The 57,017-nt window shown below is 36.8% G+C and carries 65 protein-coding genes (1 of these 65 running past the window's edge); 49 read left to right on the top strand and 16 right to left on the bottom strand.

All coding sequences use genetic code 11. From position 1 onward, the window contains the following. From ACSU6B_RS00325 to ACSU6B_RS00275, 11 genes are all read left to right on the top strand, one after another. Positions 1–602 carry the final stretch of an EAL domain-containing protein gene (locus ACSU6B_RS00325; RefSeq protein WP_215001680.1) on the top strand. 610 nt of this gene lie to the left of the window's left edge, so 602 of the gene's 1,212 nt are visible here — the last part of the coding sequence; the start codon falls outside the window, past its left edge; the stop codon is at positions 600–602. Between the two features lie 229 nt (positions 603–831). Beyond that, positions 832–1,068 (top strand): YkuJ family protein, encoded by a 237-nt coding sequence (locus ACSU6B_RS00320; RefSeq protein ID WP_066252435.1) that lies wholly within the window; start codon positions 832–834, stop codon positions 1,066–1,068. Between the two features lie 265 nt (positions 1,069–1,333). After that, the gene (gene cbpB / locus ACSU6B_RS00315; protein WP_088086226.1) at positions 1,334–1,777 is read left to right on the top strand and encodes a cyclic-di-AMP-binding protein CbpB; all 444 of its coding nucleotides are present in this window, start codon (positions 1,334–1,336) and stop codon (positions 1,775–1,777) included. Between the two features lie 55 nt (positions 1,778–1,832). After that, positions 1,833–3,344 (top strand): MDR family MFS transporter, encoded by a 1,512-nt coding sequence (locus tag ACSU6B_RS00310; protein ID WP_410881849.1) that lies wholly within the window; start codon positions 1,833–1,835, stop codon positions 3,342–3,344. A 33-nt stretch (positions 3,345–3,377) separates the two neighbouring features. Then, positions 3,378–4,265 carry a LysR family transcriptional regulator gene (locus tag ACSU6B_RS00305; protein ID WP_168242646.1) on the top strand — a complete coding sequence of 296 codons (888 nt, stop codon included), beginning with the start codon at positions 3,378–3,380 and terminating at the stop codon, positions 4,263–4,265. Between the two features lie 73 nt (positions 4,266–4,338). After that, complete coding sequence (gene dapD / locus ACSU6B_RS00300) at positions 4,339–5,049, top strand: 2,3,4,5-tetrahydropyridine-2,6-dicarboxylate N-acetyltransferase (protein ID WP_168242647.1); 711 nt, start codon at positions 4,339–4,341, stop codon at positions 5,047–5,049. Positions 5,050–5,171: 122 nt separating this feature from the next. Next, complete coding sequence (locus ACSU6B_RS00295) at positions 5,172–6,305, top strand: N-acetyldiaminopimelate deacetylase (RefSeq protein ID WP_410881847.1); 1,134 nt, start codon at positions 5,172–5,174, stop codon at positions 6,303–6,305. 271 nt (positions 6,306–6,576) lie between these two features. Beyond that, on the top strand, positions 6,577–7,125 hold the full coding sequence (locus tag ACSU6B_RS00290; protein WP_168242649.1) for a peroxiredoxin: 549 nt from the start codon (positions 6,577–6,579) through the stop codon (positions 7,123–7,125). Between the two features lie 64 nt (positions 7,126–7,189). Continuing rightward, the gene (locus ACSU6B_RS00285) at positions 7,190–7,645 is read left to right on the top strand and encodes a TlpA disulfide reductase family protein (protein ID WP_215001688.1); all 456 of its coding nucleotides are present in this window, start codon (positions 7,190–7,192) and stop codon (positions 7,643–7,645) included. 140 nt (positions 7,646–7,785) lie between these two features. Beyond that, positions 7,786–8,700, top strand: a complete 915-nt coding sequence (locus ACSU6B_RS00280) for a DUF4349 domain-containing protein (protein ID WP_410881844.1) — start codon at positions 7,786–7,788, stop codon at positions 8,698–8,700. Positions 8,701–8,784: 84 nt separating this feature from the next. Next, the gene (locus ACSU6B_RS00275) at positions 8,785–9,444 is read left to right on the top strand and encodes a potassium channel family protein (RefSeq protein WP_168242652.1); all 660 of its coding nucleotides are present in this window, start codon (positions 8,785–8,787) and stop codon (positions 9,442–9,444) included. A 41-nt stretch (positions 9,445–9,485) separates the two neighbouring features. Here the strand turns inward: ACSU6B_RS00275 and rnjA are convergent, their stop codons facing one another. Together rnjA and ACSU6B_RS00265 are read right to left on the bottom strand one after the other, a co-directional pair. Then, a complete protein-coding gene (rnjA, locus tag ACSU6B_RS00270; protein ID WP_066252453.1) occupies positions 9,486–11,153 on the bottom strand; it encodes a ribonuclease J1 in 1,668 nt (555 codons plus the stop codon). A gap of 6 nt (positions 11,154–11,159) precedes the next feature. Further along, complete coding sequence (locus tag ACSU6B_RS00265; protein WP_088086236.1) at positions 11,160–11,369, bottom strand: DNA-dependent RNA polymerase subunit epsilon; 210 nt, start codon at positions 11,367–11,369, stop codon at positions 11,160–11,162. 523 nt (positions 11,370–11,892) lie between these two features. Here ACSU6B_RS00265 and ACSU6B_RS00260 point away from each other — a divergent pair. Then, the gene (locus ACSU6B_RS00260; protein ID WP_215001692.1) at positions 11,893–12,663 is read left to right on the top strand and encodes a Cof-type HAD-IIB family hydrolase; all 771 of its coding nucleotides are present in this window, start codon (positions 11,893–11,895) and stop codon (positions 12,661–12,663) included. A 74-nt stretch (positions 12,664–12,737) separates the two neighbouring features. On the opposite strand, the gene def is transcribed toward ACSU6B_RS00260, so the two are convergent. Then, positions 12,738–13,292, bottom strand: coding sequence for a peptide deformylase (def, locus tag ACSU6B_RS00255; RefSeq protein WP_410881841.1), 555 nt, complete (start codon positions 13,290–13,292; stop codon positions 12,738–12,740). Positions 13,293–13,474: 182 nt separating this feature from the next. Here def and ACSU6B_RS00250 point away from each other — a divergent pair, with 182 nt between their 5' ends. From ACSU6B_RS00250 to lpdA, 5 genes are all read left to right on the top strand, one after another. Next, entirely contained in the window at positions 13,475–14,137 is a 663-nt protein-coding gene (locus tag ACSU6B_RS00250; RefSeq protein WP_410881839.1) for a YkyA family protein, read from the top strand. Positions 14,138–14,636: 499 nt separating this feature from the next. Next, positions 14,637–15,752, top strand: coding sequence for a pyruvate dehydrogenase (acetyl-transferring) E1 component subunit alpha (pdhA, locus tag ACSU6B_RS00245; RefSeq protein ID WP_410881837.1), 1,116 nt, complete (start codon positions 14,637–14,639; stop codon positions 15,750–15,752). Between the two features lie 3 nt (positions 15,753–15,755). Further along, positions 15,756–16,733 (top strand): alpha-ketoacid dehydrogenase subunit beta, encoded by a 978-nt coding sequence (locus ACSU6B_RS00240; RefSeq protein ID WP_410881835.1) that lies wholly within the window; start codon positions 15,756–15,758, stop codon positions 16,731–16,733. Positions 16,734–16,811: 78 nt separating this feature from the next. Further along, positions 16,812–18,143, top strand: coding sequence for a dihydrolipoamide acetyltransferase family protein (locus tag ACSU6B_RS00235; protein ID WP_410881833.1), 1,332 nt, complete (start codon positions 16,812–16,814; stop codon positions 18,141–18,143). Between the two features lie 4 nt (positions 18,144–18,147). Further along, complete coding sequence (gene lpdA / locus ACSU6B_RS00230) at positions 18,148–19,563, top strand: dihydrolipoyl dehydrogenase (protein WP_215001704.1); 1,416 nt, start codon at positions 18,148–18,150, stop codon at positions 19,561–19,563. A 461-nt stretch (positions 19,564–20,024) separates the two neighbouring features. Here the strand turns inward: lpdA and ACSU6B_RS00225 are convergent, their stop codons facing one another. After that, a complete protein-coding gene (locus ACSU6B_RS00225) occupies positions 20,025–20,459 on the bottom strand; it encodes a DUF1885 family protein (RefSeq protein ID WP_210427163.1) in 435 nt (144 codons plus the stop codon). Between the two features lie 165 nt (positions 20,460–20,624). Here ACSU6B_RS00225 and ACSU6B_RS00220 point away from each other — a divergent pair, with 165 nt between their 5' ends. After that, entirely contained in the window at positions 20,625–20,924 is a 300-nt protein-coding gene (locus tag ACSU6B_RS00220) for a DUF3055 domain-containing protein (protein WP_410881831.1), read from the top strand. 162 nt (positions 20,925–21,086) lie between these two features. After that, positions 21,087–21,209 carry a GapA-binding peptide SR1P gene (locus tag ACSU6B_RS00215; protein WP_215001710.1) on the top strand — a complete coding sequence of 41 codons (123 nt, stop codon included), beginning with the start codon at positions 21,087–21,089 and terminating at the stop codon, positions 21,207–21,209. A gap of 57 nt (positions 21,210–21,266) precedes the next feature. Here the strand turns inward: ACSU6B_RS00215 and ACSU6B_RS00210 are convergent, their stop codons facing one another. Further along, positions 21,267–22,739 (bottom strand): aminotransferase class I/II-fold pyridoxal phosphate-dependent enzyme, encoded by a 1,473-nt coding sequence (locus ACSU6B_RS00210; RefSeq protein WP_215001712.1) that lies wholly within the window; start codon positions 22,737–22,739, stop codon positions 21,267–21,269. A 201-nt stretch (positions 22,740–22,940) separates the two neighbouring features. Here ACSU6B_RS00210 and ACSU6B_RS00205 point away from each other — a divergent pair, with 201 nt between their 5' ends. Together ACSU6B_RS00205 and ACSU6B_RS00200 are read left to right on the top strand one after the other, a co-directional pair. After that, positions 22,941–23,900: an NAD(P)H-dependent flavin oxidoreductase gene (locus tag ACSU6B_RS00205; RefSeq protein WP_410881828.1), complete on the top strand. Its 960-nt coding sequence runs from the start codon at positions 22,941–22,943 to the stop codon at positions 23,898–23,900. 42 nt (positions 23,901–23,942) lie between these two features. After that, positions 23,943–24,215 (top strand): UPF0223 family protein, encoded by a 273-nt coding sequence (locus ACSU6B_RS00200; protein ID WP_410881826.1) that lies wholly within the window; start codon positions 23,943–23,945, stop codon positions 24,213–24,215. A 41-nt stretch (positions 24,216–24,256) separates the two neighbouring features. On the opposite strand, the gene ACSU6B_RS00195 is transcribed toward ACSU6B_RS00200, so the two are convergent. Next, on the bottom strand, positions 24,257–24,889 hold the full coding sequence (locus ACSU6B_RS00195; RefSeq protein WP_215001718.1) for a YktB family protein: 633 nt from the start codon (positions 24,887–24,889) through the stop codon (positions 24,257–24,259). Between the two features lie 176 nt (positions 24,890–25,065). On the opposite strand from ACSU6B_RS00195, the gene ACSU6B_RS00190 reads away from it, so the two are divergent. Both ACSU6B_RS00190 and ACSU6B_RS00185 read left to right on the top strand, forming a co-directional pair. Next, entirely contained in the window at positions 25,066–25,260 is a 195-nt protein-coding gene (locus ACSU6B_RS00190; protein WP_088086251.1) for a hypothetical protein, read from the top strand. A 265-nt stretch (positions 25,261–25,525) separates the two neighbouring features. After that, the gene (locus ACSU6B_RS00185) at positions 25,526–26,326 is read left to right on the top strand and encodes an inositol monophosphatase family protein (protein ID WP_410882247.1); all 801 of its coding nucleotides are present in this window, start codon (positions 25,526–25,528) and stop codon (positions 26,324–26,326) included. Positions 26,327–26,351: 25 nt separating this feature from the next. Here ACSU6B_RS00185 and ACSU6B_RS00180 read toward each other — a convergent pair whose 3' ends face one another. Next, positions 26,352–26,537 (bottom strand): YlaF family protein, encoded by a 186-nt coding sequence (locus tag ACSU6B_RS00180; RefSeq protein WP_410881824.1) that lies wholly within the window; start codon positions 26,535–26,537, stop codon positions 26,352–26,354. Positions 26,538–26,716: 179 nt separating this feature from the next. Between ACSU6B_RS00180 and typA the strand changes: the two genes are divergently transcribed. Genes typA through ACSU6B_RS00165 form a run of 3 tightly spaced genes read left to right on the top strand, consistent with a single transcriptional unit; the run spans position 26,717 to position 29,189 of the window. After that, positions 26,717–28,555, top strand: a complete 1,839-nt coding sequence (gene typA / locus ACSU6B_RS00175; RefSeq protein ID WP_168242666.1) for a translational GTPase TypA — start codon at positions 26,717–26,719, stop codon at positions 28,553–28,555. A 19-nt stretch (positions 28,556–28,574) separates the two neighbouring features. Further along, positions 28,575–28,880, top strand: coding sequence for a YlaH-like family protein (locus ACSU6B_RS00170; protein WP_168242667.1), 306 nt, complete (start codon positions 28,575–28,577; stop codon positions 28,878–28,880). Positions 28,881–28,895: 15 nt separating this feature from the next. Continuing rightward, complete coding sequence (locus tag ACSU6B_RS00165) at positions 28,896–29,189, top strand: hypothetical protein (RefSeq protein ID WP_410881822.1); 294 nt, start codon at positions 28,896–28,898, stop codon at positions 29,187–29,189. 89 nt (positions 29,190–29,278) lie between these two features. On the opposite strand, the gene ACSU6B_RS00160 is transcribed toward ACSU6B_RS00165, so the two are convergent. Next, a complete protein-coding gene (locus ACSU6B_RS00160; RefSeq protein WP_214715915.1) occupies positions 29,279–29,479 on the bottom strand; it encodes a YlaI family protein in 201 nt (66 codons plus the stop codon). A gap of 169 nt (positions 29,480–29,648) precedes the next feature. Between ACSU6B_RS00160 and ACSU6B_RS00155 the strand changes: the two genes are divergently transcribed. Further along, positions 29,649–30,104: a pyridoxamine 5'-phosphate oxidase family protein gene (locus ACSU6B_RS00155; RefSeq protein ID WP_168242670.1), complete on the top strand. Its 456-nt coding sequence runs from the start codon at positions 29,649–29,651 to the stop codon at positions 30,102–30,104. A gap of 23 nt (positions 30,105–30,127) precedes the next feature. Here ACSU6B_RS00155 and ACSU6B_RS00150 read toward each other — a convergent pair whose 3' ends face one another. Continuing rightward, on the bottom strand, positions 30,128–30,712 hold the full coding sequence (locus ACSU6B_RS00150; protein ID WP_215001723.1) for a YhcN/YlaJ family sporulation lipoprotein: 585 nt from the start codon (positions 30,710–30,712) through the stop codon (positions 30,128–30,130). A gap of 205 nt (positions 30,713–30,917) precedes the next feature. On the opposite strand from ACSU6B_RS00150, the gene ACSU6B_RS00145 reads away from it, so the two are divergent. After that, the gene (locus tag ACSU6B_RS00145) at positions 30,918–32,246 is read left to right on the top strand and encodes a PhoH family protein (protein ID WP_168242672.1); all 1,329 of its coding nucleotides are present in this window, start codon (positions 30,918–30,920) and stop codon (positions 32,244–32,246) included. A 39-nt stretch (positions 32,247–32,285) separates the two neighbouring features. Here ACSU6B_RS00145 and ACSU6B_RS00140 read toward each other — a convergent pair whose 3' ends face one another. Continuing rightward, a complete protein-coding gene (locus ACSU6B_RS00140) occupies positions 32,286–32,783 on the bottom strand; it encodes a peptidyl-prolyl cis-trans isomerase (protein WP_410881819.1) in 498 nt (165 codons plus the stop codon). A 223-nt stretch (positions 32,784–33,006) separates the two neighbouring features. On the opposite strand from ACSU6B_RS00140, the gene ACSU6B_RS00135 reads away from it, so the two are divergent. The 3 genes from ACSU6B_RS00135 to pyc all read left to right on the top strand — a co-directional run bounded on the left by ACSU6B_RS00135 (position 33,007) and on the right by pyc (position 38,209). Next, positions 33,007–33,288 carry a YlaN family protein gene (locus ACSU6B_RS00135; protein WP_088090352.1) on the top strand — a complete coding sequence of 94 codons (282 nt, stop codon included), beginning with the start codon at positions 33,007–33,009 and terminating at the stop codon, positions 33,286–33,288. 203 nt (positions 33,289–33,491) lie between these two features. Beyond that, positions 33,492–34,697 (top strand): FtsW/RodA/SpoVE family cell cycle protein, encoded by a 1,206-nt coding sequence (locus tag ACSU6B_RS00130; RefSeq protein ID WP_410881817.1) that lies wholly within the window; start codon positions 33,492–33,494, stop codon positions 34,695–34,697. A gap of 68 nt (positions 34,698–34,765) precedes the next feature. Continuing rightward, a complete protein-coding gene (gene pyc / locus ACSU6B_RS00125) occupies positions 34,766–38,209 on the top strand; it encodes a pyruvate carboxylase (RefSeq protein WP_410881815.1) in 3,444 nt (1,147 codons plus the stop codon). A 41-nt stretch (positions 38,210–38,250) separates the two neighbouring features. On the opposite strand, the gene ACSU6B_RS00120 is transcribed toward pyc, so the two are convergent. Next, positions 38,251–39,159, bottom strand: a complete 909-nt coding sequence (locus ACSU6B_RS00120) for a COX15/CtaA family protein (RefSeq protein ID WP_410881813.1) — start codon at positions 39,157–39,159, stop codon at positions 38,251–38,253. Positions 39,160–39,822: 663 nt separating this feature from the next. Between ACSU6B_RS00120 and cyoE the strand changes: the two genes are divergently transcribed. From cyoE to ACSU6B_RS00085, 7 genes are all read left to right on the top strand, one after another. Then, positions 39,823–40,758 (top strand): heme o synthase, encoded by a 936-nt coding sequence (cyoE, locus tag ACSU6B_RS00115; RefSeq protein WP_246869716.1) that lies wholly within the window; start codon positions 39,823–39,825, stop codon positions 40,756–40,758. Between the two features lie 110 nt (positions 40,759–40,868). After that, entirely contained in the window at positions 40,869–41,927 is a 1,059-nt protein-coding gene (coxB, locus tag ACSU6B_RS00110; protein WP_410881811.1) for a cytochrome c oxidase subunit II, read from the top strand. A gap of 31 nt (positions 41,928–41,958) precedes the next feature. Further along, a complete protein-coding gene (ctaD, locus tag ACSU6B_RS00105; RefSeq protein ID WP_374193696.1) occupies positions 41,959–43,830 on the top strand; it encodes a cytochrome c oxidase subunit I in 1,872 nt (623 codons plus the stop codon). Next, positions 43,830–44,456 (top strand): cytochrome (ubi)quinol oxidase subunit III, encoded by a 627-nt coding sequence (locus ACSU6B_RS00100; protein ID WP_088086268.1) that lies wholly within the window; start codon positions 43,830–43,832, stop codon positions 44,454–44,456. The genes ctaD and ACSU6B_RS00100 overlap by 1 nt, the downstream gene beginning before the upstream one ends. Before the next feature lie 4 nt (positions 44,457–44,460). After that, positions 44,461–44,796, top strand: coding sequence for a cytochrome c oxidase subunit IVB (ctaF, locus tag ACSU6B_RS00095; RefSeq protein ID WP_168242678.1), 336 nt, complete (start codon positions 44,461–44,463; stop codon positions 44,794–44,796). A 143-nt stretch (positions 44,797–44,939) separates the two neighbouring features. Next, positions 44,940–45,845 carry a cytochrome c oxidase assembly factor CtaG gene (gene ctaG / locus ACSU6B_RS00090; protein WP_215000190.1) on the top strand — a complete coding sequence of 302 codons (906 nt, stop codon included), beginning with the start codon at positions 44,940–44,942 and terminating at the stop codon, positions 45,843–45,845. Positions 45,846–45,965: 120 nt separating this feature from the next. Further along, a complete protein-coding gene (locus ACSU6B_RS00085; RefSeq protein WP_410881808.1) occupies positions 45,966–46,430 on the top strand; it encodes a DUF420 domain-containing protein in 465 nt (154 codons plus the stop codon). A gap of 58 nt (positions 46,431–46,488) precedes the next feature. Here ACSU6B_RS00085 and ACSU6B_RS00080 read toward each other — a convergent pair whose 3' ends face one another. Next, positions 46,489–46,848 (bottom strand): YugN family protein, encoded by a 360-nt coding sequence (locus tag ACSU6B_RS00080; protein ID WP_410881806.1) that lies wholly within the window; start codon positions 46,846–46,848, stop codon positions 46,489–46,491. A gap of 192 nt (positions 46,849–47,040) precedes the next feature. Here ACSU6B_RS00080 and ACSU6B_RS00075 point away from each other — a divergent pair, with 192 nt between their 5' ends. Next, a complete protein-coding gene (locus ACSU6B_RS00075; RefSeq protein WP_410881804.1) occupies positions 47,041–47,475 on the top strand; it encodes a CBS domain-containing protein in 435 nt (144 codons plus the stop codon). A 178-nt stretch (positions 47,476–47,653) separates the two neighbouring features. Next, positions 47,654–48,733: a CAP domain-containing protein gene (locus tag ACSU6B_RS00070; protein WP_410881802.1), complete on the top strand. Its 1,080-nt coding sequence runs from the start codon at positions 47,654–47,656 to the stop codon at positions 48,731–48,733. A gap of 17 nt (positions 48,734–48,750) precedes the next feature. On the opposite strand, the gene ACSU6B_RS00065 is transcribed toward ACSU6B_RS00070, so the two are convergent. Together ACSU6B_RS00065 and ACSU6B_RS00060 are read right to left on the bottom strand one after the other, a co-directional pair. Then, positions 48,751–49,110, bottom strand: a complete 360-nt coding sequence (locus ACSU6B_RS00065; RefSeq protein ID WP_410881800.1) for a hypothetical protein — start codon at positions 49,108–49,110, stop codon at positions 48,751–48,753. A gap of 21 nt (positions 49,111–49,131) precedes the next feature. Continuing rightward, positions 49,132–49,614, bottom strand: coding sequence for a PaaI family thioesterase (locus ACSU6B_RS00060; RefSeq protein ID WP_410881798.1), 483 nt, complete (start codon positions 49,612–49,614; stop codon positions 49,132–49,134). Between the two features lie 146 nt (positions 49,615–49,760). On the opposite strand from ACSU6B_RS00060, the gene ACSU6B_RS00055 reads away from it, so the two are divergent. From ACSU6B_RS00055 to ACSU6B_RS00035, 5 genes are all read left to right on the top strand, one after another. Next, entirely contained in the window at positions 49,761–50,165 is a 405-nt protein-coding gene (locus ACSU6B_RS00055; RefSeq protein WP_410881796.1) for a YlbD family protein, read from the top strand. A gap of 19 nt (positions 50,166–50,184) precedes the next feature. Beyond that, entirely contained in the window at positions 50,185–50,424 is a 240-nt protein-coding gene (locus tag ACSU6B_RS00050) for a YlbE-like family protein (protein ID WP_410881794.1), read from the top strand. Between the two features lie 108 nt (positions 50,425–50,532). Next, positions 50,533–50,898 (top strand): hypothetical protein, encoded by a 366-nt coding sequence (locus ACSU6B_RS00045; protein WP_410881792.1) that lies wholly within the window; start codon positions 50,533–50,535, stop codon positions 50,896–50,898. 60 nt (positions 50,899–50,958) lie between these two features. Then, positions 50,959–51,402 carry a YlbF family regulator gene (locus tag ACSU6B_RS00040; protein ID WP_215000208.1) on the top strand — a complete coding sequence of 148 codons (444 nt, stop codon included), beginning with the start codon at positions 50,959–50,961 and terminating at the stop codon, positions 51,400–51,402. 154 nt (positions 51,403–51,556) lie between these two features. After that, positions 51,557–51,832 (top strand): YlbG family protein, encoded by a 276-nt coding sequence (locus ACSU6B_RS00035; protein WP_088086281.1) that lies wholly within the window; start codon positions 51,557–51,559, stop codon positions 51,830–51,832. Positions 51,833–51,861: 29 nt separating this feature from the next. Here ACSU6B_RS00035 and ACSU6B_RS00030 read toward each other — a convergent pair whose 3' ends face one another. Beyond that, on the bottom strand, positions 51,862–52,251 hold the full coding sequence (locus ACSU6B_RS00030; protein WP_215000211.1) for a DUF7147 family protein: 390 nt from the start codon (positions 52,249–52,251) through the stop codon (positions 51,862–51,864). Positions 52,252–52,660: 409 nt separating this feature from the next. Between ACSU6B_RS00030 and rsmD the strand changes: the two genes are divergently transcribed. Both rsmD and coaD read left to right on the top strand, forming a co-directional pair. Continuing rightward, complete coding sequence (gene rsmD / locus ACSU6B_RS00025) at positions 52,661–53,221, top strand: 16S rRNA (guanine(966)-N(2))-methyltransferase RsmD (RefSeq protein WP_168242691.1); 561 nt, start codon at positions 52,661–52,663, stop codon at positions 53,219–53,221. 12 nt (positions 53,222–53,233) lie between these two features. Beyond that, entirely contained in the window at positions 53,234–53,719 is a 486-nt protein-coding gene (gene coaD, locus ACSU6B_RS00020) for a pantetheine-phosphate adenylyltransferase (RefSeq protein ID WP_168242692.1), read from the top strand. 23 nt (positions 53,720–53,742) lie between these two features. Here the strand turns inward: coaD and ylbJ are convergent, their stop codons facing one another. Then, on the bottom strand, positions 53,743–54,957 hold the full coding sequence (gene ylbJ / locus ACSU6B_RS00015) for a sporulation integral membrane protein YlbJ (protein ID WP_215000213.1): 1,215 nt from the start codon (positions 54,955–54,957) through the stop codon (positions 53,743–53,745). A gap of 235 nt (positions 54,958–55,192) precedes the next feature. Between ylbJ and ACSU6B_RS00010 the strand changes: the two genes are divergently transcribed. Both ACSU6B_RS00010 and ACSU6B_RS00005 read left to right on the top strand, forming a co-directional pair. Next, complete coding sequence (locus tag ACSU6B_RS00010; protein ID WP_215000215.1) at positions 55,193–55,972, top strand: patatin-like phospholipase family protein; 780 nt, start codon at positions 55,193–55,195, stop codon at positions 55,970–55,972. 8 nt (positions 55,973–55,980) lie between these two features. After that, complete coding sequence (locus ACSU6B_RS00005; RefSeq protein ID WP_410881789.1) at positions 55,981–57,000, top strand: SepM family pheromone-processing serine protease; 1,020 nt, start codon at positions 55,981–55,983, stop codon at positions 56,998–57,000. Positions 57,001–57,017 lie beyond the last annotated feature (17 nt).

Genomic DNA, 57,017 nt, shown 5'->3' with positions numbered 1-57,017 from the left:
CACTCTTGTTTGAAAATATTGAGATGAGCTACCAACTGCAGTTTGCATGGAAAAATGGCGGTCGTTATTATCAAGGTTATTATTTACACCCGCCAGCAGCAGAGTTCATTCAACGTGATTTCCTAAAGGATCGCTTAAAAGAGAAGTTCCATGACTTTATCTCATATGAAAAAAAGAAATTAGAAGCAGTTTATACCACTGCAGAATTTTTTCAAGCCAAAGTCCAAGAAATTGTGATTAAGAACAGAAATGCAACATATCAAAACCTTTTCCAAGTACTAATAAAAGAATTGGATCAGATTGCCTTTAGAATGTATGTTTGTGATGAAGATGGCTTCCAGAAATCTGCTAATATCTTTAAAGAAAAAGAGGGCTGGATCACTCAATCCGAGTACATTCAAAAAAATTGGAGCTGGCGTCCATACTTTTTAGAAAATATTATCAAAATGAGAAATGAACGAAAAGGAATCTTATCTGATTTATATTGTGATATTGATACTGGGGAAACAATTCGTACTTTTTCATTCCCAATGAATGGGGAAGATTATTTGTTTATCGATATATCCTATCAATATTTATTCCAACATGACCAATTACTTTAAAATGCACTGAATTTGCTATCTTTTAGCTTCTTTTTAGGGAAGTGTATTAAAAAATTCCTTATTTTTTTATTTTTACTTGGACAAATGGACAACGTTATTTTATTCTTTTAATATTGGCATATTAATTATGCGGTTGGAAAATTATGAAAGTAATCCAATCGGATAGAAAAATGCCAAATGAGAAACATAATTGTAGATGTTTGTTTGGGTTTGAAAGGAGACGGAGCATATGTCACAGCTTCAAGGTATATTAACAAGATTAAAAAATCTTCAGGAACAAGCTAATAGTGGTGAGCCAGCACAACGCTATTTCGAGGTAAACGGTGATAGAAAGTGTCAAGTAACATTTCATCCGAAAACGGAGACATTTGAATTAGAAGTATATAATGAGAAGGAAAAACCAAAAAGATATCAATTTGATAATGTTGATATGATTACAATTGAAATTTTTGATTTGATTCAATAAGGAACCTTTAGGGTTCCTTTATTTTTCGGCTAATAAGAAAGTATAAACTTTCGAATCGAAAGTTCATACTTTCTTATTTCGCATAAGTGCAACTACGCCTCTGTCTTTGCCTAACGGCTCGCCAGTCGGCGAGTTTCCTTTATGTCAACGACTGCGGAGGTTGTATTTAGGTTTCTAATTATACATTACCAAAATTAGCACAGACTCCCGAATACTATGGTAGAATGTAACTGTAGAAAAACAAATTTTTGAGGAGTTTTCGGCGATGATCAGTCTTCCCAACGGTGAATTTTTAAAATTAACAATAAAAGAATTAATGATCCCTTCCGAACGGGTAGCGCATGTTCAAATAGGTAATAATCTAGAACATGCCTTATTAGTTTTAACAAAAAGCGGGTATACGGCTATACCGGTCTTAGACCCTCATTACAAGCTTCATGGGTTAATTAGCACCCCGATTATTATGGATTCTATCCTTGGACTAGAAAGAATTGAATTTGAACAACTTGAGAAAAAACGAGTGGAAGAGGTCATGAAAGGCTCTATTCCACGAGTTAAAATTACTGCATCCTTAAAAAAATGTCTTGAATTACTTGTTAACCAACCATTTCTTTGTGTTGAGACTGAAGATGGATACTTTGAAGGAATTTTGCCAAGAAGTACGTTATTAAATCAATTAAATAAAATAATAAAAAAAAATGAAAAATGATGTATTTAGGCCCCCAAGCAGGGGGCTTGATTTTTTTTAAGTTTGAGGTGTGAATATGAGTACTTCTACTGAGAAGATATCTAAAGGAAAGTCCAACAGCAGGCAAACGAAAAAGCCACTAGTTCTAGCCGCCGTAATGTTAGCGATGTTTATGGGGGCGATTGAAGCAACGATTGTTTCAACCGCAATGCCCGCAATTGTCGCTGATTTAGGTGGGTTTACACTATATAGTTGGGTATTTTCTGCGTACTTGTTAATGAATTCTGTAACCGTTCTTATTTATGGTAAATTATCCGACTTATTTGGTCGAAAACCAATTCTTACGATTGGAATATTAATTTTTTTATTAGGATCCATTCTTTGTGGATTCGCCACATCAATGAAAATGTTGATTATTTTTCGTTTGATTCAAGGGGTTGGAGCAGGTGCTGTCACATCGATTGCGACAACAATAATTGGCGATATCTATACTGCAGAAGAACGGGCTAAAATTCAGGGATACCTAGCTAGTGTATGGGGTGTTTCGGCGATTTCAGGACCTGCTGTTGGAGGCTTACTTGTCCAATATGTAAGTTGGCATTATGTATTCTGGATAAACATTCCACTTGGGATTCTGTCCTTAGTAGGCCTATGGCTGTTCTTACATGAAAATGTCCAAAGGAAAAAACATGAAATAGATTATCTTGGTGCTATTTTGTTAACGATGACAATTTCTTCGTTAATGTTTATCCTTGTAGAAGGTGGGAGCCGCTTTACATGGGGATCTTGGCAGTCGCTAAGCTTTTTTGCTTTCAGCGCTGTAACATTACTTGGGTTTGTATTTCAGGAAGCCCGTGCTAGAGAGCCAGTAATGCCATTTTCAATTTGGAAGGAACGCTCTATTCTTATAGCCAACACTACCTCGCTTTCTACGGGAATCATGTTAATTGGAATTTCGAGCTTTTTACCTACATTTGTGCAAGGTGTTATGGAACAAACACCCATTGTTGCGGGTTTTACGTTGACAGCTATGTCAATCGGATGGCCAATTGCATCCACACTTGCGGGACGGTTGTTGATAACGATGGGTTATCGAAAAACATCTATTATCGGTGGTGTTTCGTTAATCATTGGCAGCATTGCCTTCTTGACGATGTCAGCCTCCTCAGGGCCTTTATGGGCAGCAGTGGGTTCTTTTTTCGTTGGATTAGGGATGGGCTTAACATCCACTGCCTTTATTGTCTCGATTCAAAGTACGGTTGGTTGGGAACAGAGAGGCATCGCAACTGCATCTAATATGTTTATGAGAAATCTTGGAAATACAATTGGTGCAGCATTACTGGGGGGAATCCTTAATAATAGGTTGAGTCAATATTTAAGCGAGAATGATCATTCCTTATCAGTAGATGATGTCAATCTACTCTTAAAATCTGCTGAGCGTGAAAATCTCTCTGAATCAGTCCGGACTTTCTTGCAGAATGGGTTAACCATTTCTCTTCACTCTGTTTATTATGTTGTCTTCGCCTTGGCAATCATAAGTTTACTGTTAATATTTTGTATACCGAAAAAGAACGATAGCTCTGTGTAACTTCACAGAGCTTTTTTAAGGAGGGGAACAATCTTGTCCTCATTATCAGAATTTCAATTATTATCCGTTTTAGCCCAGGAGATGAATATGCGGAAGGCATCGGAACGGCTGTTTGTTTCACAGCCAGCCCTTTCGCAACGATTGCAAACAATCGAAAAAGATTGGGGAACGAAATTATTTATTCGCTCGCAAAAAGGACTAGCTCTAACCCCCTCAGGTGAGCATGTCATCCAATTTGCAAATGAAGTACTAACTAAGCAAGAAAAGGTGCGTGAAACCATTCACTCCCTTCAATCAGGTGTGTCAGGTACTTTGAAGATTGCAGTTGCTTCGATTGTAGGCCAAAACTGGCTTCCGCAGGTTTTAAAGAAATTTATTGATAGATATCCTCAAGCCAAAATTTCATTAGTAACTGGATGGAGCAGCGAAATTTTAAAATGCTTATATGACGATCAAGTTCATATTGGGATTATCCGTGGTACACCCGATTGGAAAGGAATTAAGGTTCATCTATTTAACGATCCTCTTTATTTAGTTGACAGGGAAATTACCAGTCCGGAACAAGTTTTGAATACGGACCGCCCCTTCATTCAATTTAAAAGTGATTCTAATTATTTCCAGGAAATTCAAGATTGGTGGATGCGCAATTTTAAGACTTCACCCAAGAGGACCGTTGTGGTTGATCAAATTGAGACATGCAAGCAGATGGCTTTCAATGGCATTGGCTACGCTATCCTGCCCGCCATAACATTAACTAAAGCAGAAAAGGAAATTTTCAAAATACCGCTTTTAAATGAGAATAATGAACCTCTAAATCGTGATACATGGCTACTGGGCTATGAATCGGCCTTTCAATTAAAGCAAGTTTCAGCCTTTGTAGAATTAATTAAGGAACATATCGCTGAATCTTCAGGAGATTAGGGTAGTTTTTCTTGTTTTCGTTTCTTTTGTTTGTTAAAGTATTTTTTAGTACGAATACATAGGGGGTAAAATAATGAAGATGATGGATGCAAATGAAATTATTTCTTTTATCCAAAATAGTAAAAAATCTACACCTGTTAAGGTTTATTTAAAAGGTGAATTAGCAGGAATTGATTTTGGAAACAATACAAAAACTTTTATTAATGGAAATACGGGTGTCATTTTTGGTGAATGGTCTGAAATTAATGAAGTATTAGAAGCACATAAAGAAAAAATTGAAGATCAAGTGGTTGAAAATGACCGTCGTAATTCTGCAATCCCTTTGTTAGATAATAAGCATATTAATGCCCGAATTGAGCCAGGTGTTACTATTCGTGACCAAGTGGAAATTGGTGATAATGCCGTTATTATGATGGGAGCCGTTATCAATATCGGTGCCGTTATTGGTGAAAAATCGATGATTGATATGGGTGTTGTTCTAGGTGGAAGAGCTACTGTCGGGAAGAATTGTCATATTGGGGCGGGAACTGTCTTGGCCGGTGTTATTGAACCCCCATCTGCGAAGCCTGTTATTATTGAGGATGATGTTCTTATTGGAGCGAATGCCGTTGTTCTTGAAGGGGTAACAGTTGGAACAGGTTCAGTAGTCGCTGCAGGTGCAGTTGTCACTCAAGATGTTGCTCCTTATACAGTTGTAGCAGGGATGCCGGCAAGGAAAATTAAAGATATTGATGAAAAAACGAAGTCAAAAACTGAAATAATGCAAGAACTTCGTCAACTTTAAAAGCCCGCTTCCTTTGCGCGAAGTACTCTAGCCGCTGGGCGCTGGAGCTAGATAGTTCTCTAAGTATAAGCAGAAAAGCGTGGAGCATATCCACGCTTCTTTTTTAAAAGGAGAGTTAATAAATGAATCCATTGATTAAAATCCGCCGTGACCTTCATCAAATTCCAGAACTAGGATTTCAAGAGTTTGAGACACAAGCCTATTTATTATCTTACCTTGAGTCTTTACCACAAGATCGTATCACGATAAAAAAATGGAAGACAGGGTTGTTTGTAAAGGTTCATGGCTTAAATCCCCAAAAAACGATTGGTTATAGAACAGACATCGATGGACTTCCGATTAGCGAAGAAACAGGATTACCTTTCTCATCGACCCACGATAACAAGATGCATGCATGTGGGCATGATTTCCACATGAGCATCGCTCTTGGGGTACTAACTTATTTTACGAATAACCCAATTGCAGACGACCTTATGTTTGTTTTTCAACCTGCAGAGGAAGGACCTGGCGGAGCGGAACCGATGTTAAAATCAGATGAGATGCTGGAATGGAAGCCTGACCTGATTTTTGCCTTACATATTGCACCAGAGTATCCAGTTGGAACTATCGCGGTTAAGGAAGGGTTACTATTTGCTAATACTTCTGAACTGTTTATTGATCTAAAGGGTAAGGGGGGGCATGCCGCTAGACCCCATGAAACGAATGATATGGTTGTCGCAGCATGTACATTGGTAAACCAGCTGCAAACGATTGTTTCGAGGAATGTCGACCCCTTAGATAGTGCGGTTATAACGATTGGAAAAATCACTGGCGGTACTGTTCAAAATATTATTGCTGAAAATGCAAGGCTTGAGGGAACCATCCGGACGCTTTCTGCTGAATCGATGAAAAAGGTTAAACATCGCATTGAGGCGCTTTTGAAGGGAATCGAAGCAGGTTTTGAATGTGAAGCAGTCATTGATTATGGTTCGATGTATCATCAAGTCTATAATACTGAATCTATTACAAGAGATTTTATGAAATATCTTCAAAATGAAACAAATGTTGAAGTAATCGAGTGCAAGGAAGCGATGACGGGAGAAGACTTTGGATATATGCTTAAAGAGATTCCAGGGCTTATGTTTTGGCTGGGTGTCGATTCGCCCTATGGTTTACACCATTCAAAATTAAATCCACAAGAAGGTGCGATTGAAGTAGCTGTTAAAGTAATGACAACCTATATCTCTAATCTAGGGAATAGATTAAATCTTATATAAGAAGGCGTTTTATTTTGTTCTGATTAGCAATCATGATAAAATTAAAGAGAATTAAAAGGGAAATTGTTACATATCGTCGATTATTCTTACACAATTAGGGAAAACTTATGAAGGGGAAATAAGGTTATAATTAATAATAAGTATTTAATTAAATTAATTATAATTTAATATTGACTCAAAATAAGATGTGTCCTATAATTAGAATTGTGAAAAGGATAGCAAATGAGAATTGCTATAAATACTCATTTATTAAATATTTGGAGGGATTTGAATGCCAGAACGTATGGTAGGTAAACAAGCACCACGCTTTGAAATGGATGCTGTAATGCCAAACAAAGAATTTAAAAAAGTAAGTTTGGAAGAAAACATGAAAAACGATAAATGGACTGTGTTATTCTTTTATCCAATGGACTTTACATTTGTTTGTCCAACTGAAATTACAGCGATGTCCGATCGTTTTGAAGAGTTTGATGATTTAGATGCAGTTATCGTTGGTGCTTCTACTGACACAATCCACACTCATCTTGCTTGGATTAAAACAGATCGCAAAGAAAATGGTCTTGGCGATTTAAACTATCCTCTTGCTGCAGATACTAACCATGTGGTAGCTCGTGATTATGGAGTATTAATTGAAGAAGAAGGTATCGCACTACGCGGTTTATTCATCATCGATCCTGAGGGTGAATTAAAGTATTCTGTTGTAAATCACAACAACATTGGCCGAGACGTGGATGAAACTTTACGTGTTCTTCAAGCATTACAAACTGGCGGTCTTTGCCCAGCAAACTGGAAGCCTGGACAAGCTACATTGAACGTATAATTTGCACAAAACAGATAGACCTAACCTTTTAAAGTGTTAGGTCTTTTTAATAGGGGGATTATCTATGAAATTACGTGAACCAATGCCAGAGTTAACTGGGGCAACTGAATGGTTAAACGGTGAAGTGACAAGAGAAGACCTAATCGGAGAAAAACCAACATTGCTTCATTTTTGGTCGATTAGCTGCCATCTTTGTAAAGAAGCGATGCCGCAGGTAAATCAATTCCGTGATGATTTTAAGGACCAGTTAAATGTGGTTGCTGTTCATATGCCGCGTTCTGAAAACGACCTTAACCTAGATGAAATTAAACGAGTGGCAGCTGAGCATGGAATCAATCAACCGATTTTTGTCGACAGTGATCACAAGTTGACAGAAGCCCTTGAAAATCAATATGTACCAGCTTATTATGTATTTGATAAAGAAGGCAAGCTCCGCCATTTCCAAGCAGGCGGAAGCGGCATGAAGATGCTCGAGAAGCGTGTAAACCGAGTGTTGGATGAGTTGGAAAAAACAGAATAAAAAACGATCTAAGTGCTGTCCGTTATATTCAACGGGCAGCATTTTTATTTTTTTTCTTAACTGTAACCTTACCTCCTTTTAATCGTCGGTACTTATATATACCTAGCTTTAACCATTAGAGAAAAAAGGGGTGTCAGAAGTTGATAAAGCTAAAACGTTGGTTTCCTATCTTTTTCATTATCTTATTATTTTGGGTAACAGGGTGCAGTCCCAGCAGCGAAGATAAACGTGCAAAAATGAAAGAAAGTAATGATACAGTTATGGATTCAGCCCAATCTGGCAGTGGGGAGGAAGCAGACTTTTACTCGGGTGAAACAGAAAAGGCTGAAAAAAGTTCCGCAGCTGCAAATATAAAAATTCAAAACCAAATGGTTATTTATCAAGCGGATCTACAACTGCGAGTAAAGAAATTTGATCAGACTGTCCGTATCCTTGAAGAAAAAGTAATAAAATATGGAGGTTATATAGCAGAGTCCAATGTATCAAAAGAGGGCAACGAGCTGGTAAGTGGCAGCATTAAAATTAGAATACCACAAAAGCACTTTCAGACCTTTTTACATGATGCTGAGAGCCAAGCAGCAGAGGTTTTGCAAAGAAGCATAACCGGGCAGGATGTAACCGAGGAATATATTGATCTTGAGTCCAGATTAAAATCAAAAAAGGTGGTGGAAGAACGGTTACTCACTTTCATGAAAAGTGCAGTAAAAACAGAAGATTTATTGAAAATTTCTGCTGATTTAGCATCCGTACAAGAGGAAATTGAGATCATTGAAGGGAAGATGAAGTTTTTAGAAAACCAAACCTCCCTTTCGACGGTTAACATAACCCTTTACGAAAAAAGCGTAGTTGTACCTACAATTAATAAAGATAAATTAAATACTTGGGAGAAAACCAAAAAACAATTCATGAAAAGCATCAATATGTTATTAGTTGGTTTATCAGGCTTGGTTGTTTTTATCGTTGGTAACCTGCCAGTTCTAGCCATTTTATTTATTATAGTATTTTTTCTCCTTTACTATCTTAAAAAGAGGAAGTCCAGACAGGGGCAGGAATAAGAAGGGGTAGCTCTCTATATAAATCTGACGAATGATGCTAAAATGAAACATAATAAGATAATGATTTAACCGGGGGAGTTATATATGAAAAAAAGTTTCGCAGTCATTGGGCTTGGCCGATTCGGTGGAAGTATTTGCCGAACTCTTACCGATGAGGGGATGGAAGTTCTTGCTATCGATAAAAATGAAGAACGAGTAAATGAGTATGCAATGATTGCTTCTCATGCGGTTGTAGGGGATACAACAGACGAAGCTGTTTTGAAAAGCCTTGGGATACGTAACTTCGATCATGTGATTGTAGCTATTGGTGATGATATTCAATCAAGTATACTTACAACTCTTATTCTTAAGGAATTGGGTGTAGTGCGTATTACAGCTAAGGCTCAAAACGATTACCATGAAAAAGTTTTGAGGAAAATTGGAGCAGACAGTGTTGTTCACCCAGAAAGAGACATGGGAAAACGGATTGCTAACAATATGGCTTCGAGTAATGTGGTCGACTATCTTGAACTATCAGATGAACACAGTATCGTTGAAATTGTTGCGAATGGAAAACTTAGTGGTCATACGATTATGGATTTGGATATTCGCAAGAAATATGGTTTGAATATTGTCGCCATAAAAAGAGGAGAAGAAATTATTGTTTCTCCACAAGCCAAAGAAACTTTTCACGTTAATGATGTTTTAATCGTGATTGGAACCGACCAAGACATCAATCGATTTGAAAAAAAAGTACTAGAATAAGAAAAGCGGAAGCGCTCGAGGCGCTTCCGCTTTTCTTATTCTTACACTTCCATAATGATTGGTAAAATCATTGGTCTGCGCTTTGTTTTTTCGTATAGGAAAGGCGCTAATGTATCTGTAATTTCATTTTTAATTTCAGACCATTGGCTTGTCTTTCTTTCCATCACTTTATTTAAGTGCTTGGTGATTAGATTTTGAGCATCGTTAATTAAATCACCGGATTCTCTCATATAAACAAATCCTCGAGAAATTAGGTCAGGTCCTGAAGCAATTTTAAATTCCTTCATATTAATACTTACGACCACAACAACTAATCCTTCCTCAGAAAGAATTCTACGGTCACGTAAGACAATATTTCCAATATCGCCTACACCACTGCCGTCGATATAAACAGAACCTGATGGAATCTTTCCAGCAACCTGAGCAGTATCCTCAGAAAGAGCTAACACTTCACCATTGTCCATAATAAAACAATTTTCTTCTTGTACTCCGCAATCAACCGCGATCTTAGCGTGCATTCTTTGCATTCGATATTCACCGTGGATTGGCATAAAGAACTTTGGTCTAATTAAACGAAGCATTAGTTTTTGTTCTTCCTGTCCACCATGACCAGAAGTATGGATATTACTTAGTTTACCGTGAATAACTTCCGCGCCGGCTCTATAGAGCATATTTATCGTTCGACTCACACTAATTGTGTTCCCTGGAATAGGTGAAGATGAAAATACCACTGTGTCACCAGGAATGATTTGAATTTGTCTGTGTGTCCCATTAGCAATTCTTGAAAGAGCAGCCATAGCTTCGCCCTGACTTCCGGTACAAAGGATCGTAACTTTATCAGCAGGAAGACGGTTTATTTGATTCGCTTCAATAAAAGTCTCTTTAGGTGCATTAATATACCCTAATTCAAGTCCGATATTGATAGCTGCTTCCATGCTTCGGCCAAAAACCGCTACTTTTCTTCCGTATTCTACTGCTGCCTCTACCACTTGCTGCAATCTATGGATATTAGATGCAAAGGTAGCAAAAATAATACGTCCGTCCACTTTACGGAAAATATCATTGATGCTGTCGCCTACCCGACGTTCTGACATGGTGAATTCAGGTATTTCACTATTTGTACTATCTGATAGTAAACATAAAACGCCTTCCTTACCTATTTCAGCCATTTTGGTTAGATTGGCAGGTTCACCTACAGGGGTAAAATCAAATTTAAAATCTCCAGTATGGACAATTTGACCGGGCGGAGTTTTAACTACAATCCCATAAGAATCAGGAATACTGTGGGTGGTGCGGAAAAAAGTAACCGATGTTTTGCGGAATTTGATGATATCGTCTTCTTTGATGTCTATCAACTTAGCATTTCTTAATAAGCCGTGTTCCTCTAGTTTATTTTTAATTAATCCAAGAGCGAGTTTCCCACCATAAATTGGAACATTAATCTCGCGTAATAAATAGGGAATACCGCCAATGTGATCTTCATGTCCGTGTGTAACAAATAATCCTTTTATTTTATCTTGATTCTTAACCAAATAGGTATAATCAGGAATTACGTAATCAATACCTAATAGCTCATCCTCAGGAAATTTTATTCCGGCATCAATTAATATTATTTCATCCTGAAACTGAACCGCATACGTGTTTTTGCCAATTTCGCCTAAACCACCCAGGGCAAAAACCGCAGTTTGATCATTCTTAACAAATTTCATAAATTATCATTTCTCCAATACTTTATAGTCTTCATTTTGAAGTTCATATTTTAAATGAGCTCCCTTTACTTCTTGAACAAATTCAACATTAAACCCACGGTCGGCAATTTTTGAGCGGACATCTCTTACCGATTCTCCTTCAATAAATAGGGTTTTTGTATTCTCTCTGACTGGTACTTCTTTGATGTTTTCCTGATAATATACTTTAAATATCATTACAATTTCGCTCCTAACTGAATCATAACTTTTTCTATTATATAAAACATTTTCATCTTTTTCATTTATTTTCTTTGGAAACCGTTAGACTTATATGAAAAGTATGTAAAAAAGAATCGTTGTTTTTACAATTTACAATAACGAAGGAGCCCCTCGCAAGTTTGAAGGGCCCTAAAAAAATTTAGGCAATGGATTTCTTTCGCAGTAATTCTTTCCACTGTTTTAAAAGCTTCTTCCTTAGCTTCTTTAACATAGTGGATCATCTCCTTACCTCTTATTTTATACAATCCTTGTCCAATGTAAAGTAAGCGATGGCAGATTATTGAAGTTTTTTTAAAATAAGAGTATTTTTACTATATTATATGATGAAATTGCTGATTCAATCATGGTTAAACATGGAATTACATTGACAAATTATAAATTGACTTTTTTTAATATAAAGTTTAGTGTTTTAAAGAATAAAGAACTGTGGAGAGTACATTTTCACAGTTTAATGGATTCGATAAAAAGGAGTACATATTAAATGAAGAAAATTGTATTTTTTGACATAGACGGCACATTGCTCGATCATGATAAAAACCTACCCGAAAGCACGATAAAAGCCATCAATTTACTTAAGAAGAATGATGTATTTGTCGCAATTGCCACTGGCAGAGCTCCGTTTATGTTTGAAGGCCTGCGGAATGTACTTGGAATTGACTCCTATGTGAGCTTTAACGGTCAATTTGTGGTTTTTGAGAATGAAGTTATATATGAGAACCCTTTGAATGAAAATGAGCTTAATAAATTATTTAACCATACGAAGTCAAACAATCATCCATTAGTGTTTATGAATGAAAAAACAATGAAGGCAAGTGTTAAGCATCATCCATTTGTTGAAAAAAGCATGGGAAGCCTAAATTTCCCACATCCTGAAGAGGATGATTCTTTTTATGTCAATCGAAAAATGTATCAAAGCCTCCTTTTTTGTGAAAATAAAGATGAAAGTTTATATTTCTCTGACTATCCCCAATTTGATTTTATCAGATGGCATCCATATTCTGTCGATGTTTTACCAAAGGGTGGTTCAAAAGCAGAAGGAATAAAAAAAATGATCGAACGTTTGGGGTTTGAGTTGAAGGATGTATATGCATTCGGAGATGGTTTAAATGATTTAGAAATGTTGAAGGCAGTTGGAACAGGCGTTGCCATGGGAAATGGTGTCCCTGAAGCCAGAGAACTTGCAGATCTTATTACAAGCGATGTTTCCGAAGATGGTATCTGGAATGGGCTAAAAGAATTACAGTTAATATAAATTGAGAACCGACCCTAGGCAGGGGCCGGTTCTTTATACATCTGGAGCCCAAAATCAAGGGGCCTCCAGTTTGGTTACCTTTCGATGGTTATGGCTCCTTCGATTGGTTTTAACGGGTCTTCATGATTGATATAATCATAAAACATAACACCATTTAAATGATCGATTTCGTGTTGAAAGCAGATAGAAGGAAGTCCCTTTAAACGTAGTTTCACTTCTTCACCGTTAAGGTTTGTTCCCTTTACAGTAATCCTAGCATATCTTGGGACGTATCCTGGAATGGCTCTATCTACTGAAAGGCAGCCTTCACCAGCTTGTAAATACGACTTTTCAACAGAATGGCTGATAATTTTGGGATTAAATAATGCGTAACTATAAAGAGTGCCTGTGTCATCTGTAAGATGCACAGCTATCATCCGTTTTAGAACATTTATTTGCGGAGCAGCCAATCCAATTCCAGGGCGTAAACCAAATTGTACCGACTTTTCAGGATTTTGACTATTAATTACATATTCTAATAAGTTAAATAATATTTGTTTATCCTCTTCTGATGGCGGCATGGATACTTCTGCAGCCACTTTTCTAAGGGAAGGATGACCATCTCGAATGATATCTTCCATCGTAATCATGATTCCACTCACTCCTGTGCTTAAACTAAAATTATTAATAATAAATAGTCTATCAGACAATTGATAAAAAGTTAATATTTGATTCAGGTAACTGATTTGCAACCTTTTTTATGGGATATTGTATTGTCAAACAAACCAGGTGTCGATATAGTAGGAATTGGAATAGGCAGGAGGTTTATAATGTGTCATTAAAAGAAAAGTATTGTTTTATTTTATGTTTATCCGTTTTGATTGTTATTTTTGCTGGGTGTACGAAAGAAAAGTCTCCAGTCGAAAAAATGTATGATGTGTTAGAAAAAGTCGTTTCAGCCGAAAAAGAATTTGAGGAACAACAGAATCCCCTTGTTACACTTGAAAAAAAAGAAAAAGAAATTTATGACCAGATTATCAAACTTGGTATGAAAGAATATGCTCAAATCGTAAAACTTTCAGATGAAGCAATATTATTAGCCGATGAAAGAAAAGCGCTGATGGAGAAAGAAACCAACAGCATTAAAGAATCCCAGAAAGAATTTCTAAAGGCCAGGGATATTAAGGATAAATTAGAAGATCACGATTTAACGAAAGTAGCTAATGAACTATATGAGATAATGATGGAAAGATATAAAGCGCATGAAGCGTTATACCTAGAGTATAATGAAGCACTGAAAAATGATAAAGAATTGTATGAAATGTTTAAAAATAAAAATCTTCCACTTGAAGACCTTGAAGCACAGGTAAATAAGTTAAATGAAACGTATAAAAGAGTCTATAATGCCAATGAAAAATTTAATATGTTAACAGAACAATACAATGATAAAAAGTTGTCATTTTATAAACAAGCAGGGCTTAAATCAAGCAAATAAATATTATCTCATCAAAATAATCGGCTGAATAGGCCGATTTTTTGTATATTATAACAAATAAATTAAATGAGGTATTATATATAACAGATGTCAAAAAAAAGTAATACAGACGAAAAAATGTTTATAATATTAGCAATATGAACGTGGTGAAAAATATTAAAATATAGTATTTGACGTGCAAAAACTAATGATGTAAACTTAAAAAGTGTTAATAAATTGTATCAATGATGTTACATAAAATAGTGGTACAGAATAAGATGATGGTAAGGTGAAAGATATTTTGTTTTAACTTTTCGTTTATGTGAAAAACTATTTGAAAGTATTTTTCATGTACTATGCTTACCAAAATCGAGTGTAATATCAAGAGTTTATCCAAATGATAAAGAAAAATGGATGACATTGTCCATCTGTCTTTTATTCTTAAGTTTTTGGGTATTCTAACTTAGTGGATAATAATTAAAAAAATTAAGTTTTGAATTGAAAGGAAGAGGTGACCTAAATGGTTTCTAAAACTCAGAACGCCAAGCTTGATGCGAAGAAAACACTAGAAGTTGTAGAGGAACAATTTCAAACACTTCAAATTCTTAATGAAGTTGGTGAAGTCGTAAACGAAGCTGCGATGCCAGACCTTACAGATGAACAGCTTCAGGAATTAATGCGTCGTATGGTTTATACACGAATTCTTGACCAGCGCTCTATCTCTTTAAATCGCCAAGGAAGATTAGGATTCTACGCTCCAACTGCAGGACAAGAGGCATCTCAATTAGCTTCACAGTTTGCGTTAGAAAAAGAAGATTTTATCCTACCGGGATATCGTGATGTTCCACAAATTATCTGGCATGGATTACCTTTATACCAAGCCTTTTTATGGTCCAGAGGTCATTTTGAAGGTGGACAAATTCCTGAGGGCGTTAATATAGCTATCCCGCAAATCATTATCGGTGCACAGTATGTTCAGACAGCTGGTGTAGCACTAGGAATGAAAAAGCGTGGAGTAAAAGCAGTTGCAATTACGTATACAGGTGACGGTGGTACATCTCAAGGGGATTTCTATGAAGGAATGAATTTTGCAGGCGCATATAAAGCTCCAGCTATCTTTATTGCTCAAAATAACCGTTTCGCAATCTCAACTCCTGTTGACAAGCAAACGGCTGCCAAAACTCTGGCTCAAAAAGCAGTTGCAGCAGGTATTCCTGGTATTCAAGTTGACGGTATGGATCCTTTAGCGGTATATGCTGCAACTCGTGATGCACGTGAGCGTGCAATTAATGGTGAAGGCCCAACATTCATTGAAACATTAACTTACAGATATGGTCCTCATACCATGGCTGGTGATGATCCAACTCGTTATCGTACAGCAGACCTTGACAATGAATGGGAAAAGAAAGATCCATTAGTACGTTTCCGTAAATTTCTTGAAAATAAAGGGTTATGGACGGAAGAAAAAGAAAATGAAGTAATCGAACAAGCGAAAGAAGACATTAAAGAAGCAATTAAAAAAGCTGATGCAGCGCCTAAACAAAAGGTAACTGATTTAATGTCATTTATGTATGAAGAAATGCCGCAAAACTTAAAAGAGCAATATGAAATATATAAAGAAAAGGAGTCGAAGTAAGCTATGGCTCAAATGACAATGATTCAAGCAATTACAGATGCATTGCGTGTGGAATTAAGCAATGATCCGAATGTATTAGTATTCGGTGAAGACGTGGGTGTAAACGGTGGTGTTTTTCGTGCAACCGAAGGGTTGCAAACTGAATTTGGCGAAGATCGTGTTTTTGACACGCCACTTGCTGAATCAGGAATCGGCGGATTAGCGGTCGGTCTTAGTTTACAAGGTTTTCGCCCTGTTCCAGAAATTCAATTCTTCGGTTTCGTTTATGAAGTAATGGATTCAATTTCTGGTCAGGCAGCTCGTCTTCGTTATCGTACCGGAGGCAAATTTAATGCTCCAGTAACATTTCGTTCGCCATTTGGAGGCGGCGTACATACACCTGATATGCACGCAGACAGTTTAGAAGGACTTATGGCGCAACAGCCTGGCTTAAAGGTTGTTATTCCATCAACTCCATATGATGCTAAAGGACTTCTCATTTCATCAATCCGTGATAATGACCCAGTTATTTTCCTTGAGCATATGAAGTTATACCGTTCGTTCCGTCAAGAAGTTCCAGAAGGTGAATATACAATTCCACTAGGAAAAGCCGAAGTAAAACGTGAAGGAACTGATATTACTATCGTTACTTATGGAGCAATGGTTCACGAGTCATTAAAAGCAGCAGAGGAACTAGAGAAAGAAGGTCATTCTGCAGAAGTTATTGACTTAAGAACAGTAAGTCCAATTGATATTGAAACGATTATTGCTTCCGTTGAAAAAACAGGTCGTGCGATCGTTGTTCAAGAAGCTCAAAAACAAGCAGGAATTGCTGCAAACGTTGTTGCTGAAATTAACGACCGCGCAATCCTAAGCTTAGAAGCACCTGTATTGCGTGTGGCCGCACCTGATACCATTTTTGCATTCCCGCAAGCGGAAGCTGCATGGCTGCCGAATTATAAGGATGTAATTGAAACAGCTAAAAAAGTTTTAACATTTTAATTAAATACGTAATTGGCCGTTCTAATTACTATAATTTCGATGCTCAAAAATACATGTAATTTAGGAGGATGAATCCTAGTGTCATTTCAATTTAAAATGCCTGACATCGGTGAAGGTATTCATGAAGGCGAAATTGTTAAATGGTTTGTAAAGCCAGGCGACAAAGTTCAAGAAGATGATGTACTTTGCGAGATTCAAAATGATAAAGCAGTGGTAGAAATTCCGTCCCCAGTTGAAGGGTCAGTTCTTGAAGTACTAGTAGGAGAAGGAACTGTCGCTACAGTTGGACAGGTTTTAGTCACTTTTGATGCCCCAGGGTATGAAAACCTACAATTTAAAGGCGATGAACATGCTGATGAACCGAAACAAGAAGAAAAAGCAGCAGTATCAACTCCTGCACCTGAGGTTAAACAAGATGCAGCACCACAACCAGCAGCAGTAGCAGTGGCACCACAAGCAGCTGTTGATCCAAATCGTCGGATTATTGCTATGCCATCTGTTCGTAAATATGCCCGTGAAAAAGGCATTAGTATCAATTTAATAGCTGGAACAGGAAATAATGGACGGATACTGAAGGGTGATATTGATCTCTTTGTAAGCGGTGGAGCAGCACCTTCGCCACAAGCTGCGACAAATGTAGCTGTAGAGGTTGAAACAGCTAAAGTGGAGGCACCGCAAACAACAGCCTTAGCTATTCCACAAGGTGAATATCCAGAAACTCGCGAGAAAATGAGTGGGATCAGGAAGGCAATTGCCAAAGCAATGGTTAACTCCAAACACACTGCTCCTCACGTTACATTAATGGATGAAATCGATGTAACTAAACTTGTTACACACCGGAAGAAATTCAAAGAAGTGGCAGCTGCTAAAGGCATTAAGCTTACCTTCTTACCATACATCGTTAAAGCATTAACAAGTGCATTACGTGAATTCCCAGCTTTAAATACTTCACTTGATGATGCTACTAGTGAAATCATTCATAAACATTATTATAATATCGGAATTGCAGCAGACACTGAAAAAGGATTGCTAGTTCCAGTAGTAAAAGATGCAGACCGTAAGTCAGTATTCTCAATTTCAAATGAAATTAATGAATTAGCTGTAAAAGCCCGTGACGGCAAACTTGCACCTAACGAAATGAAGGGCGCATCTTGTACAATTTCAAACATCGGTTCAGCTGGCGGGCAATGGTTTACACCAGTTATTAACCATCCTGAAGTAGCAATTTTGGGCGTTGGCCGGATTGCAGAAAAACCAATCGTTAGAAACGGTGAAATTGTTGCTGCACCGGTTTTAGCACTTTCATTAAGTTTTGACCACCGCATGATTGACGGTGCAACAGCACAAAATGCATTAAATCATATTAAACGTTTATTGAACGATCCAGAACTATTGTTAATGGAGGCGTAATAAAATGGTCGTAGGAGATTTCCCAATTGAAACAGATACTATAGTCATCGGAGCAGGCCCAGGGGGATATGTTGCAGCTATTCGTGCAGCGCAGTTGGGACAAAAAGTGACAATTGTTGAAAAAGAATATGTTGGCGGCGTTTGTTTAAATGTAGGATGTATCCCTTCTAAAGCATTAATTTCAGCAGGTCACCGCTATGAAACAGCGATGCATTCTGAAACCTTCGGGATTACTGCTGAAAATGTAAAAGTGGATTTCACAAAAGTTCAAGAGTTTAAATCAGGAATTGTAAATAAATTAACTGGCGGCGTTGAAGGATTATTAAAAGGAAACAAAGTAAACATTGCCCGTGGTGAAGCATATTTTGTCGATGGCAATACGCTGCGTGTAATGGATGAAAATTCAGCGCAAACTTATACCTTTAAAAATGCCATTATTGCTACTGGATCCCGTCCGATTGAGTTACCCGCCTTTAAATATTCAAAACGTGTTTTGAATTCTACTGGGGCACTTAACTTAAATGAAATCCCTGAAAAAATCGTCGTTATCGGCGGAGGCGTAATCGGGATTGAGCTTGGCGGTGCATACGCAAACTTTGGCAGTCAGGTTACCATTTTAGAAGGTGCAGAAGAAATATTAGGTCTTGGTGTTTTTGATAAGCAAATGGCTGCTCTCGTAAAACGAAGCATGAAGAAAAAAGGTGCAGAGTTCTTTACAAAGGCGTTTGCCAAGGGCGTTGAAGAAACTGAAAATGGTGTGGTAGTAACGTTCGAAACAAAAGGCGAAGAAAAGAAAATCGAAGCAGATTATGTTTTTGTAATGGTAGGACGACGTCCTAACACTGATGAAATGGGCTTAGAACAAGTTGGTGTTAAATTAACTGAACGCGGTCTAATTGAAATTGACAAGCAATGCCGCACAAATCTTAGCAATATTTATGCTATAGGTGATGTTGTTGCTGGCCCTCAATTGGCACATAAAGCTTCATATGAAGCTAAAATTGCCGCAGAGGCAATTGCTGGTCACACCTCTGAAATTGATTACTTAGGTATTCCTGCTGTGGTCTTCTCTGATCCTGAATTAGCTTCAGTTGGATATACAGAAGCCCAAGCAAAAGAAGAAGGAATTGTTGTAAATGCGGCTAAATTCCCATTTGCAGCTAATGGTCGTGCATTATCACTCGACAGTGGTGATGGATTCATGAAATTAATTACTCGTAAAGAGGATGGACTTGTCATCGGAGCGCAGATTGCCGGCACAAATGCATCAGATATGATTGCAGAATTGGGACTTGCGATTGAAGCTGGAATGTCTGCTGAAGATCTTGCCATGACTATTCATGCTCATCCTACACTTGGAGAAATCACAATGGAAGCGGCGGAAGTTGCCTTAGGAAGCCCAATCCATATTATGAAATAATTCATAAATATATAGTCCTTTTCGTTAACTAACGGAAAGGACTTTTACTATTTTTACCGAATTGTATTTATACAAAGATAAAAGCAAAAAAATCCTTGTCAACTTAAAAATAAAATATATCTCTCGCTTTTAGAACATATACTTAAGAACGAGCATTCTAAAAAGAAGTGAATGTATTAAGAGTGGTGATAAATATGAGGGTCTATATTGTTGTGATACTGCAATTTATCATTTGGAGCGGATATACATTTATTGAATGGTTATCAAAGCATGACCAGCTAATTTATAAAGTCATTATGTTTTTTGTGTTCTTTTATTTAGCATTTTTAATAGGAAACCAGGTCACAAAATCAGTGCGTAAAACGCTTTTTATCACTACTTTAAGCCTTGTTATATATACTTCGATTCACTATACAATGGAATTGTTTATTCACTAAAAAAAGCCCCAAAAGGAGCTTTTTTTATTTACGGGGATAATAATACATGATTCTCTCATTAAAAAGGTGGAGTTCCCCTTGCAGCTTTTTCGCAAGGTATTTACAAAATTCATTCGCTTTACCCTTATCTCCATAGGTAGATTGTTCGGGTAAAGTAACTTGTATGTATGTTTGTTCTAGTTCTTGTCCTTCTTCATTTCGAATAGTTTCCTGGTCTACACCTAATAAAATGGCATAGTAGCGGTCATCGTTAGAGTGTAAATAGAACCATTTTCCGTCCGCTTCTGATGTTTCTTTAATTACATAGGGAAAAGCTGATTCTCCATATTGCCAACCTATTTGATTACCAGTTTTTGTAGTGTTATTTTTATACTCATGAAATAATTCTTTAACTTCTTCAATTGTTACTGTTTGTTTAGCAGATGAAGGCACTAGCTTAATATATGCATTAACAGCCATCATCATTCCCCCCTAATAGTCCATTATATATGCCTCTCTATTCTAGCATTTAATAAAATCTTATGACAACTATAGCTTTAAATAAAAGTAGAAGTTTTCTTGTTTCTTTAGGAAAAATGAATTATAATAATATTCTAAACATTCTTAGAAAAAGGGAGGAGCCTTATGGAATTATTTGATAAGCTCTATGATGAACATGAAAATGCGAAGGTAAGGTTTATTGGATTTGCAACCGAACATACCCGTTATGATTTCGGCATAATTTTCACCAACATGTTTTTCGGCAAACCTCTAGTTGTCTGCATGCAGACTGGCCGTTCCACTCTCCTCGACCCAAAAGACATCGAAGATATTGATTACCTTCAAACCGTATTCCGTATCCCTGATCAACAGCAAGCAGCAGATTTAGCAGAGTTTTTCAGCGAAACACTACCAACCATCCCGTTTGAGACTCAGTACGAATAATTTATCAAGAGAAGGCCCAATAGGGTCTTTTTTATTATTATTTTTTTAAATGTGACATACAATTTAGGCTTGATATTTCTAATGTGATATATTATTATTGCATTAATGATATATAAATACTTCGTTTTGTGATTATTCAATAATGAAAAGGGGGTTGAACAAATGGGTACTTTAGTTTGTCAAACTTGTAACTCTACTATTGATCATTTTGAAGATGAAAAAGTAACGGTGCTTTATTCTAAATGCAAATGTTGCGAGGATCATCATACAGAGGAAGATTTATAATAACTAAACATAAATTAAAACAGGATTCCGATATCGGAATCCTGTATTTTTGTTGTTTTATTTTATTGCCTTGTATTCTTTAATGACAAGAATTGACTTAATTTCATCATCTTCTGGACCTTGTACAGGTAAACCTGCCTCAAGGTTTTTTCGAATGTAATGGAGGTTTTCCTTAGTAATAATCTCACCAGGAATAAAAATTGGGATACCGGGTGGGTATACCATAATAAATTCTGCAATAATTCTTCCTTCAGATTCTTCAAAAGGAATAACTTCTGTTTCAGAATAAAACGCATCCCTTGGTGTTAAGGCCAGGACAGGAATTTCAGGAAGAAGAACTTCAACAGGTTCAATTCTTTCGGTGCGATGTTTACACTCATCTGCCAAATCTTTTAAGGCATTAATTAACAAGTCGGCTTCCACTTCTGTGTCTCCAAGCGTGATGATACAAAGAATGTTATAAAGATCAGAAAGTTCCACTTCAATATTGTGTTTTTCTCTTAACCATTTTTCAACATCGTATCCAGTTAATCCTAGTTCTTTAACTGAAATGATAAGCTTGGTTGGATCATAATCAAAGGTAGCTTCTGACCCTAGAATTTCCTCACCGATACAATGCAGATTTTCAATCTCATTAATTCTTTTCCGCATGGATTGCGCTAAATTGATGGTTTTATCGATCAAATCCCTTCCTTTCGTAGCCAATTGCTTCCGAGCGACATCAAGTGATGCCAGTAATAAATACGAAGTGGAGGTAGTAGTAAGCATGCTTAGAATTGACTGAACATGTTTTGCGGAAACAAGTCCTTCTTTCACATTTAGAATCGAGCTTTGAGTCATCGATCCACCTAGTTTGTGGACGCTAGTAGCCGCCATATCTGCACCGGCTTGCATAGCTGAAAGTGGAAGGTCATCATGGAAATGAATATGAACACCATGGGCTTCGTCAACAAGAACAGGAATATGATAGGAATGAGAAATTTCAACAATCTTTTTTAAATCTCCGGAGATGCCAAAATATGTTGGGTTGATTACTAAAACAGCTTTGGCGTCAGGATGTTGCTCTAGAGCCCTTCCTACTGCATCAGGTGTTATTCCGTGAGAAATTCCTAATTCCTTATCAATCTCAGGCTGGATAAATACAGGGATGGCACCAGAAAAGACAATAGCAGACATAATTGACTTATGAACATTTCTTGGAACGATAATCTTATCATCTGGACCACATACAGCCATAATCATGGCAATGATTGCTCCGCTTGTCCCTTGTACTGAAAAAAATGTTCGATCAGCTCCGAAGGCTTCGGCTGCTAAATCCTGAGCCTGCTTAATGATTCCTTTTGGCTGATGAAGGTCATCTAGTGGACCAATATTAATTAGGTCAATAGACAGGGCGTTATCACCGATAAAGTTTCGAAACTCAGGGTCAATCCCAGCTCCTTTTTTATGACCAGGAATATGAAATTGAATTGGGTTCTTTTTCGCATGTGCTAATAAACCGCTAAATAGCGGTGTTTGATTTTGAGACAATTTATAACCACACCTCTTTATAAAAAATACTCTAATTATGTCATCCAAAAACATAAAAACAAAGGAATTATAGCACTAATACCGTTCATTGCAAAGAAATAAATGTTTTTACTGAGTCGGTTTACGATAGTTTCCCATTTAAAAAGGAAAATTACCCTAAAGAGACGAAATAACAAATAGAAGTTTTTAGGAGGGGTTAAAATGGAATGGAAAACACGTGTTACTGAATTATTAAATATACGATTTCCTATTGTTCAAGGGGGTCTAGCTTATTTAGCCTATTCTGAATTGGCCGCAGCGGTATCAAATGCCGGAGGTCTTGGTCAAATCACAGCTATGTCTTTAGGTGAACCTGAACAGCTAAGAGCCGAAATACGAAAGGTGAAGCAGAGGACGAAAAATCCTTTTGGGGTTAATTTTGCGATTGGACAGCATGGGAGGCCATTTGCTGATCTTCTCCAAGTGGCTATTGATGAAAAGGTCCCGGTTGTTTCAATGACAGGAGGGAATCCTGCCCCCATATTTGAACAATTAAAAGGTACGCAGATTAAAACACTTGTCCTTGTAGCGGCAAGAAGACAGGCTGTCAAAGCAGAAGAACTCGGTGCAGATGCAGTTATGGTCGTCGGTCAAGAAGGGGGAGGCCACCTAGGACGAGATGATGTCGGCACGCTTGTTTTAGTTCCTCAAGTCGTAGATGCCGTTTCTATACCTGTTATTGCATCAGGGGGAATAGGTGATGGCAGAGGGCTCATGGCAGCCCTTAGCTTAGGTGCTGAAGGGATTGAAATGGGTACGAGATTTATTGCGACTAAGGAATGTGTTCATGCAAACGAGATATATAAGAAGACTTTAGTGGAAGGAAATGAATCTGGAACGGTTGTCATCAAGAGAACTCTAGGAACTCCCGCCAGGGCACTTGCTAACAGCTGGACAGAAAAAATTCTTGAGTTAGAAAAAAACAATGAAGGTTATGATCAGTTAAAAGATTTCATTAGTGGAATGGCTAACCAACGCTACATTTATGATGGTGTCCCTGATGAAGGCTTTGCATGGGCAGGACAAGTGATGGGATTAATTAAAGATGTCCCTTCGGTTCATGAGTTATTCAATCGAATGATGAAAGATGCTGAACAAATTCGTGCAAAGTGGGGAAATTAAATGTATGATTCATTTTAGTTAAAATAGTTAGTAGGTGAAAGAATGGAATACCAATATCCCATTGATTATCATTGGAGCACAGATGAAATTGTTGATGTAATTGCATTTTTTGAAACCATTGAGAAGGCGTATGAAAACGGAATTGAACGTGATGCTGTAATGAAGGCGTATCGTCGATTTAAAGAAATTGTCCCAAGCAAGGCGGAAGAAAAAACTATTTGTGGTGAATTTGAAGAAATGAGTGGTTATTCGTCCTATCGGACCATAAAAAAAGCAAAAGAGTCTTCATCTGGGGATAAAATTAAAATGAAATAAAAAGAAGCTCCCGAACTATTTGGTCTGGGAGCTTCTTCTTATTATTTTTTATTAAGAGAGATTTTATAAAGTGTGGCTACTTTATTAAAAACGTCCTCAATTTGTTGTATTAGCCCATCTGAACCTAATTGGATGACTTGTTCCCTGTTGATTGTATAGCCGCATAACAATTCTGCTTTCTTTACGTTTTGCAGCCGATCAAACAGCGAATGAAGATCATCCTTTGTTAGTTGACGGTGTTCAATTGCTTCTGGTTTTGTATGATCAAGAGACCAAACAAAATCTTTTGGTGTATCTTTGAAAATTTTAGTGATTTTTTTTGAAAACCTTTCAGCAATCTTATCTTTTTGGGGTGCTTCATAAATTACGGCAAACCATATAAATAAATGGGTATTCCACAAGCCAATTTGAAAATGCGGAAGCATTTTATAACCTCGAGGGCTGTTTGAAAATGCGACCCAAGTATCCTTTGGTGGATTAATAGTGCGCCTTGCATGTTTGGCGACATGAACAAACATTTCATCATCTGTTAATACAGATATTGTAGGGGCAAAGTATTCTCCCAAATCTTCTAATTTTGGACGAATTGTTTCTTTAAGAGCTGCCATTCTAGCCTCTAAACCATCTATTAAAAAAACATCAAAATCCTCATTTGTAAATCCCTTAAAGCTCATAAACTAAACCTCCACAAAACAATTGTACTTAATTGTAGCATACCACTTACCAGACGAGTAGTGAGATGCTTTCTAGGTTAAAGCACATATTTGTTGCAACATATCTCCCTGACTCATATTATACAGTAAAAAAATAATCTGAAAAAATAGTTAAATTTAGGAAGGGGAGGAGAAACGTGAAACAACTTATGAATACCTCACTTAAAAAAGCAGGCGAAAAGGAAAGAACTGCAGTTTTGCGATTGGAAATGGATTATGAATTAGCTACATTATTCGAAGCGATTGAGGAAAAGAACGAGAAAAAAATGAAGGATTGCAAACAAAAATTAGAAAAAATCCGCCAAGAATTATTACGATTAAAAGCCCTTTGATAAATAAGACGGTTTTTTTTTATCCAAGGAGAAATAAATAAGAATGAATCGAAATAGAATATATCCTGAACTTATCTAAAACGAACTCCAGCAAAAAAGAGGGGGGTTCGTTTATTATTGCCCTTTACTATAATTGGAACTTATAATACGCCAAAAAGTTGCTGTGTTACATCAATTTGATTAAGCTAAAGGTACATCATCTAATTTGTCCGGCATCATACTACATACATGAAAACTAATGAAGAAATAAGATATTTGGAGGAGAATTATGAACTGGGATCAAATTTATGCTCATGCAAAGGAATGGGTAAATGAGGCAGGGGTTAAAATCAGGTTATCTTTTAATGAAACATTAAATATTGAAACAAAAACGAATGCTAATGATCTTGTAACAAATATCGATAAAGAAATTGAGCAATTTTTTATTAGTAAAATTAGAGAAGTGTATCCAGATCATAAAATAATGGGCGAAGAGGGATTTGGTGATTCACTTGATAATCTTGAGGGAATTGTTTGGATGATTGATCCAATCGATGGGACGATGAATTTCGTCCATCAACAAAGAAATTTTGCTATTTCCCTTGGCGTGTATGAAAATGGTGTTGGAAAGATCGGACTCATATATGATGTCGTACATGACGAATTGTATCATGCTAAAAGAGGAAAGGGGGCCTATTTAAATGAAAAGCCTCTAAATGTACTAAAGGAAACAACCGTTAAGGAATCCATCATCGCACTCAATGCCACATGGGTGATGGAAAATCATCGTATCGATCACAATTTAATGATTCCTCTTGTTAAAGCAGCGAGAGGAACAAGGTCTTATGGTTCTGCTGCGCTCGAAATGGTTTTTGTTGCAACAGGAAGAGTGGATGCCTATATTTCCATGCGTTTATCACCATGGGATATTGCTGCTGGGGCAGTAATAATCGAAGAACTAGGTGGTATAGTGACAAATTTATGGGGAGATAAGCTGAATTTCCTTTCGCAGGATTCATTATTAACAGCTAAACCTGGCCTCCACCAATCAATCTTAAAGGATTACTTAAAAGAGGGAAAATGGTAAAAAAGAAGCCAATCGAGGCTTCTTTTTATAACTCACCGTTCTCGCGCATTTTTCTTTTTGTTTTAAAGCCCATTCCCATTATTACAATAATTGCAACGAAACAACCGATTGCTCCTATTAAGCTTTTTTCGCTTATTGCGATTCCAATCCCCATTATACTTGTGGCTGCAAGGATGGCATACACAAGTAAAGGCCACTTCACATTTTTCATTATTTTATCCCCCTTTATCATTGAAATACAGCTAGTTAAAGGCCCACTGTTTTAAGTATATTTTTATTCTACAATAAAATGGTTAGGGGTTTCCACTTTATTTGTGGTATAATGTTTTAGTTATAAATGAGAAACTATAAATAGTTTTATTTTTAAAATATAGGTAGGAGTGGAATTGTTTGAAATTAAGAGATGATATACGTAATATTGCAATTATTGCCCACGTTGACCACGGTAAAACAACTTTGGTTGACCAATTGTTAAAACAGTCAGGTACATTTCGTACTAATGAACATGTAGAAGAACGTGCAATGGATTCAAATGATTTAGAAAGAGAACGCGGAATTACCATTTTGGCGAAAAACACAGCTATTCAATACAAAGATAAACGAATTAATATATTGGATACTCCGGGACACGCTGATTTTGGCGGAGAAGTTGAACGGATTATGAAAATGGTTGATGGTGTATTGTTAGTAGTTGATGCCTATGAAGGCTGTATGCCACAAACTCGTTTTGTTCTTAAAAAGGCATTAGAGCAGAAGTTAACTCCTATTGTTGTTGTCAATAAAATTGACCGTGACTTTGCACGACCTGCAGAGGTAATTGATGAAGTGATCGATTTGTTTATCGAACTTGAAGCAACTGAGGATCAACTTGAATTCCCAGTTATCTACGCTTCAGCGATTAATGGTACAGCAAGTACAAACCCTGAAAAGCAAGATGAAAATATGCAATCCTTATATGATGCGATTGTTGAATATATCCCTGCCCCTGTTGATAATCATGAAGAGCCGTTGCAATTCCAAGTTGCCCTTCTTGATTATAATGATTATGTTGGCAGAATTGGAATCGGTCGTGTTTTCCGCGGTACGATGAACGTGGGTCAACAAGTAGCACTGATGAAGTTAGACGGTTCAGTTAAGCAATTCCGGGTCACAAAGATTTTCGGTTTCTTTGGATTAAAACGCCAAGAAATAGAAGAAGCCAAAGCCGGCGACTTAATTGCTGTTTCAGGAATGGAAGATATAAATGTGGGTGAGACAGTTTGTCCTGTTGAACATCAGGAAGCCCTGCCAATTTTAAGAATCGATGAGCCAACATTACAAATGACTTTCGTCGTAAACAACAGCCCATTTGCCGGTAGAGAAGGCAAATATTTAACTTCAAGGAAGATTGAAGAAAGACTTCGTTCTCAATTGCAAACTGACGTAAGTTTACGTGTTGATAACACGGATTCACCTGATGCTTGGATCGTTTCTGGCCGTGGTGAGCTCCATTTATCAATTCTTATTGAAAACATGCGCCGTGAAGGTTATGAACTTCAAGTTTCAAAGCCGGAAGTTATTGTCAAAGTTATTGACGGTGTACGCTGTGAGCCAGTTGAAAGAGTTCAAATAGATGTCCCAGAAGAACATACTGGTTCAGTAATGGAATCCATTGGTGCCCGTAAAGGCGAAATGATTGACATGATTAACAATGGTTCAGGTCAAGTACGCTTAATCTTTAATGTACCTGCACGTGGATTAATTGGTTACACAACCGAGTTCTTAACAATGACTCGCGGTTATGGAATTATTAATCATACCTTTGACAGCTATCAGCCAATGTTACCAGGTCAAGTCGGCGGAAGACACCAGGGTGTTCTAGTGTCAATGGAATCAGGAAAAGCTTCGACTTATGGTATCATGCAAGTTGAAGACCGCGGAACCATTTTCGTTGAGCCAGGTACGGAAATTTACGAGGGTATGATCGTTGGCGAAAACACTCGTGAAAATGATATCACCGTAAATATTACAAAAATGAAACAAGCGACAAATGTTCGTTCAGCTAACAAAGATCAAACATCTGTAATTAAAAAACCGCGTATTATGACATTAGAAGAGTCATTAGAATATTTAAATGATGACGAATATTGTGAGGTTACTCCAGAATCGATTCGTCTTCGTAAAAAAATTCTTGATAAAAACGAACGTGAAAGAGCAGCTAAAAAGAAAAAATATGCTGAACAGAGTTAAGTAAAAGGAGTGCAAGAAGATGGAAGGATTCTCTCCTAGTCTTAGATTTTTCATTGAACTAACAGATGTAAAAACTGCTGTGTGGTTACAGTATTTATATATTGTAATTTTAGCGGCAATTGTATATAAGTTAGGCTTTGCAAAAAAACTGCCTCTTTTGAAAAATATCGTGATCTATATTTGCCTTTTAATTGGATGCTTTGTAATGCTTATTTTTTCTTATGCCTTACCAATTGCAGAAGGACTTGCAGGTGCGGCGGTGTTATTGATCATCTATAAAATACGCTTACATCAAACGAAAAAGGATCAGGCTGAAGCGAAATAACGGGGGTTTAATTAAATGAAATCCGTACAGGATACACTATATAATTGGCTTACTATTAAGGTTGTATGCGACGCAAGGCCTGATGACACTGCAGCACGAGATACACTAAACCTTTTTGAAGATATGATAGCTGAACTTCACCTCTCAAACATTGAGGTAACAAAAGATGATGTCATGTATTATGTTTCCTATCAACAAGGAGAAGAAACTAAAAAAACTCGTTATCCTCAGGAATTAATTGAGGTTATGCTAAACCAAATCAATCAAGAGCCAGAAAAGTACGAGAATTACCCAATCGAAGAAGAATAAAAAAACCATCATGTTCATTCCACTTTGGAATGAGCATGATGGTTTTTTCTTGTCAGCTCCAGCGCCTAGGGACGCTACCGCTTTTCGTTTTACCAATCATCTTCTTCAGATTTCGCACGATATAATCGGAAATTGCCTGTTTCAAATCTGGCATTTGTTTTTTCAGTTATTCTTGTCTTACATTGTTTACACATATATGTATGGATGGGACGATTACGTAGACGCTTGGCCTCAAACGATTCATCTTCAATCGCTTCAATTTTATCGCAAATTACGCATTTAACTCTCATTAAGACACCTCTTTAACTATTTCTAATAACCGACTGTTTCCTCTAGTATATCATGGCAGAAAGTTTGAATGTAATCAATTGGTTTAATTTGATGAAAGCATGGGATAGTAGTAATATGAGAATATCTGTTTTTTAACAGGGTGAAGGAATAAGTAAAGGGGATGTTTTAATGGCAAACCAAGTGGAACCAAAGCTAATCAAGCCTTTATATGATGAACTGCAAAAGGAACGGTTCGTGACAGTGGCAACCGTAGATCATGAATCAGGGGGCCCAAATATTAGTTCTATTTCTTGGGTATTAGCAAAAGATGAAAGTACCATTTATTTTGCGGTGGATAATCGTTCCAGAATTCTTGAGAATTTAATTAATAACAATCAAGTCGTTATTAATATAATTGCTAATGAATCTACATACGCAATTCATGGGACAGCCCAAATAATAGAAGAGAGACTTAAAGACGTACCATTAAAGCTGGCTTTGATACAAGTAGCCATAACAGCAGTAAGGGATGTTATGTTTTATGGATCTAAAATAGTCTCTGAAGTTCAATATGATAAAACATATGATAAAAACGCTGCCCAGAAGTTAGACAATCAAGTTATGGAGGCAATGAGAAAAGCTTAGGAATCCCTAAGCTTTTCTCATTTTTATTTATAGTGATTAGATTGGTCTTCTTGTTCCTTTTCTAGTTTCTTTTTATCCTTTTCAGGAAGCTTTTTATCAGGTTTTTCGGTAGCATTTTTAGGGCTTGGAGTAATTAAGTCTCCTGGTATCTCAGGCATTAATCGACCGGCTACATCTGCTAGCTCCTCCATAATACCCTGTATTGGTCTGCCCTTATTAATATCTGTTTGTATTTCTTTTAAACGCTGTGTTGTATCAGCGTCAGCAACAACAACTGCTTTTGCTCCGTACGGATCCTTTTTTAAGCTTTCGGCTACAGAATATTTTATGGATCCAACTTGGGAACGATCAATTTTCGCATTTACATCAATTCCGACAATCGCGTATCTTCCTAATACCACTGCAGTTGCATCGTTAACATTTGGGATACTTGTCGCCAGCCTAACTAAACGTTTGGAGATTTCCTGCCCCGTTTTTCGGTCAACACTTTCAATGTAGCTGTTTTTTACCTTAACATATGATGCGTTCTCATTGTTTGTTAGTTCCTTTTTTGTACTGCAGCCGGCTAGAATCAGACATAACGCAGTAATAATCAAGGTTTTCTTCATTGTATTATCCACCTCCGCATTACTTATAAATAATTGAAATTAAGCCTCTTCCTCCGAATTATTGAATGGTCTCACTAACATTTATTGTGCGGAACTCCTTCTATCTTTATTCCAATAAACATATATTTTACCAAAGTCCAATCTAGCAAAAGGGTTGTTCCGCAATTTAACAAACCTAACAACAAGGAAAGCAGGAGGCGTTGCTTTGAGTAAGATATACGTGTTAGATACAAATGTTTTGTTACAAGACCCGTATTCCCTCTTCTCCTTTGAAGATAATGAAGTTGTTATTCCTGCAGTGGTTCTTGAAGAAGTGGACTCAAAGAAAAGATATATGGATGAAGTTGGGAGAAACGCAAGACATGTTTCGAGATTAATTGATGGCCTAAGGGCCTCAGGAAAACTCCACGAGAAAATACCGCTTGAAAACGGTGGAACCATCAGAATTGAATTGAATCATCGTACCTTTCATGAGCTTCAGGATATATTTGTTGAAAAAACAAATGATAATCGTATTCTAGCTGTGGCAAAAAATTTATTTTTAGAAGAACAAACAAAGGAAAATGGAAAGGCAGTCATTCTTGTTAGTAAGGATGCCCTAGTTAGGGTAAAAGCAGATGCCATAGGTTTAGATGCTGAAGATTTTTTAAATGACCGTGTTGTAGAAATCGATCATATTTACACAGGTTTTTTTGAAGTATTTCTGCCAATAGAATTACTAGGTCGTTTTTATGAAAAAGGGGAGTTAAATCTTTCTGAGATCGCCAATCACCCATTTTATCCAAACCAATTTCTAGTAATGAAAGATGCTCTTGGTAGTTCTGCTTCAGCGATAGGAATGGTAGATAAAACGAGTAAGAAGGTAAAAAAATTAGCATTAAACCAAGAGCATGTTTGGGGGATCCATTCAAGAAATGTACAACAAACCATGGCAATTGAATTATTACTTCGTAAGGATATTCATCTTGTTACATTAACGGGGAAGGCAGGCACAGGGAAAACGCTTCTTGCATTAGCCTCAGGATTAATGCAAACGGAAGATTTCAGGGAATATAAAAAACTATTAGTGGCTAGACCAATTGTACCTGTGGGAAAAGACTTAGGATTTTTACCGGGAGAAAAACAAGAGAAATTAAGACCATGGATGCAGCCAATCTTTGATAATCTAGAATATCTTTTCAATACTAAAAAGCCTGGTGAACTTGATGCGATTTTAGCAGGTATGGGTTCGATTGAGGTAGAGGCATTAACGTATATTCGAGGCAGAAGTTTGCCAAAGCAGTTTATTATTATTGATGAAGCACAAAACTTAACGAAGCATGAAGTAAAGACTATCCTTACCCGTGTCGGAGAAGGCAGTAAAATTGTTTTAATGGGTGACCCAGAACAGATAGATCATCCATATCTTGATGCCTATAACAACGGTTTAACGTATGTTGTAGAAAAGTTCAAGGATCAAGTCATTTCCGGACATGTTAAATTAATGAAAGGGGAAAGGTCAGGTTTGGCACTTTTGGCAGCAGATTTGCTGTAAATAATCATAAAAGTAAAACGGGCGCCCAAGGCACCCGTCTTATTTTATGATAAAACCCTTTATATTTTTAATTGGACTTTGTTGATTTGAACCATCACCTAAATAAACATGAACGGGACCATCTAACGTAAGTGGTTTACCTTTATCGGAGAAACCCAATATAAAATCATAGGCTGTTTCAAGAGGGTACTCATATTCCCCCTCTGTGCTATGAATTACAAAAGTGTTAGCATCACGAGCAGGCTCCGAATTTAATAAAAAAGGCTTCAATGGAATACCAAAGGTACCAGTTAACACCTTTTCCTTCTCGAATTTCTTTTCAGATTTTAATGTAGGAGGATAAATGGCACCCTCCATAATTTCACGGTCCCAATGCTTAGAAACAGCTTTAGTATATTCATCTAATGAATTGGTACTCTCTAATTTTGTTGAAAAAAAGGTCGTTAAATCAACTCGACGGTCGTCGAAAATCCACACACCTGGATCAAGCGTGATCGAATATTTCACTTTTCCAGATATGATAATGATATTTTCCATTTTTCATTCCCCCTAAACCCTTGCATAATTAGTATAACTTTTTTTGGGCAAAATGTCATAATAGTAAAAGCAGGTTCCTTAAGAGGATAAAATCTGTCTGAATAGCTGCCGTTTTAAACAAACTCCTTTGTGCAATCCACTTCATAGTTCTTGCAATTTTCCTTTGTAAACGGTAAAATTTATAGATAAGTTGAATTATCGCTCTGAAATGGGGGGATCAATGTTGGCGTCTGAAATGATTGTGAATCACCAGGAAAAAGCATATGCCTTACTACAGGCTGACGCTGAAAAAATATTAAAGCTAATCAAAGTGCAAATGGACAATCTCACGATGCCTCAATGCCCTCTTTATGAAGAGGTATTGGATACACAAATGTTTGGTTTATCAAGAGAAATAGATTTTGCTGTTCGGTTAGGCTTAATAGATAGTAAAGACGGTAAGGCAATTCTAGATACATTAGAAAGAGAATTATCAGCGCTTCACGATTCATCGTTAAGGAAATAGTAGCAAAGAACTCAAACAATCCATGTTAATTGTTTGGGTTTTTTATTATTTCAAGAAAACAAAAACGGGCTCAATCAATTTCCTTATTTCAGAATATTCTTTATTAAATTGTTGTAACAAATTAACTTTTCCTCAAGTAAAAATGTTTATTTTCTATTATAATAGAGGGATATAAATCAATATTGAAAATGAGGACTTTTTAAATGCTGAAAAAAATATTGAAATCATATGATTTTTCATTAATTATTGCCACCATCCTTTTGTGTTTATTTGGACTTGTTATGATCTATAGCTCAAGTATGGCTTCCGCAGTTCAAAGGTATGGTTATCCACCAGATTATTTTTACCAAAAACAAAAAGTATGGCTGATGATTTTTACTGTGATCTTCCTTATCACAGCAATTATTCCATATAAGATCATGATGTTCAAAAAAGTTCTGGTATTGATTGTGCTATCATCTATTTTATCTCTATTAGGATTATTTGTATTTGGGGTAGAAAAAAATAATGCGCAAAGCTGGTACTCCATTGGCACTTTCTTATTTCAACCATCGGAGTTTGTCAAGCTTGCTGCCATTATTTATTTAGCAGCCGTTTATGCGAAAAAGCAAGCCTATATCAATCAATTTAACAAAGGTGTTCTCCCGCCTTTAGTATATCTTTTTTTCATATGTGCACTTATCATTTTTCAACCTGACTTCGGTACAGCAGCTATTATCATAGCCATAGCTTGTATGATGGTTTTATGCTCTGGTATGAATTTTAAAAGTATCGGTAAATTACTTATTATGGCGCTTATCGTCCTTCTGCCGCTTATTTTAGTTTCCTGGGGGAAGTTTTTTTCTGACGAACAACTAAGTCGTTTTGCTGTATTAGATAATCCATTTAATGATAAATATGTAAATAATGAAGGTTTTCACTTGGCAAACTCCTATATCGCCATCGGTTCTGGTGGAGTAAATGGGTTGGGTCTTGGGAAAAGTATTCAAAAGCTTGGTTATCTGCCGGAATCACATACGGATTTCATTATGGCTGTAATTGCGGAAGAATTAGGGATTTGGGGTGTAGGATTCGTTATCATTCTCCTTTTTTATATTGTATTAAGGGGAATCTATATTGGCTTACAATGTAAGGACCCTTTTGGTAGTCTGCTTGCTATTGGTATTTCGAGCATGATTGGGATTCAGTCCTTTATCAATCTAGCTGGAGTTTCTGGACTAATTCCACTGACTGGTGTACCGCTGCCATTTATTAGTTACGGAGGATCATCACTCCTGATGCTTGCGGGAGCGACAGGAATACTTGTAAATGTTTCTATGTTCACTAAATATGAAAAAAAATATAAAAATAAACAGGATCAAGTTACTAATAGTAATCAATCAAAAGATGGCAAGGTTTTCTATATTTAATCAAAACGCGAAGGACAATATTTGCTTCTTCGCGTTTTTAAAAATACATAGAATATGAGGTGCTTTAAATGACAAGACAGATAAATAAAGTGTTGGTTGCCAATAGGGGAGAAATAGCGATAAGGGTTTTTCGCGCGTGTACTGAACTGAATATTCGAACAGTTGCAATTTATTCGAAAGAGGATTCTGGGGCCTATCATCGTTATAAGGCGGATGAGGCTTATTTGGTTGGGGAAGGAAAAAAACCAATTGATGCCTATTTAGACATTGATGGCATCATTGCTATAGCCAAAAAAAGCGGAGCAAATGCCATACATCCAGGTTATGGGTTTATGTCAGAAAATATTCATTTTGCCAAGCGCTGTGAAGAAGAAGGGATTATTTTTATCGGTCCGTCCATTACACAACTTGATATGTTTGGAGATAAGGTAAAAGCAAGGCATCAAGCAGAGCTAGCTGGAATACCAGTGATTCCTGGTAGTCCTGGTCCCGTAACAGAGGTAAGTGATGTTGAAGATTTTGTGGAAGTACACAAGTTACCCATAATCATAAAGGCCTCTCTTGGCGGAGGCGGGCGCGGGATGAGAATTGTTAAACGCATAGAGGAAATCCGTGAATCATTTGAACGAGCAAAGTCGGAAGCGAAAGCCGCTTTTGGGAATGATGAAGTTTATCTTGAAAAATTAATTGAAAGTCCTAAACATATCGAAGTGCAAATCATTGGTGATCGGCATGGGAATATTGTTCATCTTTTTGACCGCGATTGTTCTGTTCAAAGACGCCATCAAAAGGTAGTGGAGGTTGCTCCAAGTGTGTCTATTTCTGATGAGTTGCGAGAAAGGATTTGTGCGGCAGCCGTAAAATTGATGAAAAATGTTGATTACCTAAATGCAGGTACAGTAGAGTTTCTGGTTTCAGGAAATGACTTTTATTTTATAGAAGTAAATCCACGTGTACAAGTGGAACATACTGTAACAGAAATGATAACAGGAGTCGACATTGTGCAGACGCAAATTTTGGTATCAGAAGGGCACGAATTACATGGTCCAATTATCGGTATACCACAGCAAGAAAAAATTCAAATGAATGGATTTGCTATACAGTCAAGGGTAACAACAGAAGACCCGCTTAATAATTTTATGCCTGATACCGGTAAAATTATGGCCTATCGCTCAGGGGGCGGCTTTGGGGTGCGTCTTGATGCTGGAAATGGCTTTCAAGGGGCTGTAATTACACCGTATTATGACTCTTTATTAGTAAAGCTTTCTACATGGGCGTTAACCTTTGAGCAAGCTGCATCAAAAATGGTTCGAAATTTACAGGAATTCAGGATTAGAGGGATCAAAACAAATATCCCGTTCTTAGAGAATGTTGTGAAGCATGAGAAATTTAGGAATGGCGAATATGATACTTCATTCATTGATACAACACCGGAACTGTTCATTTTCCCATTCCGAAAGGACCGCGGAACTAAAATGCTGTCGTACATCGGCACGGTCACTGTTAACGGGTTTCCAGGTATTGAAAAGAAGAAAAGACCAGTATTTCCGAAGCCAAGAATTCCTAATTTACCCTATGATTTACCGTATCAAGAGGGGACGAAGCAAATTCTTGACAAGTATGGTGCCAATGGACTTGTGGAATGGGTCAAGAATCAAAAGCAGGTCTTATTAACGGATACAACATTTAGAGATGCTCATCAGTCGCTATTAGCAACCCGTATGCGGACGACTGATATTCTTCATATAGCTGAGCCCTCTGCAAAACTTTTACCTGATTTATTCTCTTTTGAAATGTGGGGCGGAGCAACTTTTGATGTTGCCTACAGGTTCTTAAAAGAAGATCCTTGGGACAGATTGGTAACTCTACGCAGGAAAATTCCAAATGTACTGTTCCAAATGTTAATACGTGGGGCCAATGCGGTGGGATATAAAAATTATCCTGATAATTTGATTCGTGAATTTGTTGACCAATCTTCTTCAGCTGGAATTGATGTTTTTCGAATTTTCGACAGCTTAAACTGGGTAAAAGGTATGGAAGTTGCAATTGATGCAGTGCGTCAAAGCGGTAAAATTGCCGAGGCTTCAATATGTTATACAGGGGACATTTTAGATGAGACAAGGACGAAATATAATCTTCACTATTATAAAAGCTTGGCCAAAGAGCTGGAACAACAAGGTGCCCACATCCTGGGAATTAAGGATATGGCAGGCTTATTGAAGCCTGAAGCAGCGTACAGGCTGGTTTCTGAGTTAAAGGAAACCGTCGATATTCCTATCCATCTCCATACGCATGACACAAGTGGAAATGGTCTCTATACCTATGCTCGTGCAATTGATGGTGGAGTGGATATTGTTGATACAGCATTGGGTACAATGGCAGCCTTAACTTCTCAGCCTAGTGCTAATTCGTTATTTTATGCACTTGAAGGGAATCCTCGGAAACCAAAAGTAAATATCCAAGCACTAGAAAAATTGTCTTATTATTGGGAGGATGTCCGTAAATATTATCAGGATTTTGAAAGCGGAATGATTTCCCCCCACACTGAGGTATATCAACATGAAATGCCGGGTGGGCAATATAGCAATCTCCAACAACAGGCAAGAGCAGTAAGCCTTGGTGAGCGTTGGGATGAAGTTAAAGAAATGTATTCACGAGTTAATAATATGTTCGGTGATATTGTAAAAGTGACGCCTTCATCAAAGGTCGTAGGTGATATGGCTCTATTTATGGTTCAAAATGATTTAAGTGAGGAAGATGTGCTTTTAAAGGGACATATGTTAGATTTCCCTGATTCTGTCGTTGAATTATTTGAAGGATTTCTTGGCAAGCCCTATGGAGGTTTTCCAGCGGAACTTCAAAAAATTATATTAAAAGGTAAAAAACCACTAGAAGTTCGTCCAGGCGAATTGCTTGAACCGGTTGATTTTGAAAAATTGAAGGAAAAATTGTATAAAGAACTTGGCAGACAGGTTACGGCTTTTGAGATCATTTCGTATGCTTTATATCCAAAGGTATTTATGGAGTACATTAAAACGGATGAACAGTATGGAAATATATCAGTACTAGACACACCTACGTTCCTTTATGGAATGCGATTGGGTGAAGAAATAGAAGTAGAAATAGAAACGGGAAAAACATTAATTGTTAAACTTGTATCTATGGGTCATCCTCAAGCCGATGGCACGAGGGTCGTTTATTTTGAGTTAAATGGTCAACCGCGTGAAGTCTTCATTAAAGATGAGAATATAAAATCTACGGTGGTATCTAAGCTGAAGGCAGACCCAAAAAACGAAAATCACCTTGCTGCCTCGATGCCAGGAACTGTGGTCAAAGTTGTCGTTGAAAAAGGTGAAAAGGTTGAACGTGGCGATCATTTAATGATTACCGAAGCGATGAAAATGGAAACTACGGTTCAAGCACCTTTTTCAGGCGTTGTAAAGGATATCTATGTCAGCAGTGGTGAGGCAATATTAACTGGTGACCTTTTAATTGAATTAACAAAAGCGTAATAAAAAAAGCTGCCAGGGAGTGGGTATCCCTGGCAGCTTTTTTATAGATTACTTTTTTTAGATCTAGAGTATAACAAAAGGAAATAACTTAGGACGCCAAACAAACAAGTAATAAAGAAGGCGTGCAGCAGGGCGATATACAGATTTAAGCTGCTAAAAATAATCAAAGCTCCTGCAATCACTTGTAATGAAACAAGGATGAATGAAATAATCCAGCCCCAATAAAGAACTTTTTGGTGTTTGTAATGGCGAACAGTCAAATAAAGAATGAAAGTAATCCAGATAAAGATTAATCCAGCAGCGGCTCTGTGTCCCATTTGCACCCATTCGTACATATTGGAAGGCAAGGAAGGAGCGTCATTTAAACATAGCGGCCAGTCTCGACAAACCAAACTTGACTTAGTGTGACGTACGAGTGCGCCAGTGTAGATGACAAGATAACTATAAATGGAAACACCGACAATATGAAACCCCATTCTCTTATCGATATATAGTTTTTCTGCATCAAATCTCTTATCAATTTCAAATATTAGAAGTGTTAACAATAACACAGCAGAAAAAGATACAAGTGAAATACCAAAATGTAATGCGAGTACAAAACCAGATTGTCCCCATTTTACTGCAGCAGCCCCGATTAATGCTTGTAAAAGTAAAAAGAAAAAGGAAAGGAAGGAAAGAAATTTCGTTTCTCTAATATGTCCTACCGCCTTCCATGACCAAACAGAAAGAACGAGAACCATCATTCCAACTACTCCAGAGACAAGTCTGTGGGCAAGCTCAATAACTAATTCTGGGGTAATTTCCAACGGAAGAAATTTACCGTTACAAAGCGGCCATGATCTCCCGCATCCCATTCCAGAATCAGTCTTTGTAACTAGTGCTCCGCCAATTAAGATAAATATCATTCCGATGGTAGTAGCAACAGCCAACCATTTCAAAGATCGTCGCAAAAAATTCACCTCTTAAAAAAGTTCAATAATTTGTCATTGGATAAACCTGACAGTATAATAGATTGGAAAGTAATTCGATTATTAAATTCCCTATTAATCATAACGAATAAAATTGAAAAAGAACAGAAATTAAGTATAGATTTTAAGATAACTTAAATCAATAAAAACAGATGTGGAATAATAAATAGTTTTCACTATTATTATAGTGAAAACCATAGAAACTCAGTTGATGGTCTGTTAGAAATATATTAGTGGTAGTTTAATTAGAATTATTCCTTTTTAGGTGTAAGAGGAATTAAAATTAAACTCTTCATGTAGACACTAGGATTTTTTATAAATTTAGGGGATAATTTGTATAAATGGAATTATAAATCCTTAAAAAGCTAAGATTATAACGATAAAATGAACTTTGTAACAATTTAGTCTAAAATTATTCAAAAAAAATTCACAAAAATATCTAAAAGTGTGATTTAATATACAGAGAAAGTGTTTTAATTATCACTATCTTTTTAGTTAGATTGTTTATTAAATCGAAAAAAATTAATATTAATTTTCTATCATCGTTCCTTTTTTTTACAAATGAGGGCATATATAAATTAAGTATCAATTATCACTTACTTAAATGATGAATATTTGTTATTTAGGTTTAGGAGGAGAAACCAGATGTCGAACTCTAAGGCCTTCGGAGAAGCTGCTATTGATAATGGCGCTGCGAGCTTGCAAGCCAATATAAAAACCTCTGCATGGAAAGACTTTATGGCTCTTATCAAAATTGGAATTGTAAATTCTAATCTTATTACTACTTTTACGGGGTTATGGCTTGCGCTTCACTTTTCAGGACAAAGCTTTCTAAACAATTTAGATATCGTGCTTTTTACAGTAGCAGGATCTTCACTGATTATTGCAGGCTCATGTGCTATCAATAATTATGTTGATCGTGACATTGACCATTTAATGGAAAGAACAAAAGAAAGACCTACTGTAACCGGGAAAGTAGTTCCGATAAAAGTTCTAGTATTAGGTATTTTACTTATTGGACTGGGAACACTGTCTTTATTCTTTACTACGATGACTGCAACAGTAATTGGACTGCTTGGAGTTTTTAGCTATGTTTTCCTGTATACATTATGGTCAAAGCGGCAGTTGGTGTCCAACACTATTATTGGGAGCATATCAGGAGCAGTACCACCACTAATCGGATGGGCAGCAGTTGATGCTAATCTCGATATCATGGCATGGTCATTGTTTGTGCTAATGTTTGTTTGGCAGCCTCCACATTTTTATGCGCTAGCGATGAGACGGGTTAAAGAATATAAAGCAGCTGGGATCCCAATGTTACCTGTAGTGAAGGGTTTTAAAACCACAAAAATTCACATCATCCTTTGGGTTGCTGCACTTCAGCCAATTCCATTTTTTCTTACCAAATTAGGAATCCCATTTCTAATACTTGCTATCGTTCTAAATATCGGGTGGCTTGCATTAGGGATTTATGGATATAGAATCAAAGATGACATAAAGTGGGCAAAACTAATGTTTGTTTACTCTTTGCAATATTTAACTATTATTTTTGTAGCAATGGTTATAGTTACATTAATTTAGTTTTGCAAATGATTGTTTCTTGTTTAAAGGGAAGCAATCGTACTACATAATTCTTTGATCAACATAATGCTTTAAATAATTTATTAGTGAAAGAGGGGTTTGATTAAGCTATGAAAAGGCTAGCAAAGTGGCGTTTAATATCGTTATTTTCGATTTTAGCGCTTGTTCTCTCCGGATGTGGCGAACCGTACCTTTCCACGTTAAAGCCTGCCGGTGAAGTTGCGCAAACGCAATATGATTTAATGAAGTTAAGTACGTTAATCATGGTTGGGGTTATTGTTATTGTTGCGATTATTTTCGTTTTGATTTTGGTTCGTTTTAAACGAAGGGATGACAGAATACCAAAACAAGTAGAAGGAAGTCACAAATTAGAAATTATTTGGACTGCTGTGCCGATTCTTTTACTATTAATTCTTGCCGTTCCGACTGTGGCCGCAACCTTTAAACTTGCAGATGTATCTCCAATGGATAAGAAAAATACAAAGGCACTTGTAATTAATGTTCGGTCACACTTATATTGGTGGGACTTTGAATATCCAGGCAAGAAGATTGTTACAAGCCAGGAACTTGTTGTTCCTACAAATGAAAAGGTATATTTTAACTTGAAGTCATCTGATGTGAAACACTCATTTTGGATTCCAGCAGTAGGTGGAAAGTTAGATACAAATACGGAGAATATTAATAAATTCTGGCTAGAGTTTGACGATAAAAAAGCAAACGAAGCAGGAAATCTTTTCTATGGAAAATGTGCAGAACTTTGTGGTCCATCCCATGCTTTAATGGATTTTAAAGTAAAAGCTATTAGCCGGGACAAATTTGACGCTTGGGTAACTTCGATGCAGAATGTTAAAGAACCACAAAAAGCCCAGACAGCTTCTGCGGCACAAGGACAAGAACTATTTAATAAAAGCTGTATTGGCTGTCATGCTGTAACACCATCAAACAAAATGCCTGAAACAGCACGTCTAGCACCAAACTTATCGAACTTTGGTGAACGATCTCGTGTAGCCGGTGTTTTGGATCATAATAAAGAAGAGTTAAAAAATTGGATTCGTAATCCAGAAACATACAAACCAGGTAACATGATGACAGGAAAATACCCGGAAATGTCTGAAAAACAGCTAGATGCTTTAGCAGACTATTTAATGGGCTTAAAGGCCCAGCAATAATTGGGGAATTGGTTGAAAGGGAGGTAAAATTGTGAGTACCTATGCTCAAAAAAAGGGATTTGGCGCAACATTATGGGACTTTTTAACAACTGTTGACCATAAAAAAATTGCCATCCTATATCTCATTGCAGGTGGATTTTTCTTCTTAGTGGGCGGACTTGAAGCAGTATTTATCCGTATCCAACTTGCAGTGCCTAATAATGATTTTGTGAGTGCCGGATTATTTAATGAAATTATAACAATGCACGGAACAACAATGATTTTCTTAGCTGCGATGCCGCTGGTTTTCGCTTTTATGAATGCAGTAATGCCATTACAGATTGGAGCCCGCGATGTAGCGTTTCCATTTGTTAATGCATTAGGATTTTGGTTGTTCTTTTTTGGAGGAATATTCCTAAACCTCTCTTGGTTCTTAGGAGGAGCACCTGATGCAGGATGGACATCATACGCGTCACTTGCACTTCATTCCCAAGGGCATGGCGTAGACTTTTATATCTTAGGTTTACAGATATCAGGTATAGGAACATTAATTGGTGGTATTAACTTCCTTGTTACCATCATTAACATGCGTGCTCCAGGTATGACATATATGAGAATGCCTTTGTTTACTTGGACTACATTTGTTACATCAGCACTTATTTTGTTTGCATTTCCTCCATTAACAGTTGGTTTAGTTTTAATGATGTTTGACCGCTTGTTTGGTGCGAATTTCTTTGATGCCACTATGGGTGGTAATACGATTATTTGGGAACATCTTTTCTGGATTTTCGGTCATCCAGAAGTATATATTTTAATACTTCCAGCTTTCGGGATTTTCTCAGAGATTTTTCCGATTTTCTCAAGAAAGCGATTATTTGGATACTCTTCCATGGTATTTGCAACTGTATTAATCGGTTTCTTAGGCTTCATGGTATGGGCTCACCATATGTTTACTACAGGTTTAGGTCCAGTTGCTAATGCCATTTTCGCAGTTGCTACAATGGCTATTGGTGTACCGACCGGAATTAAAATTTTCAACTGGCTTTTAACAATGTGGGGAGGAAGTGTAAAATTTACCACTCCTATGCATTGGGCAATGGCGTTTATTCCATCATTTCTTGCTGGTGGAGTAACAGGGGTAATGCTTGCCTCCGCAGCAGCCGACTATCAATATCATGATACTTATTTTGTTGTTGCACACTTCCATTATGTAATTGTGGGTGGTGTGGTATTTGCAGTTTTTGCAGGTACACATCTATATTGGCCAAAAATGTTTGGTACCATGTTAAATGAAACACTTGGAAAAATTACTTTCTGGTTGTTCTTTATCGGGTTCCATTTAACATTCTTTATCCAACATTTCTTAGGTTTATGGGGAATGCCGCGACGCGTTTTCACATACCTTCCTGGTCAAGGATTTGAAACTGCTAACATGGTTAGTTCTATAGGTGCTGCGTTTATGGGCTTAGGTGTTATCGTAATGTTATTTAACATCATTATCACTTCTGTGAAAAATGTTAAAGTTGGTAATGATCCATGGGGAGACGGAAGAACACTTGAATGGGCAATCCCTTCTCCACCACCGTTTTATAACTTTAAGCAGCTTCCACTTGTACGTGGTTTAGATGCTTACTGGTTAGAAAAAATGGATGGTAAAAAAGGAATGACTCCGGCAGAGCCGCTTGGTGATATTCACATGCCAAATTCGTCGTTTTTACCGTTTATGATGGCTTTAGGATTATTCATTGCAGCTTTTGGTGCAATGTACCATGTAAATGATAAGGCTTGGGCATTACCAGTAATGATCATTGGATTATTAGTAACTTTTGGATCTATGTTCTTACGTTCAGTGAAAGATGATCATGGATTCCATATTCATAAAGAGGACTTAATTGATGAGGATGATAAGGGGGTTAAGGCATAATGCACGCTGATGAAAAATTTACTTATGAAACATGGCCTGCTGCGCCGGAAAAATCAACCCTTGAATCCAAAAATAAATTCTTAGGTTTTTGGTTTTTCCTAGGGGGAGAGACAGTTCTTTTTGCCTCCCTTTTTGCCACTTACCTTGCATTGAAGGATAAAGTTCCTGATTCAAGTCACCATCTAGCTAAGGATTTATTTGAATTACCGTTAACATTTGTCGCGACAATGCTCCTTTTAACGAGTTCATTAACAAGTGTTTACGCAATGTACCACATGAAGAACTTTGCCTTCAAAAAAATGATGGTCTGGCTCGGTCTTACTGCGCTATTAGGTGCAGGTTTCTTAGGACTTGAGGTTTACGAGTTTTCCCATTATGTTCATGAAGGACATACATTTACAAGCAGTGCTTTCGGTTCTGCCTTCTACGCACTAGTTGGTTTTCATGGAGGCCACGTTGCATTTGGTTTACTTTGGTGTTTAACATTAATGTTTAGAAATTCCAAACGAGGCTTAGACCTTTACAACGCTCCAAAATTCTATGTATTTAGTTTATACTGGCATTTTATCGATGTTGTTTGGGTATTTATCTTTACAGTAGTATATTTAATGGGAATGGTGGGATAAACTGATGGCTAATCAACAATTAAATTCAGGTAACCCAAGAGTAGACATTGAATATCGTCGCAAGAAAAATGCAGAAGAGATGAGATATCAATTGGTTTCTTTTGCCTTGATGATTTTCTTAACTCTCATTGCTTTTGCGGCTGTTGCAATTAAAGGATTTAGTGCGTGGTTTACAGTTCCATTTATTATCCTTTTAGCTGTCGTTCAAGTTATTTTTCAACTATATTATTTCATGCATATGAGCCATAAAGGACATGAAGCACCATCGCTCTTTTTATACTCTGGTGTGATGGTTGGAGCAATAACTATTCTTACGTTTTCAACTATTATTTGGTGGTAATATGTTCAAAAAAGAAAATCGGCTTATGGCCGATTTTCTTTTTTAGACCTATCTAAGGGTTGTTTCCATTTTCTTTGCGTATCGTTTTGGCCAAGGGTATAATATAGTCAATAATACTTTTAAATCATAATGAGGTGATTTGGGTGCTTACATTAGATATATTCGGTTTTAAAGCACTTTGGAGCCCGTATTTTTTACTAATCTTGATAGTCATAACTGTAGGGTATTTTGTCCTTACAACAAAATACAGAAGCTTTTTTCCAGATGGTGAGCCATTAACGAAAACACAAGGAGCTTTGTTTTTATTATCAATGATCCTGCTTTATGCCATTAAAGGATCTCCTGTTGATTTATTAGCACACCTTATGTTTTGGGTCCATATGATTCAAATGGCTGCTTTAGTTTTAGTCGTACCGCCTCTATTTATCATGGCTGTACCTGACTGGTTTTGGAGAAAAATTTTCAGTGTTTCCGTTATTGATTCGCTTTTTAAGCTTTTCTCAAAACCACTTATAGCTTTAATTGCATTTAACGGCTTTTTTTCTTTTTATCATGTACCCATCATTTTTGATCACATCATGCAAAATGCTTGGCTGCATGCTGGCTATTCAATCTTATTGTTTGCCGTCGCAATCTTTATGTGGTGGCCATTGCTTAATAAGATGCCTGAACATCAGACATTAAATGGACTTAAGAAGGTTGGTTATATTTTTGCAGATGGGATTCTGTTAACACCAGCTTGTGCCTTAATCATTTTTGCAGATACACCAATGTATGCAACCTATTCTGATCCCCATGTTTGGGGACAAGTGATGAGCCTATGTGTTGGATCAGCGAACTTCGATAGTTTAAATTTGAGTGGTCCACAACTTTTTAGTTCGATATCATTACTACATGATCAGCAGCTTGGTGGAGTTTTAATGAAAATTATTCAAGAAATTATATATGGTGTCATTCTTGGTCATGTTTTCTTCGAATGGTACCGTAAAGATCAATCAGACTCCGAACAGGAAATGAAGCAACCATTAAATCCGTTGCTCATTAAATAATCTCCCATACTCCTGGGAGATTTTTTTACTGATAAGCCTTAATTTCTTGGGTATCGTTTGAAAAGTAAGGACCGTTGAACTACTATTATTGTAGAATAAAAGAAAAGAGAGGACGCCTAAATGAATTCCTTACCGATTTTACCTACTATTAGTACCTCATTTATTGTTTTAAGTGCTATTACTGTTGCTATTGGATGGTGGCAAATTAAGCAAAGACATATTGAGGCCCACAAAAAGACAATGTTTTTGGCTGCTATTTTTGCTGTAATCTTTTTTATAATCTATGCTTCTAGAACCCTCTTTATTGGAAATACTTCGTTTGGAGGGCCAGATAATATCAAAATTTATTATACAATATTTTTAATCTTCCATATTACACTTGCGACGACTGGAGCTGTATTCGGCATTGTCTCTATCATGTCAGGATACAAAAACAAACTTTCTATCCATCGAAAGCTGGGACCGATAACTAGTTTCATTTGGTTTTTTACTGCGATCACGGGTGTTGCCGTATACTTATTGCTTTATGTATTTTATCGAGGCGGCCAGACAACATCTATGCTAAAAGCAATTCTTGGACTGTAAAAAATTAATCGCTTCCGAATAATAAAAAGACGCATGAGAACCATGCGTCTTTTTTCGATTATAATGCAAACTTACTTACTTCTGCTTTTACTTCATCGAGAATTTTTTTACATTGATTTACAAGAGAGGTTGGGAAGCTTTCGCCATCACCATATTCTACACCATGCGGGTAATAATGTTTGCCTAAAAGCGGTGTCATTAATTGAATAGTTGCTTTATCAGCGCCAATATCGCCCTCAATCGCATGACCCCGTACACGCAAGTAAAATACCCCTTCTTTTAATTCAAACTTGCGGTCGTATGTAACTCGTTCGTAGTCCCATTGTCCTTCGCGAACTAAACCGTGATCTAACATTACTTCATCTAAACGGTTTAAGTCAGCCTTTAACTTTTCAATTTCAGTATTCTCGAATTTCATAATGAATCCCTCCTAAAAACAATACCATTGCCCCTATGTTTCCTATTTAAGTAGGAAAGCAATAATAATTCAATTTAATAATAGTTGAAAATGTTTCAACTTGCAATGAATACCTTCAGCGAATAAAACAATCTTGGTAGGAAACCCTAGAATAATGGTAAGAGGAATTAAATAAACATAGGGGGCAGTAAAATGGAAGAAATCCGAGATATAATGACTGAAGAGGTAGAATGCTGTACGTTATTGGATAATGTTTATGAAGTCGCCTTAAAGATGAAGCACTTAAATGTTGGGGCTATACCAATTATTGACCAGGAAAAGCTTGTCGGAATGATTACAGACCGAGATATTGTTGTTCGAGGTGTTGCTGAAAAACATCCTGGTTCAACAAAAGTAGAAGATATCATGAGTAATGACCTTATTACTGTTACTCCTGATTCTTCCAGTAAAGATGCAGCAAAATTAATGGCAAAGCATCAAATCCGACGATTACCTGTGGTAGAGGAAGGTAAGTTAATAGGAATTGTTTCCCTTGGTGATTTCGCGATCCGCGAATTGACTGACGACCAAGCAAAAGAGGCATTAACGGAAATATCTGAGCAAAATTATAATGGAGCACAACATTAAAAATTATTATATAAAAAATAGTTTTACCTTTAGAAAACAGGTACTCATCGTGCCTGTTTTCTTTTTATCAGTTCATTTGTCTGACACTTTTGATTATGACTATTACTATTCAAGATATTGATGATATAATAATTTTATCTATACATTTAATGATTCATGAAAGTAATAGAGAGGGTGAATGCCTCTGCGTACACTGACTAGAATTCTTATTCTTTCAGCAGTTTTCTTAACTATAGGTTTTTATGTGAGTATAAACGAAAATAACGATAGTAATATTTTAATTAAAGAAGATCATACTTCAGAAATGAAACAACCTATTTCACAAAATCCTGATAATAAGCCAAGTAAAAAATTAGTCTCGGATAAACCGAAAGAAGGTTTGGCTTTATTAATTGGGAAAAATGAAGGTGAATTAGAAAAACTACTTGGTCCACCAGTTCGGATTGATGAGTCAATGTATGGTTATCAGTGGTATATTTATAATCAAGACGATAAAAAGTATGTCCAAGTGGGTGTTGAAAATAAACGTGTAGTTACGATTTTCGCGATAGGCCAAAATCTTGATGTAGCACCTTTTGAAATAGGAGAGCCGGTTGAGGAAATCTTCAATACGCATTATATTGATACAAATATTAAGATTGAATTTAATGGTAATTCGTATCATTTTGAATTGAATGATGCTGATTTAAATCTTCGGCCAATGGTGCAATTGGGTGATGTCTTTGTCCAGCTCTACATAGATAAATTTACTGGCAATCTTTCTAGTGTTCGGTTCCTTAATGCAGAAACACTAATTAAACAAAGGCCATATGAACTTGTTTATAGTGGATATTTAATCAAAGCACCTGAACCTAGTGAGGAAAGGCGGCGTGCCATTGAAGAAGATACGGAACAAGAGATATTTGACCTAACCAATGTCTTACGTGTAAGAAATAAATTAAAGGAATTAAAATGGGATGAGAATACGGCAGAGGCCGCGTTTGAGCACAGTAAGGATATGTCAATAAACAACGACTTTTCACATAAATCCAAGAAATTTGGAGATCTTACCAAACGATTAAAAACGGCCCATGTGGTTTACCAGGCTGCAGGCGAGAATATTGCGGCAAATTATACAGATGGACCAGCTGTTGTCGAGGGTTGGCTAAATAGTAAAGGACACCGTGAGTCACTGTTAAGTAAGGAATACTCTCATCTTGGTGTAGGGGTATTCCAAAAGTACTATACTCAAAACTTTATATCAAAAACAGAACAATGAAAAAGGTGACGATTAGGTCACCTTTTTTCAATCTTATATTGATTAAATATAAATCTGTTTTGCTCCCATTTCCCGAATAATCGGATCACTTCCCCCACATTAAAAGACTCTTTATTGAAATTGTTAGTAATGGGTGTGATCTTTTGGGCGGTGATTAGTTTTGTTTCTGTTTGTAGTTTTAAGGACTGAACATAAATGTAGCGATGATAATAAAACCGTTGCTTCTCTTCGATAATACTTTTAATTTCACCTGTTATGATTGCTTCTTGCTGTACTTGGCCAGTATCAAGCCACTTTGTATCGTGCTCCTTCATCTCTTTTTTTGTAAGCCAAAAAAAGTAAAAGCAAATAATTGGGATTAGGATGGCGGTGACCATTGTTGATCACACCTCCGCTTATTATTTTTTTATAATAAAGAATGTACCTGTGGCATAGGCGATTTTTTTTCCGTCACTCCGATATGCTGCACCTGAGATGACCATTGTTTTGCTGCCGCTATGAACAATTTCCGCTTTACTGTAGAGTGTTTCTCCGATACCTGGTGCTATGTAATGGATATTCAATTGATTTGTTACGGCTCCATAACCATCTGGTAGAAGATAATTAGCCAGACTCCCCATTGCTGTATCAAGTACCGTCGCAGTAATCCCGCCATGGACAATATCTAGGTGGTTATTAAGAGTTGGGTCTAAAGGAATCGTAATTTCGCAGGTTTTCTCATTTAGTTTTCTATCCATTTGTAGAATTCCGTCAATATATGTACTTCGCTTTTGTTTAATTTTTACTTGGAATCCCGATAAAAGGTAGGCAAGAGAATTTAAATCAGTCTCTGAACCAGTTTCAATACATGTTTCTAATAATCGACGTAATTCATCTTTCATTATACTTACCTCTTTCATTTCTTTGTCTTTTGACATCTTACCATTTACAAGGCAAATATTAAATATTTTAATCTCAGTGTTCTTTCACATTTGTAAAATTCTTTCATATTGTATTACTGGGACTAATTTGGGCTGAGGTGAGATAAATGACACAAAAAAAATTACACCCTTCCGTGTCACAATTCAAAGAATTTGTTAAAAACAATCCAAAATTAATCAAAGAAGTACGGAAAGGGAAGGCAACTTGGCAGGAACTATATGAAGACTGGTATTTATTAGGTGAAGAGGATAGCCGCTGGGAATCGATGGGATCTGATACTGGATCAGTCGATGAAACAAGCACAGAGTCTAAAGGTGATTGGCTTTCTAATATTATGGGAATGGTTAAGAAAATGGATCCGAATCAAATGCAAAACCACATGAATAACCTAAGTCAGGCTCTGGGGGCGATCCAAGGTGTACTTTCACAATTTCAAGGAGAAAACCCTGGTACAGGTCCTGTTAAGCCGTCAGAAGGACCTAAACATCCATTTGTGTTTAGAAAAGATTGATGGAAAGGAACCTTAACTTATGCGAAGAGATATACTGCAATATATTGAAAGTCAAAAGGACTTAAAACAATTCATTCGCGAACAACCAATATGGTATAGAAAGCTGTCAAGAAATCCATATGATTTGCAATCGCTTGAAATTGAATCCTTACACTACTATAAGAAAACGATTCCTGACCAAGTGAATAAGTTTTCGAATAGTGTACAAATGGCTTCGATGATGTATCACATGTTTCAGGGGATGAAAAATCAAAATTAAACAAAGTCACAGGATTTATTTTGTGGCTTTTTTTATTTGTCATAGCGGAGTAAGACTAAAAAAAGAAAAGGAGGCGAACAATACAAGCAAAAGAAGGAGTGAATTTAAATGAAAAAGCTAGTTCCGCAGTTAATCCTAATGATCTTTTTTATTGGAATCCTTACTGGATTTAATAATGACTTACCTAGAACTGAAATTCCTTCACTATATGTTCACCACCAGATCAAAGGTGAAACAGTTTTAATTAATTGTATTGTTACAGGAATTAGCTTCCGTGACGCAGACCCTTCAAAAGGAAGAATCGGGAAGATTGTTGTTTGGGTGGATGGAAAGAAAAATAGCGAGGTTAAAGCGGCAGCTTTTATAATTAAAGGTTTTTCACCGGGAACCCATAAGGTAAAGTTAGAAGTTGTCAATCCAAATAATGAACCGTATGGATTAGCGAAAGAATTTATGGTAAATATCCCTAGATAAACTGAAATTTTCACATTACTACCACTTTCATGTTAAAATATCTTTGGAGGTGGGCGTAAAATGCTTGCTACGTTAGAGAGAGTCGAATTATTGGAACAAGCTGAGCAATTAGCAAAGATGGTATTAGAATCTGAAATAGCCGAACAATATCAAATATGTTTATATAAATTGCAAAATAACAAGGAAGCACAGCGGAAAATAAGTCAATTCGTTCGTCTAAAGGAGCTATATGACGAGGTGCAGCGGTTTGGTAAATACCATCCTGATTATAAAAAGGTAATGACACAAATCCGCGAAAATAAAAGGGAAATGGATATGGATCCTCTGGTAGCAGAATTCAAATTGGCTGAGAATGATTTGCAAGACCTACTAGATGCAATTAGTATTATTGTAGGCGGTGCGGTCTCTGAACATATAAAAGTTCCAACAGGAAATCAGTTTTTTGAAACGAAAACCAGCCACGTTAGTGGTTGTGGCGGTGGAGGAAGCTGTGGGTGCGGCTGAAAAATCAGCGAATTGTGCTGATTTTTTTTTGTAATGTCAATCTTTTCAGATTTTAAGCACTTATCTGGAATAAGTAGCAAAGTTTGAATTGAAAAGGAACGTTTTAATATGCTAGACTTATGTAAAATGATGGTTTGTTGAAGGGGAAAAAAGTATGTTTGTTCAAAGACAAGGATTGGTTGTTTGGCTTTACTCGTTAAAACAAGCTAAAATGCTTCGGCGTTTCGGAAACGTTCATTACGTTTCAAAAAAGTTGAAGTATGTTGTTCTGTATTGTAATCAAGAAGAGCTGAATGAAATAATGGAAAAGTTGAATTCTTTTTCGTTTGTAAAGAAAGTAGAACCTTCATATAAACCATTTTTAAGAATGGAGTATGAGAATTCGGCGCCAGATAAAGCAAAGGAATATGATTATAAAATGGGTATTTAAAAAGGTGAGGGCGTTTCCCTCACCTTTTCCTATTGTAGTGGAAGTAAATAATGATTAAGACGGAGAATGCCGATTAAGTGCTGGTAATACAGCTCTTTTTCATAAAAAATGGTTGACGGCTTAACAGATAGCTCATGTATTTGCTTCCCATGTTTTACAGCAGTAGAAGCAAAGATATCATACCTCTTATTTGATATAAATTTGGGGTTTGGAATACCCTCACGACAAATATAAAGGGCTTGGAATTTTCCAGGGTCTGTTGGCTTTAATACGACAACCAATGAGGTTCTATCCTGATCATCAATCTTTGTGTGCAGTGCGAGCATATGTTGAAGACGGTGTTGATTTGCATTTGTAAGCTCAATCAGTTCATATATATCTGAATAACCTTCTCCTAATTCAATAAAACGCTGGATCAATGAAAACTCTCCTTTAAAATGGCTTAATTCAAGAATACTCTATCACTAATTTCCGATCTTTTGAATAATAAGTAAAAAAAAAACCTGCAGAAAATTCTGCAGGGTCCTTCCACATCCTCATAAAGGATAGAAGGCAAAGGGAGAGGAGAAACCGGAGGAAGAACTTATGGGGAAACGTAAGTCTTCTCCGCGGTTGGCAACAACATCCTCGAATTGATGTTGTTAATTACATTATTTCCACAACCTAAAAGCTTATACGTACTTTCGAATAAATTTTCCTATGAAAGAATCATTTTCTGTAAATCATTACTCAAATGAAAAGATATACACTTACTAATTGTCTACTTTTTGTATATTATGGTAGGATGGATTAAGAAAATTATTTCTGAAAAAATGTGGTGATATGGTAGTGAGAGTGGTTTCAGGGATTTGCAAAGGTAGACCTTTGAAAGCTGTTCCAGGTAATACAACGAGGCCGACAACTGATAAGGTAAAAGAGGCTTTATTTAATATGATTGGACCTTATTTTGATGGCGGCATTGGATTGGACCTATTTGCTGGAAGCGGTGGATTAGGTTTGGAGGCACTTAGTAGGGGATTGGATAAAGTTATTTTTATTGACCGAGAATTAAAGGCCATTCAAGTGATCCAGGAAAATATAAAAGCTTGTAAATTTGAGGACCAAACGGAAGTCTATCGCAATGATGCCGATAGAGCATTAAAGGCTCTCATAAAAAGAGAAATCTGCTTTGATTACATATTTTTAGACCCGCCGTACAAAAAACAACAACTTGTCAGCTTAATGGAAAAAATGGATAAACAGGATGTAGTAAAAATAGATGGATGCGTTGTCTGTGAGCATAGCTTCGATGTTGAATTACCAAAATCATTAGGGCGGTTTATCCAAATAAAACATGAAAAGTATGGAATGATCGCGGTAACTATTTATATACGAACAGATATTGAGTGAGGGGGAGTCAATTTGACAAAAATAGCCGTTTGTCCAGGAAGCTTTGATCCAATTACATATGGTCATTTAGATATTATTAGAAGAGGTGCCAAAGTATTTGACACTGTCTATGTGAGTGTATTAAACAATTCATCTAAAAATCCGTTATTCAGTGTTGAAGAGCGAATGAATCTAATTCAGGCTGTAACAAAAGATCTTCCTAATGTTAAGGTAGATGTCCATTCTGGCTTACTTGTTGATTATGCAAAGGCTGTTAATGCTAATGCTATCATCCGTGGATTGCGGGCAGTTTCAGATTTTGAGTACGAAATGCAAATCACTTCGATGAATAGAGTGCTTAATGAAGATATCGAGACCTTTTTTATTATGACCAATAATCAATATTCCTTCTTAAGCTCCAGTATTGTAAAAGAAGTGGCAAAATATAATGGGAACATATCAACGCTCGTCCCACCAATTGTTGAAAAAGAATTACAAAAGAAGTTCAAAAAACAATAAAAAAGAGCTTTGCCAGCTCTTTTTTATTGTTTTTTTACGCGGGAAAACAAAATTAGCACATACACAAAAAGGGAGAAAATGGTGATAAGCGGACCAACTTCCATCATTTTATGATAAAAATGATCTCCCCATGAACCGTCTTCAAAAAAACCAACAGGTAAAGCGTTAGAAGGCTGCTCTTGATTATTGAAACGCAAGTAAACTGGCTTCCACAAAATCAATGCAAACAAGCTTGCAAATATACCTTGAAGGATTCTTGCAATAAAAAATGGTTTAAATCGGATATCTGTTTGTGCCAGGATGCTTGCAACCTGTGCTTGGACACTAAATCCACTAAATGCGAGGATAAAGCTGGTAATCATTGCTTTTTGTAATAGAGTAGCATCTTGAACCAGACTCGTTAGTTGGCTGCCTAATGTAATTTCAAATAAACCAGATATAAATGGAATGCTTAACATTTCAGGGAAAGACAATGAGGATAACAAGATCTCTACTGATTTTGCAAGTGTCGCTGTAATATGTAAATGATAAAGTAATTTGTTAATCACAGAAAATAAAATAATAAACCCGCCAACCATTAATAAAGTTTGAATGGAAGAATTAACTGCATCACCAAGAAGTTTACCAATTGGTCGATTATCTTTTAATCTTGTTTGATGCAAAGCGGATAAAGCCAATCGGATTTTGAACTTTTTATTTTTCTTACTAATTTCGTTAGGGGATTCATTCCCATAAAAACGCATGATCAATCCAACACAAATATTTCCTAAATAGTGGGCTAATGCAAGAATAACACCTAAATGAGGATTATAGAAAAAACCTACAGATACTGCCCCAAAGATAAATAAAGGGTTAGAAGAATTTGTGAAAGAAACAAGTCTTTCTGCTTCAATTCGTGTTAAGTGGCCTTCCTGACGTAATCTTGCGGTAAACTTTGCTCCAGCGGGGAATCCTGAAGCCATACCCATCGCCCAAACGAACCCTCCAACACCAGGTACCTTAAAGAGAGGCCTCATTAATGGCTCCAATAATACGCCGATAAATTTGACAACCCCAAAGCCAATTAACATTTCAGAAACAATAAAAAAAGGTAATAGCGATGGAAAGACAATTTCCCACCACATATTTAGCCCTCGGATAGAAGCGTCTAAGGACTCTTGAGGAAAAGAAATAAGTGAGGCAGCTAAAATAGTGACGGATATAGATAAAAAAATAGTTTTTAGTTTGGAACGAAACAATGAAGGAACCTCCTTCCGAGAGGGATCGATGAAACTGTGCAATCAATTAATTGAATGGTAAAATAAGAATTATTCTTATCCTGACTTGTCCTCATATTAAACAAATATACTCATAGAACGTTTATTTAGACCATAAGATTGAACGAGATTTCTTATTTCTGTGGATTGGCTTCAGGAAGTCCCGTCTGTTAAGAAGAAAAAATATCTAATAGGTTTAAATAGGAGGTCTTTAGTAATGGAGCACCCTAAAATAGGCTTGGCGCTTGGTTCGGGTGGTGCACGTGGGTTTGCTCATTTAGGAGTCATAAAAGCATTGAAAGATGCTGGAATTCCGATTCATCTGATTGCAGGCAGCAGCATGGGGGCGCTGGTTGCAAGTTTTTACGGGGCAGGAATTGACATGGATCGGTTATATAAATTATCCACTGCTTTTAAAAGAAAATACTTTTTGGATTTTACTGTTCCGAAAATGGGATTTATCTCAGGAAAAAAAGTAAAGGAATTTATTAAGGTTTTTACTCATGGAAAAAACATTGAGGACTTGTCCATTCCAATAGGTATCGTCGCAACTGATTTATTGACGGGGGAAAAGGTTGTTTTTCAAACGGGCCCGGTTGCTGATGCTGTAAGAGCAAGTATTTCCATCCCGGGGATATTTGTTCCAGAAAAATATAATGGGAGAATCCTTGTAGATGGTGGTGTATCTGACCGTATTCCTGTTTCTGTGGCTAAAGAGATGGGGGCGGATATAGTTATCGCAGTAGATGTCTCCAGGGTGAAACGGAACGCAGAAATTACCTCAATTTACGATGTAATTATGCAGAGTATAGACATTATGCAAGCGGAAATAATTAACAATAGAGAGATCGCGGCCAGTGTAATGATTCGACCCCCTGTTGAAATTTATAGTTCAAGAGCCTTCACAAATATTGATGAGATCATAAATCTTGGTGAGGAAGAAGCGAAAAAACATCTAAAGCAAATAAAAACCGTGATTGAACAGTGGAAGGGGTAGAAATTGCGATGCGCAAAAAAATATATATAGGTTCTGCACTAATCGTTGCCATTTTTTTTATCTGGGGAATGTTCTATTCATTGCCTTATTATGTTTCAAAACCTGGAATGGCGAAAGAACTTGGACCAATCATTATGGTTGAAGGCGGCGATAAGGATAAAGGTAATTTTATGCTTACAACAGTTAGAATGGGTAGAGCAAATATTTACTCCTATTTAGAAGCAAAGATACGAAATTATGAAGAACTTTACCCATTAGATTTGATTTTAAATAAAAAAGAAACAGAGGAAGAATACAATGCGAGACAGCTCCATCTGATGGCTGGCTCAAAACTTAATGCAATAGAAGTTGCCTACCGTAAGGCGGGATTGCCTGTGAATTATAAATATAAGGGGATCTATGTCATGCAGGTGATTCCAGAAATGCCTGCGGAAGGAAAGCTTTCCACGGGTGACCGCATTTTTAAAGTGGATGGGCAGCAATTGCCTTCTTCGGAAAAATTTATTGATTACGTAAGCAAAAAACAAGCCGGGGATAAGGTGAAATTAACCTACTTGCGTAATAAAAGTACAAAGACTGTTACATTAAAACTTCAGCCTTTTAAAGAGAATCCTCAAAAGGTGGGGATAGGGATTTCTCTAGTGGACGATAAAGAAATAGTTGTCAAGCCAAAGGTTAAAGTAAAGACAGATGAAATTGGGGGACCATCTGCTGGATTCATGTTTTCATTAGAAATCTATAACCAGTTAACAGAAGGAGACTTAACTAAGGGCTATCAAATTGCTGGTACCGGGACGATAGATGTGGATGGAACAGTCGGACCTATTGGAGGAATTGAACAAAAAATCGTAGCTGCTGACAAGGCTGGGGCGGAGTACTTTTTAGCTCCTAATGAAAAAGGGATAAAGAATTCCAATTACCGGGATGCAGTTAAGACTGCAAGGGACATAAAAACCAAAATGAAGATCGTTCCAATTGATACCTTTGATGACGCAGTTAGGTATTTAGAAAAGCTAAAGGAAAAATAAAAAAATGATGGTGCATC

This window comes from Neobacillus sp. C211 (assembly GCF_051842875.1).
Taxonomy (GTDB): domain Bacteria; phylum Bacillota; class Bacilli; order Bacillales; family Cytobacillaceae; genus Neobacillus.
Note: the sequence above shows the minus strand (reverse complement) of the source record. Positions and strands in the feature narration are given on the sequence as shown.

Excerpts from the sequence above, each read along its gene's own strand:
- ACSU6B_RS00320 (WP_066252435.1), top strand. The coding sequence starts at position 832 with ATGTCACAGCTTCAAGGTATATTAACAAGATTAAAAAATCTTCAGGAA.
- cbpB (WP_088086226.1), top strand. The coding sequence starts at position 1,334 with ATGATCAGTCTTCCCAACGGTGAATTTTTAAAATTAACAATAAAAGAA.
- ACSU6B_RS00310 (WP_410881849.1), top strand. The coding sequence starts at position 1,833 with ATGAGTACTTCTACTGAGAAGATATCTAAAGGAAAGTCCAACAGCAGG.
- dapD (WP_168242647.1), top strand. The coding sequence starts at position 4,339 with ATGAAGATGATGGATGCAAATGAAATTATTTCTTTTATCCAAAATAGT.
- ACSU6B_RS00295 (WP_410881847.1), top strand. The coding sequence starts at position 5,172 with ATGAATCCATTGATTAAAATCCGCCGTGACCTTCATCAAATTCCAGAA.
- ACSU6B_RS00290 (WP_168242649.1), top strand. The coding sequence starts at position 6,577 with ATGCCAGAACGTATGGTAGGTAAACAAGCACCACGCTTTGAAATGGAT.
- ACSU6B_RS00285 (WP_215001688.1), top strand. The coding sequence starts at position 7,190 with ATGAAATTACGTGAACCAATGCCAGAGTTAACTGGGGCAACTGAATGG.
- ACSU6B_RS00275 (WP_168242652.1), top strand. The coding sequence starts at position 8,785 with ATGAAAAAAAGTTTCGCAGTCATTGGGCTTGGCCGATTCGGTGGAAGT.
- rnjA (WP_066252453.1), bottom strand. The coding sequence starts at position 11,153 with ATGAAATTTGTTAAGAATGATCAAACTGCGGTTTTTGCCCTGGGTGGT.
- ACSU6B_RS00265 (WP_088086236.1), bottom strand. The coding sequence starts at position 11,369 with ATGATATTTAAAGTATATTATCAGGAAAACATCAAAGAAGTACCAGTC.
- ACSU6B_RS00260 (WP_215001692.1), top strand. The coding sequence starts at position 11,893 with ATGAAGAAAATTGTATTTTTTGACATAGACGGCACATTGCTCGATCAT.
- def (WP_410881841.1), bottom strand. The coding sequence starts at position 13,292 with ATGATTACGATGGAAGATATCATTCGAGATGGTCATCCTTCCCTTAGA.
- pdhA (WP_410881837.1), top strand. The coding sequence starts at position 14,637 with ATGGTTTCTAAAACTCAGAACGCCAAGCTTGATGCGAAGAAAACACTA.
- ACSU6B_RS00240 (WP_410881835.1), top strand. The coding sequence starts at position 15,756 with ATGGCTCAAATGACAATGATTCAAGCAATTACAGATGCATTGCGTGTG.
- lpdA (WP_215001704.1), top strand. The coding sequence starts at position 18,148 with ATGGTCGTAGGAGATTTCCCAATTGAAACAGATACTATAGTCATCGGA.
- ACSU6B_RS00225 (WP_210427163.1), bottom strand. The coding sequence starts at position 20,459 with ATGGCTGTTAATGCATATATTAAGCTAGTGCCTTCATCTGCTAAACAA.
- ACSU6B_RS00220 (WP_410881831.1), top strand. The coding sequence starts at position 20,625 with ATGGAATTATTTGATAAGCTCTATGATGAACATGAAAATGCGAAGGTA.
- ACSU6B_RS00215 (WP_215001710.1), top strand. The coding sequence starts at position 21,087 with ATGGGTACTTTAGTTTGTCAAACTTGTAACTCTACTATTGATCATTTT.
- ACSU6B_RS00205 (WP_410881828.1), top strand. The coding sequence starts at position 22,941 with ATGGAATGGAAAACACGTGTTACTGAATTATTAAATATACGATTTCCT.
- ACSU6B_RS00200 (WP_410881826.1), top strand. The coding sequence starts at position 23,943 with ATGGAATACCAATATCCCATTGATTATCATTGGAGCACAGATGAAATT.
- ACSU6B_RS00195 (WP_215001718.1), bottom strand. The coding sequence starts at position 24,889 with ATGAGCTTTAAGGGATTTACAAATGAGGATTTTGATGTTTTTTTAATA.
- ACSU6B_RS00180 (WP_410881824.1), bottom strand. The coding sequence starts at position 26,537 with ATGAAAAATGTGAAGTGGCCTTTACTTGTGTATGCCATCCTTGCAGCC.
- ACSU6B_RS00170 (WP_168242667.1), top strand. The coding sequence starts at position 28,575 with ATGGAAGGATTCTCTCCTAGTCTTAGATTTTTCATTGAACTAACAGAT.
- ACSU6B_RS00165 (WP_410881822.1), top strand. The coding sequence starts at position 28,896 with ATGAAATCCGTACAGGATACACTATATAATTGGCTTACTATTAAGGTT.
- ACSU6B_RS00160 (WP_214715915.1), bottom strand. The coding sequence starts at position 29,479 with ATGAGAGTTAAATGCGTAATTTGCGATAAAATTGAAGCGATTGAAGAT.
- ACSU6B_RS00155 (WP_168242670.1), top strand. The coding sequence starts at position 29,649 with ATGGCAAACCAAGTGGAACCAAAGCTAATCAAGCCTTTATATGATGAA.
- ACSU6B_RS00150 (WP_215001723.1), bottom strand. The coding sequence starts at position 30,712 with ATGAAGAAAACCTTGATTATTACTGCGTTATGTCTGATTCTAGCCGGC.
- ACSU6B_RS00140 (WP_410881819.1), bottom strand. The coding sequence starts at position 32,783 with ATGGAAAATATCATTATCATATCTGGAAAAGTGAAATATTCGATCACG.
- ACSU6B_RS00130 (WP_410881817.1), top strand. The coding sequence starts at position 33,492 with ATGCTGAAAAAAATATTGAAATCATATGATTTTTCATTAATTATTGCC.
- pyc (WP_410881815.1), top strand. The coding sequence starts at position 34,766 with ATGACAAGACAGATAAATAAAGTGTTGGTTGCCAATAGGGGAGAAATA.
- cyoE (WP_246869716.1), top strand. The coding sequence starts at position 39,823 with ATGTCGAACTCTAAGGCCTTCGGAGAAGCTGCTATTGATAATGGCGCT.
- coxB (WP_410881811.1), top strand. The coding sequence starts at position 40,869 with ATGAAAAGGCTAGCAAAGTGGCGTTTAATATCGTTATTTTCGATTTTA.
- ACSU6B_RS00100 (WP_088086268.1), top strand. The coding sequence starts at position 43,830 with ATGCACGCTGATGAAAAATTTACTTATGAAACATGGCCTGCTGCGCCG.
- ctaF (WP_168242678.1), top strand. The coding sequence starts at position 44,461 with ATGGCTAATCAACAATTAAATTCAGGTAACCCAAGAGTAGACATTGAA.
- ACSU6B_RS00085 (WP_410881808.1), top strand. The coding sequence starts at position 45,966 with ATGAATTCCTTACCGATTTTACCTACTATTAGTACCTCATTTATTGTT.
- ACSU6B_RS00080 (WP_410881806.1), bottom strand. The coding sequence starts at position 46,848 with ATGAAATTCGAGAATACTGAAATTGAAAAGTTAAAGGCTGACTTAAAC.
- ACSU6B_RS00075 (WP_410881804.1), top strand. The coding sequence starts at position 47,041 with ATGGAAGAAATCCGAGATATAATGACTGAAGAGGTAGAATGCTGTACG.
- ACSU6B_RS00070 (WP_410881802.1), top strand. The coding sequence starts at position 47,654 with ATGCCTCTGCGTACACTGACTAGAATTCTTATTCTTTCAGCAGTTTTC.
- ACSU6B_RS00065 (WP_410881800.1), bottom strand. The coding sequence starts at position 49,110 with ATGGTCACCGCCATCCTAATCCCAATTATTTGCTTTTACTTTTTTTGG.
- ACSU6B_RS00060 (WP_410881798.1), bottom strand. The coding sequence starts at position 49,614 with ATGAAAGATGAATTACGTCGATTATTAGAAACATGTATTGAAACTGGT.
- ACSU6B_RS00055 (WP_410881796.1), top strand. The coding sequence starts at position 49,761 with ATGACACAAAAAAAATTACACCCTTCCGTGTCACAATTCAAAGAATTT.
- ACSU6B_RS00050 (WP_410881794.1), top strand. The coding sequence starts at position 50,185 with ATGCGAAGAGATATACTGCAATATATTGAAAGTCAAAAGGACTTAAAA.
- ACSU6B_RS00045 (WP_410881792.1), top strand. The coding sequence starts at position 50,533 with ATGAAAAAGCTAGTTCCGCAGTTAATCCTAATGATCTTTTTTATTGGA.
- ACSU6B_RS00040 (WP_215000208.1), top strand. The coding sequence starts at position 50,959 with ATGCTTGCTACGTTAGAGAGAGTCGAATTATTGGAACAAGCTGAGCAA.
- ACSU6B_RS00035 (WP_088086281.1), top strand. The coding sequence starts at position 51,557 with ATGTTTGTTCAAAGACAAGGATTGGTTGTTTGGCTTTACTCGTTAAAA.
- ACSU6B_RS00010 (WP_215000215.1), top strand. The coding sequence starts at position 55,193 with ATGGAGCACCCTAAAATAGGCTTGGCGCTTGGTTCGGGTGGTGCACGT.
- ACSU6B_RS00005 (WP_410881789.1), top strand. The coding sequence starts at position 55,981 with ATGCGCAAAAAAATATATATAGGTTCTGCACTAATCGTTGCCATTTTT.